The organism is Halosolutus halophilus (genome assembly GCF_022869805.1).
Classification (GTDB): Archaea; Halobacteriota; Halobacteria; order Halobacteriales; family Natrialbaceae; genus Halosolutus; species Halosolutus halophilus.
In genome coordinates this window covers 1021135-1076867 of sequence record NZ_CP094974.1, presented here as the reverse complement: position 1 = coordinate 1076867, position 55733 = coordinate 1021135, and the positions used below count along the sequence as shown (strand labels likewise).

59 protein-coding genes and 1 pseudogene (2 of these 60 only partly in view) are annotated in these 55733 nt (G+C 62.0%); 26 read left to right on the top strand and 34 right to left on the bottom strand.

Annotated elements, in window-relative coordinates:
- Together MUG98_RS05190 and MUG98_RS05185 are read right to left on the bottom strand one after the other, a co-directional pair.
- On the bottom strand, window positions 1-144 hold the start of the coding sequence (locus MUG98_RS05190) for a PQQ-binding-like beta-propeller repeat protein (RefSeq protein WP_265111086.1). The gene continues 1152 nt to the left of window position 1, outside the view; the window shows 144 of its 1296 coding nt (coding positions 1-144); its start codon is at window positions 142-144; its stop codon lies off the left edge, out of view.
- A gap of 64 nt (window positions 145-208) precedes the next feature.
- Entirely contained in the window at window positions 209-382 is a 174-nt protein-coding gene (locus tag MUG98_RS05185; RefSeq protein WP_265111085.1) for a hypothetical protein, read from the bottom strand.
- A gap of 575 nt (window positions 383-957) precedes the next feature.
- Between MUG98_RS05185 and MUG98_RS05180 the strand changes: the two genes are divergently transcribed.
- Both MUG98_RS05180 and fer read left to right on the top strand, forming a co-directional pair.
- Entirely contained in the window at window positions 958-3198 is a 2241-nt protein-coding gene (locus tag MUG98_RS05180; RefSeq protein ID WP_265111084.1) for an AAA family ATPase, read from the top strand.
- 69 nt (window positions 3199-3267) lie between these two features.
- Window positions 3268-3750, top strand: a complete 483-nt coding sequence (fer, locus tag MUG98_RS05175) for a ferredoxin Fer (RefSeq protein WP_265111083.1) — start codon at window positions 3268-3270, stop codon at window positions 3748-3750.
- 166 nt (window positions 3751-3916) lie between these two features.
- On the opposite strand, the gene MUG98_RS05170 is transcribed toward fer, so the two are convergent.
- A complete protein-coding gene (locus MUG98_RS05170; RefSeq protein WP_265111082.1) occupies window positions 3917-4312 on the bottom strand; it encodes a hypothetical protein in 396 nt (131 codons plus the stop codon).
- A 426-nt stretch (window positions 4313-4738) separates the two neighbouring features.
- Between MUG98_RS05170 and MUG98_RS05165 the strand changes: the two genes are divergently transcribed.
- Window positions 4739-4957, top strand: a complete 219-nt coding sequence (locus MUG98_RS05165) for an amphi-Trp domain-containing protein (RefSeq protein WP_265111081.1) — start codon at window positions 4739-4741, stop codon at window positions 4955-4957.
- 9 nt (window positions 4958-4966) lie between these two features.
- Complete coding sequence (locus MUG98_RS05160; RefSeq protein ID WP_265111080.1) at window positions 4967-5743, top strand: class I SAM-dependent methyltransferase; 777 nt, start codon at window positions 4967-4969, stop codon at window positions 5741-5743.
- Between the two features lie 334 nt (window positions 5744-6077).
- Here the strand turns inward: MUG98_RS05160 and MUG98_RS25505 are convergent.
- From MUG98_RS25505 to MUG98_RS05130, 5 genes and pseudogenes are all read right to left on the bottom strand, one after another.
- Window positions 6078-6548 (bottom strand): annotated as a pseudogene (locus tag MUG98_RS25505) (RNA-guided endonuclease InsQ/TnpB family protein); the annotation flags it as partial.
- Between the two features lie 9 nt (window positions 6549-6557).
- On the bottom strand, window positions 6558-6701 hold the full coding sequence (locus MUG98_RS05145) for a DUF2080 family transposase-associated protein (RefSeq protein ID WP_265111078.1): 144 nt from the start codon (window positions 6699-6701) through the stop codon (window positions 6558-6560).
- A gap of 291 nt (window positions 6702-6992) precedes the next feature.
- Window positions 6993-8711, bottom strand: a complete 1719-nt coding sequence (locus MUG98_RS05140; protein ID WP_265111077.1) for a pyrroloquinoline quinone-dependent dehydrogenase — start codon at window positions 8709-8711, stop codon at window positions 6993-6995.
- A 6-nt stretch (window positions 8712-8717) separates the two neighbouring features.
- The gene (locus MUG98_RS05135; protein WP_265111076.1) at window positions 8718-9620 is read right to left on the bottom strand and encodes a hypothetical protein; all 903 of its coding nucleotides are present in this window, start codon (window positions 9618-9620) and stop codon (window positions 8718-8720) included.
- A gap of 262 nt (window positions 9621-9882) precedes the next feature.
- Window positions 9883-10260: a cupin domain-containing protein gene (locus MUG98_RS05130; RefSeq protein WP_265111075.1), complete on the bottom strand. Its 378-nt coding sequence runs from the start codon at window positions 10258-10260 to the stop codon at window positions 9883-9885.
- A 91-nt stretch (window positions 10261-10351) separates the two neighbouring features.
- Here MUG98_RS05130 and MUG98_RS05125 point away from each other — a divergent pair, with 91 nt between their 5' ends.
- The 6 genes from MUG98_RS05125 to MUG98_RS05100 all read left to right on the top strand — a co-directional run bounded on the left by MUG98_RS05125 (window position 10352) and on the right by MUG98_RS05100 (window position 15763).
- Window positions 10352-11248 carry an ABC transporter substrate-binding protein gene (locus MUG98_RS05125; protein WP_265111074.1) on the top strand — a complete coding sequence of 299 codons (897 nt, stop codon included), beginning with the start codon at window positions 10352-10354 and terminating at the stop codon, window positions 11246-11248.
- A 5-nt stretch (window positions 11249-11253) separates the two neighbouring features.
- Window positions 11254-12255 carry an ABC transporter substrate-binding protein gene (locus tag MUG98_RS05120; protein ID WP_265111073.1) on the top strand — a complete coding sequence of 334 codons (1002 nt, stop codon included), beginning with the start codon at window positions 11254-11256 and terminating at the stop codon, window positions 12253-12255.
- A gap of 5 nt (window positions 12256-12260) precedes the next feature.
- The gene (locus tag MUG98_RS05115) at window positions 12261-13226 is read left to right on the top strand and encodes an ABC transporter substrate-binding protein (RefSeq protein ID WP_265111072.1); all 966 of its coding nucleotides are present in this window, start codon (window positions 12261-12263) and stop codon (window positions 13224-13226) included.
- Window positions 13227-13228: 2 nt separating this feature from the next.
- On the top strand, window positions 13229-13654 hold the full coding sequence (locus tag MUG98_RS05110) for a VOC family protein (protein WP_265112558.1): 426 nt from the start codon (window positions 13229-13231) through the stop codon (window positions 13652-13654).
- A 109-nt stretch (window positions 13655-13763) separates the two neighbouring features.
- Window positions 13764-14822: an ABC transporter substrate-binding protein gene (locus MUG98_RS05105; RefSeq protein ID WP_265111071.1), complete on the top strand. Its 1059-nt coding sequence runs from the start codon at window positions 13764-13766 to the stop codon at window positions 14820-14822.
- Window positions 14819-15763, top strand: coding sequence for an ABC transporter permease (locus MUG98_RS05100; RefSeq protein ID WP_265111070.1), 945 nt, complete (start codon window positions 14819-14821; stop codon window positions 15761-15763). Before MUG98_RS05105 ends, MUG98_RS05100 begins: the two co-directional genes overlap by 4 nt.
- A 19-nt stretch (window positions 15764-15782) precedes the next feature.
- Here MUG98_RS05100 and MUG98_RS05095 read toward each other — a convergent pair whose 3' ends face one another.
- The 3 genes from MUG98_RS05095 to MUG98_RS05085 are packed head-to-tail and all read right to left on the bottom strand — an operon-like array spanning window position 15783 to window position 18573.
- Window positions 15783-16571, bottom strand: coding sequence for an ABC transporter permease (locus MUG98_RS05095; protein ID WP_265111069.1), 789 nt, complete (start codon window positions 16569-16571; stop codon window positions 15783-15785).
- Entirely contained in the window at window positions 16568-17323 is a 756-nt protein-coding gene (locus tag MUG98_RS05090; RefSeq protein ID WP_265111068.1) for an ABC transporter ATP-binding protein, read from the bottom strand. The genes MUG98_RS05095 and MUG98_RS05090 overlap by 4 nt, the downstream gene beginning before the upstream one ends.
- Window positions 17320-18573, bottom strand: a complete 1254-nt coding sequence (locus tag MUG98_RS05085) for an ABC transporter substrate-binding protein (protein ID WP_265111067.1) — start codon at window positions 18571-18573, stop codon at window positions 17320-17322. Before MUG98_RS05085 ends, MUG98_RS05090 begins: the two co-directional genes overlap by 4 nt.
- 625 nt (window positions 18574-19198) lie before the next feature.
- On the opposite strand from MUG98_RS05085, the gene MUG98_RS25635 reads away from it, so the two are divergent.
- A complete protein-coding gene (locus tag MUG98_RS25635; RefSeq protein ID WP_486606251.1) occupies window positions 19199-20065 on the top strand; it encodes a DUF8054 domain-containing protein in 867 nt (288 codons plus the stop codon).
- A gap of 455 nt (window positions 20066-20520) precedes the next feature.
- Here MUG98_RS25635 and MUG98_RS05080 read toward each other — a convergent pair whose 3' ends face one another.
- The 3 genes from MUG98_RS05080 to MUG98_RS05070 form a co-directional block, all read right to left on the bottom strand.
- On the bottom strand, window positions 20521-21027 hold the full coding sequence (locus MUG98_RS05080) for an OsmC family protein (RefSeq protein WP_265111066.1): 507 nt from the start codon (window positions 21025-21027) through the stop codon (window positions 20521-20523).
- Between the two features lie 642 nt (window positions 21028-21669).
- On the bottom strand, window positions 21670-21969 hold the full coding sequence (locus MUG98_RS05075; RefSeq protein WP_265111065.1) for a DUF4242 domain-containing protein: 300 nt from the start codon (window positions 21967-21969) through the stop codon (window positions 21670-21672).
- A 358-nt stretch (window positions 21970-22327) separates the two neighbouring features.
- Window positions 22328-22630, bottom strand: a complete 303-nt coding sequence (locus MUG98_RS05070) for an amphi-Trp domain-containing protein (RefSeq protein WP_265111064.1) — start codon at window positions 22628-22630, stop codon at window positions 22328-22330.
- Window positions 22631-22758: 128 nt separating this feature from the next.
- Here MUG98_RS05070 and MUG98_RS05065 point away from each other — a divergent pair, with 128 nt between their 5' ends.
- From MUG98_RS05065 to MUG98_RS05055, 3 genes are all read left to right on the top strand, one after another.
- The gene (locus MUG98_RS05065; RefSeq protein WP_265111063.1) at window positions 22759-23049 is read left to right on the top strand and encodes an ArsR/SmtB family transcription factor; all 291 of its coding nucleotides are present in this window, start codon (window positions 22759-22761) and stop codon (window positions 23047-23049) included.
- A gap of 411 nt (window positions 23050-23460) precedes the next feature.
- Entirely contained in the window at window positions 23461-24525 is a 1065-nt protein-coding gene (locus tag MUG98_RS05060) for a sodium:calcium antiporter (protein WP_265112557.1), read from the top strand.
- Window positions 24526-24772: 247 nt separating this feature from the next.
- The gene (locus MUG98_RS05055; protein WP_265111062.1) at window positions 24773-25828 is read left to right on the top strand and encodes a sodium:calcium antiporter; all 1056 of its coding nucleotides are present in this window, start codon (window positions 24773-24775) and stop codon (window positions 25826-25828) included.
- A gap of 917 nt (window positions 25829-26745) precedes the next feature.
- On the opposite strand, the gene MUG98_RS05050 is transcribed toward MUG98_RS05055, so the two are convergent.
- The 5 genes from MUG98_RS05050 to MUG98_RS05035 all read right to left on the bottom strand — a co-directional run bounded on the left by MUG98_RS05050 (window position 26746) and on the right by MUG98_RS05035 (window position 30330).
- The gene (locus MUG98_RS05050; protein WP_345779790.1) at window positions 26746-27603 is read right to left on the bottom strand and encodes a hypothetical protein; all 858 of its coding nucleotides are present in this window, start codon (window positions 27601-27603) and stop codon (window positions 26746-26748) included.
- A 275-nt stretch (window positions 27604-27878) separates the two neighbouring features.
- Window positions 27879-28034: a hypothetical protein gene (locus tag MUG98_RS05045; RefSeq protein ID WP_265111060.1), complete on the bottom strand. Its 156-nt coding sequence runs from the start codon at window positions 28032-28034 to the stop codon at window positions 27879-27881.
- 207 nt (window positions 28035-28241) lie between these two features.
- On the bottom strand, window positions 28242-28433 hold the full coding sequence (locus MUG98_RS05040) for a DUF8144 family membrane protein (protein WP_265111059.1): 192 nt from the start codon (window positions 28431-28433) through the stop codon (window positions 28242-28244).
- Window positions 28434-28970: 537 nt separating this feature from the next.
- Window positions 28971-29177 (bottom strand): hypothetical protein, encoded by a 207-nt coding sequence (locus MUG98_RS25385; protein ID WP_345779789.1) that lies wholly within the window; start codon window positions 29175-29177, stop codon window positions 28971-28973.
- Between the two features lie 631 nt (window positions 29178-29808).
- Entirely contained in the window at window positions 29809-30330 is a 522-nt protein-coding gene (locus tag MUG98_RS05035) for a GNAT family N-acetyltransferase (RefSeq protein ID WP_265111058.1), read from the bottom strand.
- A gap of 289 nt (window positions 30331-30619) precedes the next feature.
- Here MUG98_RS05035 and MUG98_RS05030 point away from each other — a divergent pair, with 289 nt between their 5' ends.
- The 3 genes from MUG98_RS05030 to MUG98_RS05020 all read left to right on the top strand — a co-directional run bounded on the left by MUG98_RS05030 (window position 30620) and on the right by MUG98_RS05020 (window position 32672).
- Entirely contained in the window at window positions 30620-31135 is a 516-nt protein-coding gene (locus MUG98_RS05030; RefSeq protein ID WP_265111057.1) for an Lrp/AsnC family transcriptional regulator, read from the top strand.
- A gap of 178 nt (window positions 31136-31313) precedes the next feature.
- Window positions 31314-31670: a DUF7344 domain-containing protein gene (locus MUG98_RS05025; protein WP_265111056.1), complete on the top strand. Its 357-nt coding sequence runs from the start codon at window positions 31314-31316 to the stop codon at window positions 31668-31670.
- 555 nt (window positions 31671-32225) lie between these two features.
- Entirely contained in the window at window positions 32226-32672 is a 447-nt protein-coding gene (locus MUG98_RS05020; RefSeq protein WP_265111055.1) for an ester cyclase, read from the top strand.
- Window positions 32673-33749: 1077 nt separating this feature from the next.
- Here the strand turns inward: MUG98_RS05020 and MUG98_RS05015 are convergent.
- The 6 genes from MUG98_RS05015 to MUG98_RS04990 all read right to left on the bottom strand — a co-directional run bounded on the left by MUG98_RS05015 (window position 33750) and on the right by MUG98_RS04990 (window position 36742).
- On the bottom strand, window positions 33750-34040 hold the full coding sequence (locus tag MUG98_RS05015; RefSeq protein ID WP_265111054.1) for a DUF8036 family membrane protein: 291 nt from the start codon (window positions 34038-34040) through the stop codon (window positions 33750-33752).
- A 12-nt stretch (window positions 34041-34052) separates the two neighbouring features.
- A complete protein-coding gene (locus tag MUG98_RS05010; protein ID WP_265111053.1) occupies window positions 34053-34325 on the bottom strand; it encodes a winged helix-turn-helix domain-containing protein in 273 nt (90 codons plus the stop codon).
- A gap of 40 nt (window positions 34326-34365) precedes the next feature.
- Window positions 34366-34689, bottom strand: coding sequence for a molybdopterin-binding protein (locus MUG98_RS05005; RefSeq protein ID WP_265111052.1), 324 nt, complete (start codon window positions 34687-34689; stop codon window positions 34366-34368).
- The gene (locus MUG98_RS05000; protein ID WP_265111051.1) at window positions 34690-35670 is read right to left on the bottom strand and encodes a hypothetical protein; all 981 of its coding nucleotides are present in this window, start codon (window positions 35668-35670) and stop codon (window positions 34690-34692) included.
- Window positions 35671-36028: 358 nt separating this feature from the next.
- On the bottom strand, window positions 36029-36349 hold the full coding sequence (locus MUG98_RS04995; RefSeq protein ID WP_265111050.1) for a hypothetical protein: 321 nt from the start codon (window positions 36347-36349) through the stop codon (window positions 36029-36031).
- A 54-nt stretch (window positions 36350-36403) separates the two neighbouring features.
- A complete protein-coding gene (locus MUG98_RS04990; protein ID WP_265111049.1) occupies window positions 36404-36742 on the bottom strand; it encodes a DUF7130 family rubredoxin-like protein in 339 nt (112 codons plus the stop codon).
- Window positions 36743-37150: 408 nt separating this feature from the next.
- Here MUG98_RS04990 and MUG98_RS04985 point away from each other — a divergent pair, with 408 nt between their 5' ends.
- From MUG98_RS04985 to MUG98_RS04975, 3 genes are all read left to right on the top strand, one after another.
- Window positions 37151-37777: a beta-class carbonic anhydrase gene (locus MUG98_RS04985; protein WP_345779807.1), complete on the top strand. Its 627-nt coding sequence runs from the start codon at window positions 37151-37153 to the stop codon at window positions 37775-37777.
- A 297-nt stretch (window positions 37778-38074) separates the two neighbouring features.
- The gene (locus MUG98_RS04980) at window positions 38075-41530 is read left to right on the top strand and encodes a PAS domain S-box protein (protein ID WP_265111047.1); all 3456 of its coding nucleotides are present in this window, start codon (window positions 38075-38077) and stop codon (window positions 41528-41530) included.
- Between the two features lie 110 nt (window positions 41531-41640).
- Window positions 41641-41868 (top strand): hypothetical protein, encoded by a 228-nt coding sequence (locus MUG98_RS04975; protein ID WP_320443114.1) that lies wholly within the window; start codon window positions 41641-41643, stop codon window positions 41866-41868.
- A 136-nt stretch (window positions 41869-42004) separates the two neighbouring features.
- On the opposite strand, the gene MUG98_RS04970 is transcribed toward MUG98_RS04975, so the two are convergent.
- The 4 genes from MUG98_RS04970 to MUG98_RS04955 form a co-directional block, all read right to left on the bottom strand.
- Entirely contained in the window at window positions 42005-42298 is a 294-nt protein-coding gene (locus tag MUG98_RS04970; protein WP_265111046.1) for a GYD domain-containing protein, read from the bottom strand.
- Between the two features lie 28 nt (window positions 42299-42326).
- Window positions 42327-42872 (bottom strand): hypothetical protein, encoded by a 546-nt coding sequence (locus MUG98_RS04965; protein ID WP_265111045.1) that lies wholly within the window; start codon window positions 42870-42872, stop codon window positions 42327-42329.
- A 256-nt stretch (window positions 42873-43128) separates the two neighbouring features.
- Window positions 43129-43938: a helix-turn-helix transcriptional regulator gene (locus MUG98_RS04960; RefSeq protein WP_265111044.1), complete on the bottom strand. Its 810-nt coding sequence runs from the start codon at window positions 43936-43938 to the stop codon at window positions 43129-43131.
- 783 nt (window positions 43939-44721) lie between these two features.
- On the bottom strand, window positions 44722-45177 hold the full coding sequence (locus MUG98_RS04955; protein WP_265111043.1) for a response regulator: 456 nt from the start codon (window positions 45175-45177) through the stop codon (window positions 44722-44724).
- A 332-nt stretch (window positions 45178-45509) separates the two neighbouring features.
- On the opposite strand from MUG98_RS04955, the gene MUG98_RS04950 reads away from it, so the two are divergent.
- The 3 genes from MUG98_RS04950 to MUG98_RS04940 all read left to right on the top strand — a co-directional run bounded on the left by MUG98_RS04950 (window position 45510) and on the right by MUG98_RS04940 (window position 49636).
- On the top strand, window positions 45510-46625 hold the full coding sequence (locus tag MUG98_RS04950; protein WP_265111042.1) for a thiamine pyrophosphate-dependent enzyme: 1116 nt from the start codon (window positions 45510-45512) through the stop codon (window positions 46623-46625).
- Between the two features lie 2 nt (window positions 46626-46627).
- Window positions 46628-47608, top strand: coding sequence for an alpha-ketoacid dehydrogenase subunit beta (locus MUG98_RS04945; RefSeq protein ID WP_265111041.1), 981 nt, complete (start codon window positions 46628-46630; stop codon window positions 47606-47608).
- Window positions 47609-48559: 951 nt separating this feature from the next.
- Window positions 48560-49636, top strand: coding sequence for a hypothetical protein (locus tag MUG98_RS04940; protein ID WP_265111040.1), 1077 nt, complete (start codon window positions 48560-48562; stop codon window positions 49634-49636).
- Between the two features lie 80 nt (window positions 49637-49716).
- Here MUG98_RS04940 and MUG98_RS04935 read toward each other — a convergent pair whose 3' ends face one another.
- From MUG98_RS04935 to MUG98_RS04925, 3 genes are all read right to left on the bottom strand, one after another.
- Window positions 49717-49944: a hypothetical protein gene (locus MUG98_RS04935; RefSeq protein WP_265111039.1), complete on the bottom strand. Its 228-nt coding sequence runs from the start codon at window positions 49942-49944 to the stop codon at window positions 49717-49719.
- Between the two features lie 126 nt (window positions 49945-50070).
- A complete protein-coding gene (locus tag MUG98_RS04930) occupies window positions 50071-50661 on the bottom strand; it encodes a MaoC family dehydratase (RefSeq protein WP_265111038.1) in 591 nt (196 codons plus the stop codon).
- Window positions 50662-50973: 312 nt separating this feature from the next.
- Complete coding sequence (locus tag MUG98_RS04925; protein ID WP_265111037.1) at window positions 50974-51150, bottom strand: hypothetical protein; 177 nt, start codon at window positions 51148-51150, stop codon at window positions 50974-50976.
- 897 nt (window positions 51151-52047) lie between these two features.
- Between MUG98_RS04925 and MUG98_RS04920 the strand changes: the two genes are divergently transcribed.
- From MUG98_RS04920 to MUG98_RS04910, 3 genes are all read left to right on the top strand, one after another.
- Window positions 52048-52311: a DUF8044 family membrane protein gene (locus tag MUG98_RS04920; protein ID WP_265112556.1), complete on the top strand. Its 264-nt coding sequence runs from the start codon at window positions 52048-52050 to the stop codon at window positions 52309-52311.
- 67 nt (window positions 52312-52378) lie between these two features.
- The gene (locus MUG98_RS04915; protein WP_265111036.1) at window positions 52379-53488 is read left to right on the top strand and encodes a DUF4350 domain-containing protein; all 1110 of its coding nucleotides are present in this window, start codon (window positions 52379-52381) and stop codon (window positions 53486-53488) included.
- 5 nt (window positions 53489-53493) lie between these two features.
- Window positions 53494-54486 carry an AAA family ATPase gene (locus MUG98_RS04910; protein ID WP_265112555.1) on the top strand — a complete coding sequence of 331 codons (993 nt, stop codon included), beginning with the start codon at window positions 53494-53496 and terminating at the stop codon, window positions 54484-54486.
- Between the two features lie 97 nt (window positions 54487-54583).
- On the opposite strand, the gene MUG98_RS04905 is transcribed toward MUG98_RS04910, so the two are convergent.
- Entirely contained in the window at window positions 54584-55507 is a 924-nt protein-coding gene (locus MUG98_RS04905; RefSeq protein WP_265111035.1) for a DUF7982 domain-containing protein, read from the bottom strand.
- A protein-coding gene (locus tag MUG98_RS04900) for a DUF8163 family membrane protein (protein WP_265111034.1) crosses the window boundary here: on the bottom strand, window positions 55504-55733 show its 3' end. The gene runs 316 nt beyond the window's last position; the window shows 230 of its 546 coding nt (coding positions 317-546); the start codon falls outside the window, past its right edge; it ends in the stop codon at window positions 55504-55506. Before MUG98_RS04900 ends, MUG98_RS04905 begins: the two co-directional genes overlap by 4 nt.

Here is a 55733-nt window from a genome sequence, read left to right as displayed (position 1 = left end):
CTCAACCCCGTAGCACCACCTGTGGTCGCTCGCGTCGGAATCGCAAGCTCCGCCACGATCGGAGACGACCAGATACCCGCCAACCATCGAACTACCGACCATGCCACCTCCGCCCGCCAGTTTGAGAACCGTTCGTCGTTTCATAATCGCATGGAATTACCGATAGCACAAGTGGTTTCGGTAAGCTAAAAGATCTATTTTGTCCCGGTTACCCGTATGAATCGTCGGATCCCGTGACTCGTAGGTTTTCGTCGACGAACGAGATTTGCACGTATCGGAGATCGCCTTCACCTCGACCGCGGATCGCGTCGAGGTCGCCATCGACGAACCCGCGAGCGAGGCGATCAAGCATCGCCTCGACGTCGCCTCGCTCCACAGTCACCGTTCTGCAATAACGGTCGATACGCATCTGCATATAGCGGCTGGTTCATCCTCATTGGCTGGAAAGTAACAGATGCGGCGCGATGGATGGTACTCCGTAGTCAGCACGCTGCTTCTGACACCATCTCGGTGAGTCGGTCACTCCTTGCTGAATAGAAGGCGCGTATCTGTTGAAGTAGTCGAACTAGCTCTGATGAGCGCACAGCTTTTCCGGTCGCTTACCGTTTCGCAATACAAAGCACTGGCTCTTGTGGGGTCGCAACGGATTCAACTCAGTCCCGTTATAGTACGTCCACTCTGAAAACCTTGCCTCGTCGAGTAACAGGTCGAACTGTTGCTTCGCCCCCGGAGAATACCGGCCGTTACGAGCCGTGTCGCCACGATCGATTCGGGACGACGTTCGGCCGCGATTGCGACCGCGTCCCTCGAGTCGTCGGCAGACGCCCGTTCCCCTCCGCCACACCCTGAAGAGCGTGGAATCCGCCCGTCGAAGTCCTGCCGGCGGTAGCGCTCGAGGAATCGACCCAAACGTTCTTGCTTCCGACCGTGACACGTTACCAAACGACTATTGCGTCAATGAAACTCACGGTCAAACCACTCGTCGCGAATCGATCGGGGGAGACGACGGCCATCGTCGAACGGGACACGATGGCCGAACTCGGCCTCGAGTCGGGCGACTACGTCGTCCTCGAGGGGCCGAGCGACGAGTCCACCGTCACCCAGGTGACGGCCCGCCCGTCGGAAGAGACCGGCGATCGGACGATCCGACTCGTGCCCGAGCTCGCCGAGACGATCGACGTCACCGCTGGCGAGCCCGTCGTCGTCGACCCGGTCGACGTCCGATCGGCCGAACGGATCGAGATCGCGTTGCCCGACGACGTGCGGCCGGACGAGGCGCTCGCGCTCTCGCAGCGAGACGCGCTGGTCGGTCGCGTCCTCTCGAGCGGCCGGACGACGACGGTCCCGGTCGCCGACGAGGCGGACGCGACCGAATCGACGCGGCACGTGCCGATCGAAATCGTCGACGTCGATCCGGCCGAGTACGTCCGCGTCGAGGAGTGGACCTCGATCGTCGTCTCGCCGGACCCGGCGGCGGTGTCGAGCGGCGACGACCGCGGCGCGTCGTCGACCGCGAGCGTCACGTACGACGATATCGGCGGCCTCGACGACGAACTCGAGCGGGTTCGGGAAGTCATCGAGTTACCGGTGCGCCACCCGGACCTCTTCGATCGACTCGGCGTCGATCCGCCGACGGGGGTGCTCCTCTCCGGGCCGCCGGGAACCGGGAAGACGCTGATCGCGCGAGCGATGGCGAACGAGGTCGGAGCGCACTTTCAAGCGCTGTCCGGGCCGGAGATCGTCTCGAAGTACTACGGCGAGAGCGAGGAGCGCCTCCGCGACGTCTTCGAGGAGGCCGCGGCGGAGGCGCCCGCCATCGTGTTCATCGACGAACTCGACGCGATCGCGCCGAAACGCGAGGACGTCTCCGGTGACGTGGAACGCCGCATCGTCGCCCAGCTCCTGGCGTTGCTCGACGGCGCGGACGACCGGGGGCAGGTCGTCGTCGTGGGAACGACCAACCGGGTCGACGCCGTCGATCCCGCACTCCGCCGGCCGGGGCGGTTCGATCGCGAGATCGAGATCGGCGTTCCCGATGCCGACGAGCGCGCGGAGATCCTTCGCATTCACGCACGGGACGTCCCGCTGGGCGACGACGTCGACCTCGAGCGCTACGCCGAGGACACGCACGGCTTCGTCGGAGCCGACCTCGAGAACCTCATCAGGGAGAGCGCGATGGGCGCGCTGCGGCGGGTGCGTGGCGACGCCGAGGACCCGGGTGAGAAACCGGGGGCCGTCGAAATCGTCGACGCCGACGTCGAAACGGCGCTGCGCGGGATCGCCCCCTCCGCGATGCGGGAGGTGCTCGTCGAGGTCCCCGACGTCGGGTGGGCGGACGTCGGTGGCCTCTCGGAGGCGAAACGGACGCTCCGGGAGGCCGTGCAGTGGCCGCTCGAGTACCCCGACGCCTTCGAGCGGGTCTCGCTACCGCCGGCGACGGGCGTTCTCCTCTACGGGCCGCCGGGCACCGGGAAGACGCTGCTGACGCGGGCGGTCGCCAACGAGGCGCGGTCGAACTACATCTCGATCGAGGGGCCCGAACTCATCGACAAGTACGTCGGCGAATCGGAACGGGGCGTTCGGAGGGTGTTCAGCAAGGCCCGGGAGAACGCGCCCGCCGTCCTGGTGTTCGACGAGATCGACGCCATCGCCGGAACGCGGGGCGGGGCCGGGGAGGCGGACGTCGGCGAGCGCGTGGTCTCACAGTTGTGCAGCGAACTCGACGGACTCGAGGACCTGGAGGACGTCGTCGTCATCGCGACGACCAACCGGCCGGAACGCATCGACGACGCGTTGCTCCGCGCGGGCCGGTTCGAACGACACGTCGCCGTCGACGCGCCCGACGAAGCGGCGCGTCGGGACATTTTCGAGATACACCTCCGCGATCGGCCGCTCGCTCCGGACGTAGACATTGACGCGCTCGCCGCTCGAACCGACGGGTTCGTCGGCTCCGATGTCGAAAGAATTTGCCGCGACGCGGCGATGAACGCCGTCCGCGAATACGTCGAGGAGTCGACCGAAGGGACCCCCGAAATCGACGACCGAGACGGTCACGAACGGGGGGCCGCGGTCGAAGCGATCGAATTGACGGGTACGCACTTCGAACGGGCCCTGGAAGCGGCCGATCGGGAGCCGCCGGACGGGATCGACAGGCGCGAAGGAAGGATCGGCCCCTTCACCGAGTTCGACCGCGAGTGATCCGCCTTCGACGGCGAGCGATATCGAGTCACCCGCGAGGCTAAGTAGTAGCAAGCCAATTGTTATCTTATGTCTTACGGCCTTCCCAACGTCCGACTCGGCGAGGACGCCGAGGAGGGCAATGGCAGCGACGGTGACAGCGGTCCCGTTCGAACGGTCGAATATCTTAACTTTGAGGTACTGGACGAGCACGGCTGGGACATCGACGACGAGGACCTCTTCGAAAAGGCGGCGGAAGCCGACCTCGACGACACCGATCACGGGATGGTCGAAGTCCAGGGGCGGCGGTACGTTCTCGATGCCGCGGAAGATCAGGGCTACGAGTGGCCGTTCGAGTGTCGCGCCGCCTCGTGTGCGAACTGTGCCGGGATCGTGTACGAGGGCGAACTCTCGATGGACATGGATCTCATTCTCACCGACGAAGAGGTCGAAGAGAGGAGAATCGTTCTCACCTGCCAGGCGGTCCCGATGAGCGACGAAGTGAAACTCATCTACAACGCGATGCACCTGGATTACCTGCAGGATCGCGTCATCGGCGTGCGAGAGGTGTAGTAGTCGGTAGCGGTCGATCGTTCGACCCGCCACGGATTCCGAACCGACGATTGCGGACCAGCGGTCGGGTTCATACGGCCGGCCAGAAGTCAGTGAGCAGTCGGTCGCGAATCAGCAGCCGTCACCCCAGGGGGCGACCGGCTTCGAATCGTCCCGTCCGACAGTATCAGGACTCGACCGCGTCTATCGCCGCCTCAAGGTTTCCGGACGCGGACTGCTCGGTTACGAGCTGCTCCTGTTGGTAGTCCCGTATCTCCGAGACGTCGACCTCGAGGTCGGCGTCGGCGAGCGATTCGAGAATCGACGCGAGAACGATCGTCTGCAACTCGAGTTGGGATTCGAGGTCGTTTACCTTCTCGAGGGTCTGCTCGGAGAATTCGGTGAGTGACGCCGAAAACTCCGCTAGATTCGCTTCGTTCTGATTGAGACGACGCTCGCCGAGACTGATCGTCGCGAAATTTTCAATCTCCTCGACGTCCTCCGACAGTTGTTCGACCTCGGCTCTGACCTCCGAGAGCTGGTCCTCGACTAACCGTTCGATGTGGCGTTCTAGGCTCGTCATCGTCGAACCCTCGGTAGCCGGTTCGGACGGGTCTTCGGTGACCGATTCGGACGGGGGCTCCCCGGTAGTCTCTTCCGTGGGACCGGCCCCATTCCTCTGGGAGCACTTGATCACGTGACTCATGTACGATCCTGGTAACGGATGCTCCTCTCCGCAGTGAGCACACACTGGCATGTGCTCACAATCAACAAGAGCGTGTAAATACCTTTATCAAATATTTCCCTGTCCTACTGCGTAGAATAAAAAGCCGTGCAGACGGAACGGGCGAATCGAACGCCACGTTCGTACACCGCGAGTGTTCCCCAGCACCTCGAGCAAGGGCATAGGCGGAATACGACGATGCGTCACTTGGGCATTCCGTCACTTATGGGGCGTACGTCGGCGACGTCACCTGTCTTTATGATCGGTGCAGTGGTATGGCGTACAATGACCAAAGACGTGGACTCGAGTTTTCTCCGCGAAATCGCGGACGCCCTCGAGCACGATACGTCGCCCAATGTTTCGGGAAGCACGTGGGAGATTCCCTTCGTGTACCGCGACCCGATCGAGGCGGAGATCGAGTTCGCGAAGCGGCGAACGACGGAACTCGAAATCGAACTCGAGTTCGAGCGAGCACGAGTCGGCAGCGATCTCAACGTCGAGTAGCACGGAAACGTGTTCGAACCCCGGTACAACTTCGGTCTCTATCACTGGCGACGGCGACTCGGAGCGATCGCCATCGCCGCAGTCACGATCACGATCGCGACGGTCGTCGGGAGGCGAACACAGCGTCGAAGCCGACGAATCGCTGCGCTGCTCGTGGCGCTCGTCGCGGCCGTCCACGGGTTCCAAGCGGCACGCCGACTGGGTTTTCCGGCACCGTGGGCGATCGAGCGGTACAAATACGACGCGCTTGCGGCCCGACTCCCGCTCGACGAGGCGGCGCGCGTCCTCGACATCGGCTGTGGAACTGGCCGCTCGCTCGTGGGGCTCGCCCCGCACGTCCCGAACGGAGCGACGGTGATCGGACTCGACGTCTTCGACGATCGCGTTATCCTCGGAAACGCGCCACAACTGGCGAAACGTAATGCCGACCGGGCCGGGCTCGCGGTCGAACCGGTAGTCGGAGACGCGGCGACGCTCCCGCTCCGGGACGACTCAGTGGACGTCGCGACCGCCTGCCGCGTTCTCCACGATCTCCCCGCGTCGGCGGTCGACGAAATGCTCCGGGAACTGCGGCGCGTCTGCACTACCGATGGGACGATCGGCGTCCTCGAGTTGCCGCTCGTTCCCGACGGCGTCGAAGGCGATCCCGATCCGGAACGGTACTGGACGAGTCGGGTCACCGACGCGGACTTCGAGATCAGAACCGTCGATCGACTCGAGCGAACGAACCGGACGGAGCCATACGTCGTTATAGTCGCCAGCCCCGACGCATCGACGGTCGAGTGAACTACCCCTCCCTACCGCTCGTCTGACGGTTCACGCTCGAGAGTGGGGGTTCCTGGTTCTACGACGGACTTTGCAGATACAGGTGTATCCACAGGGAGCGCAGTCTCGACAGGCGTTCGAAATCGCAAAGCGGATTTTCGCAGCCAATTAGAATCGCAGAGCGATTCTGAGGGCGTTGATCCGGAGCGTCCTGCTCCTAACCGCTTCTCGATGCCGCGAGAAAGAATGTTCCACGCCGTCGCAAAATCGCGTAGCGATTTTGCTGCCCGTCAGACGTAGTCTGACGACCGCGTTCGCGTCCCTGTCCGCCTCAAACCCGCAAGCAGGACAGGAGTGGTTCCTGTTTGACCGTGACGGTCTTGATGCTCGCTTCGTCGGGGAGATCACGGTGGAACGTGATGGGGATTTCACCGAGTTTTGAGAGCCCCAGTCGCGTCCGGCCACTCGTGTTCTCGAGTTTGAAGCCGGATCGACGGTGGGTGAAACTGCGGTACTCGCCTGGCGCTTTCCACTTCAGGGGGCCGGCGCGGTAGCCGTTCTCTTTTCGACCACGGTGCGTCGAAAGGTCGTCGTACAGCCACTGTACGACCTTCTGTAGTACCTTTGAGTGAACGCGTTTCAGGTCGGTCCGTTACTTCTTGAGGTCGGGCAGAAGTTTCTCCTCGGAGTATGCCGAGGTGTCGGCGTCCCGATTGAGTCGGTGGAGAAAGTGGTTGTAGACCTGCCTACAGGTATCGACAGTCCACGCTAACTGTTCGACGGGAGCGTCGGACGGTCGGAGTCGATACCTGTACTTGTAGTTCATCGGGTGGTGCTACTCGTCCTCGGGATCAGAGGTTCGGACGACTTTCACGTCCGCGCCACGCCACCGTTTCGGGACGAGAACGTGAGCGCCGTTGCCGGTGGCTTTCGCCGTCCCGTCGATGACTTCGTGGCCTTCTATTTCGTGTCTATCCATCACTTGCGTTTATACTTGGTTTCAACACAAGTGCAGCGATTGCGTGGGCCTGCGGGCCGAGCGTCGAATGTGTTTGAGAACCGCGCAGCGTCTCGTTCGCGCACAAGAGTTTCGCTCTTGTGAACGCTGTGTCCCCTCCTACTCGGGTCTTGCGGTCGCTCGTTGAGGAAGGGGCCTCAGCGCCTCAATTCAGGTAATACCTCCCGTTCGCGACCGATGAGGCGCCCGTCCGAATCCCGTAGCGGTCAAAGAACCGCGATCGGATCCGGCGATCCGGCCGTCCGTCTGCGTCTACGCCTCCATCGAGAAGACGGCCAGACGATCGTCGCGTCCGCCGGGACCGCGCCGGAGCCAGCCGCTCCCCCCGATCTGGACCGCGACGTACTGCTTCTCGGTGCCGGGATCGTACCAGCTCATCGGGCTGCTGGCGATAGACGGTTCGCCGAGATCGTACTCCCAGAGTCGCTCGCCGGACTCGCCGTCGTAGGCGATGAAGTCCCCATTCTGGGTACCGGTGAAGACGACGCCGGTCTCAGTCGTCATCATGCCACCCCAGATGTAGGCTTCGCTGTCGATCCAGTCGCGCCAGACGCGCTCGCCCGTTTCCGGGTTGATCGCCGCGATGGAACTCATGTGGCCGTTGTAGCCGTCGGGGACGGCCTCGATCTCGTCCTCTAAGATGCCGCCCCAGTACTTCTTGCCCTCCTCGTACTCCTCGAAGCGCCACCAGGCTTCCTGGGGCGAATTGTTCATCTTGAAGTACGCGAGACCGGTCTCGGGGTTGTACGCGGCCGGCTGCCAGTCGTTGCCGCCCATCGCTCCGGGCATGAACGGCATGCGCCGGCCCTCGTCGATGTGCGGGATCATCCGGTACATGTTCAGCTGCTGGACGCCCGGTTCACTCCGCTCTATGAGTTCGCCGGTGTCTGCGTCCATCGTATAGACCCACGCCGTTTTGCCCGCGTCCACCACGACGTCGGTCGTCGTGTTGCGATGTTCGATCTCGAGATCGCGGATGAGCATGCGCGGATTCGCGGAGTCGTAGTCCCAGACGTCGTGGGCGACCTCCTGGTGACACCAGAGGCGCTCGCCGGTGTCCATGTCGAGCGCCAGCGTGCTCGCGCTGTTGCGGTTTGGACCTGGCCGGACGGAGCCGTCGAAGTCCGGGCCGGGGTTGCCGATCGGCAAGTAGAGTCGCCGTTTCTCGGTGTCGACAGTCGCGGTCATCCAGTTCGTCGCACAGGACTGGTTGATGCTGTCGCCGACCCACTCTTCTTCGGGCGAGGTCCAGGTGTGCCAGAGCTCCTCGCCCGTCTCGATGTCGAGAGCGGTGTGGAAGCCTCGGACGCCGTACTCGCCGCCGGCGCTGCCTGTAAAGAGCATCCCGTCGTAGACGACGGGTGCCCACGTGGCCGAGTAGCCGGACTCGTGGTCGGCGGTGGACGTGTACCACTCCTCTTCGCCGGTATAGCGGTTCAGCGCGACGACGCCGGAATCGAGCGTCGTCATGAACACCTTGTCGCCGGAGATCGCGACACCCCGATTGTTATCGTCACAGCACAGTACGACGTCGGAAGGAACCGCGTAGGTGTAACTCCAGAGAACCTCGCCTTCCCGAGCGTCGATCGCCTTGGCGTGATTCGGCCCGTTCGACTGGTACATGATCGGCGGATCGCCGGGCACGATCAGCGGCGTTCCCTCCATGCTCGAACCGGCCCCGACGTTCATCGTGTACTCGAGGTCCAGGTCTTCGACGTTTTCGGGTGTGATGACGTCGGCGGTCGTACAGCGATGCTGCTCGTAGTTCCCCCCGTATGTGAGCCAGGCTTCCGGATTGTCGCCCGACTCGCGAATCATCTCGTCGGTGACGTCGAACTCCTCGATGCGGTCGACGTCGTGCTGGTGCGTGACCGACTTATCGGGGGAGCCGAGGACGCGATACCCCTGGTCAGTTTCTCTAACGATCGTATCCTTTGCGGCCTGTACGGCCCTATCTTCTTCGAGTGACATTGGTGATTACCTCGCTTTCGGTGGTGCTCGCATTTCGTCCGTGATCCAGAACACGTTCTTGCAGATCTCTTCCTGGTTGACGATCATGATCGCCGCTCCGGCTGTAATCGCGGCGGTTAGCTGGGAGTCGGTCAACCCGTCCTCGCGCGTGATCTCGAGCGCTGCCTTCGCCAGCAGGTGGAAGCCACCCAGCATCGCCTTGATGTCCCAGTAGCCGTCGTCGAGGATCTCGTCGGTGATGAGAATTCGATTCTGCCAGAGATGGACGTCGAGCGCGTTGATCCACAACAAGACGCCGCCCGCCGCCCGCTGGTGTAGCGGCGGAACGTGGTCGACGTCGAACTCGACTTCCGAGGGGATCTCTTTCGTCGGTACCCACCGGGCGAGCCGGTCGTTGTTGTTGGTCACGTCCATGACGAGCGCAATCCGCTCTTGTTCGTCGAATCCGAGTCGCTCGAGACCGTCCGTTAGCTCGTCGGAGCCGATCAGTTCGTGGGCCGTCCCCTCGATGTGCTCCGACGTGAACCGCGGGAGGTTCGCCTCGAGGCTCTCGAAGAAGTCGACGTCGACGAGGTGGTCGTAGATCTTCCAGCCCGGCTCGACGAGTTCGCGGTAGAGTTCCTCCGGCTCGGTCTCGCCGTCCGGAATCCCCTGCTCGCGGACCTCGGACAGGCGCTCGAGTTGTGTCGACAGCCGCTCCAGTTCTGTCTCGAGCAACTCGGCGTCCAGTTTCCCCGAGAGGTCGCTGCGGATCGCTTCGCCCATCGAAGCGAACGCGGGATCGTCCGTCTCGTCGACCGCTTCGCGCAGCCGGTCGATGGTCAGACGGTCACCGTCACCGACCCGTTCGACGTCGAGCGTGCGCGCGAGCTGTCGCTGTGCTTCGTCAGTAATGTGTGCTGTCGTCATGCGTACACCACGTGATATCTACCGTGAGCCATGTTTTCAACTACCATACAGGAGTGTCGCCAACGTACACACGCTTAGAACTTATTATAATAATATTCACAATAAGGAGTAAAATCATGTGTTGACGGCTATCTCCGGCACGAATTACGATCTGGACGTCGCTCGCGTCCAGATGATGAACGGTACTAATGGTGACTGCCAGCAATAAAAAGAACCAGTACGAATGGAACTCGAGAAGAAAGGGACGCCATTGTGGTTCGGGTCAGCGCTGGGTCCTGTCGGGGAACGCGTCGGTGACCCCCACGTCGCCCCAGTCGGGCTGTTCCCGCGGCGGAGCGAGGACGCCAATTCCGACGGCCGGTTCTGTGGATCGGTTCTCTGCGCCGTGTAGCTCCTGACTCGGAAACCGATAACAATCCCCCGGCGAGAGCGTGATTTTCTGGTCTTCGGTCAGTGCAACCAATGTCCCGCTGAGAACGTACCCGATCTGTTCGTTGTGGTGTCGATGGACCGGTAACGTCGCCCCCGGCTCGATGCGCCAGGACTTTACGCTCGCTCGCCGACCCATCGCGAGGTCGGCGAGGTACACGCCGTCGCTGACCTCCTCGTACGACGCGTCACTGGTATTCGTTCTCTCCATAGTACCGTACCTAGTGTTACCAATCACCAACGCCTCTCATAAATATTCGCGAGAAACCTTTATACGTCCCTTCGTGATTACTGCGACCTGTATGCCAGAGGATAACACACTCCGGCTGTTCCACCTTCCGTTCTCGTTCGTGCTTCCACAGCGGGTGGCGGCCGAGCGCGGGTACTTCGAGGCGGAAGGGATCGAAGCCGAACTAGTCGAGCGGGATCGACGCACCGTGGAACTGAAGTATATCCCCGCGGAGGAAACGCTAACGGAGGATTACGAGGTCGATCTGTACCCCGTCTGCAAGTGGGAGAGTCTCAAACGGACCTGGGAGATGGGTGACGGACGGATCGTCGCTAACGGTACCTTCACCGAGCAGCCCTATACGGTGTTCATCCGACCGGAGACGCCGATAGACGACCCGGCCGACCTGGCCGGCGTCGACGTCGCCGTCAACAGACGGACCGGCCAGGAGTACACCGCGATGCGAGCGCTCGAGGAACACGTCGATCCGGCGGACGTGCAACTCGTCCACTACGGGATGCCGACCGACCGGCTGCGGGCGCTGCGGGACGGCGAGGTCGACGCGATCACCCTGCTCGATCCGCAGTCCACGCTGGCCGAGCAGCTCGGCTTCGAACCCGTCCTCGAGTTCGAGAACCACGTGGGGATCGTCGGCGGCGACGGCACCGACTCGGAGATCGTCGACGCCTACGTCGCGGCCTACGCCCGCGCCGCCCGCGACATCAACGAAAATCCCGAGGCGTTCCGCGACGAGTACCTCGAGATGCTCGAGAAGGACGCCCGCGTCGCCCCCGACCTCTTCGAGGACGTCGACATGGCGGCACTCAGAGAGCGCGTCACGGTACCGCGCTACGAGGTGCCGGAGTTCGCCGATCGGGCCGACCTCGGCGCCCAACTGGAGTGGATGAAAGATCGCGAGCTGATCGACGGCGACGCGGAGATCGACGCCATCGTTGCCTCGCTGGGGTGATCCGGATGGCAGGAACCACTACTGTCGACATCGAGAGCCAGCAGGCCGAACTGGACGCCCACCACGACGGGCCCGGCAATCGGCCCGTTCTCCGGGCCCGGTTCGAGCACAACGGGAGTCCCCGGTACATGCTCTACACCATCAAACGGCTCGGGCTCGACCACGAGCACGGCTTCCACCTTGACGTCGAACTCGTTTCGGACGAACTCGAGGGAGGGGTCGAGACCGTCGAGGCGAAACTACAAGAGGGCGACGCCGACCTCATCGACATCGACTACATCTCGACGGCACGCGAACGGGCCGAAGGGGCACCGATTGTGGCTGTCCATCCCTACGGGCGAACGGTTGGCGGGCTCGTCGCGCCGACTGACTCGCCGATAGAGAAGCTGACGGACCTCCGCAACCGTCGAGTCGGCGTCGTCCGTCGTCTCGACAAGAACTGGATCCTGGTGCGCGCCGCGTGTCGGAACCGCCACGGATTCGATCCCGACGACGAGGCGACGCCGGTCGAGTCGGGCTCGAAGGTGGAACTCACTCGAATGCTGCGCGACAGCGAGGTCGACGCGATCCTCCAGTTCTGGCCGATCGTCCCCGAGATCACCGAAACGGGCGACTACCGGGAGGTGCTACCCATGTCGCGTCTCGTACAGGACCTGTCGGGTACCGACCGGAAGCTCCCGATCTCGACGTTCCTGACGAGCGAGACGTACCTCTCGGAAAACCCCGAGGCCGTCCGCGGGTTCAAAGGCGCATACCGCGACGCCGTCGACCGACTGACGATCGACGACGACCTCTGGGAGGTTATCGGCGAGCGGTTGATGTACGAAAACGATCCTTCGGTCGTCCGCGCCGTTCGCGACGGCTGGCGGGACATGGTCGTCGCCGACTGGGACGAGGAGACAATCGCGGGAATGAACCGGCTGTTCGACCATCTGCTCGACGTCGCTGGACCCGACGCTCTCGGCGTTGATCACATCCCCGACGGACTGTTCCGGCTGGAGGTGTGATCAGTATGAATACCGTCACGTTCCAACTCAACTGGGAACCGAACGGGTTCCAGGCGCCGTACTTCCTCGCCCGCGAGCGGGGCCTCTACGAGGATGAAGGTCTCGACGTGGCCTTCGAGGAAGGCCACGGCTCCCCGTTCGCCGCCGAACAGGCGGCCCGCGGCGAGGGTGACTTCGCCCTCGCCGGCGCGAGCGCCGTCCTCTCGATCCAGAGCAGCGGCCTCGAGCCGCTGGCCGTCGCGGCGGTGACCGCGAAGACGCCGGCAGCGATCTACACCCTGCGGGACGTCTTCGGCGAGCCCCTCGAGCGACCCGAGCAGCTCGCCGGCCGCACGGTCGCCCCCTCCGCGACCAAGACGCGGATTCTGACCGCCCAGCTCCTCGAGGACGTCGGAATCGCCGACGAGGTCGACCTGCTCGAGGTCGATCCCCACACCCACCATCGAGTCCAGCACCAGGTCCGCGACGGATCGGTCGACGCGGCCGTCGGCGTCGTCACCAACGGCCTCGAACTGGAACACGAACACGACCGAATCGCAGACGAACTCCCGATCGGGGACCACCTGCACGTCTACGGGATGACCCTCGTGACGAATCCAGAATTTGCAGCCGATGACCCCGAGACGGTGCGGTCGTTCCTCCGGGCGACCGCACGCGGGTGGGCCGAGGCGACCGCCGATCCGGCGGCCGCTGTCGACGCGCTGATCTCGCGTAACGCCACGCTCGAGCGCCGCCGGGAGATCGAACAACAAAAGTTCGAGACAGCCGCTCGTGACCTCCAGTTTTCACCTCACGTCGAGACGGCCGGCTGGGGGAACCATGACGGGAACCGATGGCGACGGCTCGGCGAAACGCTCTCCGAGACCGGCCTGCTGGACGGCACGATCAATCCGGACGCCGCCTGGACGAACGACTACCTCGACCCGGACGCCCCGATCGTCCGCGAGTACGCCGATCACGCATCGCTATGACGATGCGCGCAATCGATCACGTAAACGTCGACGTGAACGATCTCGAATCCGCGTACGCGTTCTACCGGGACGTCCTCGAGCTAACGGTCCGTCGTCCGCCTTCGGACTTTGCTGGTGAACACGCTATGTTCGAGGTCGGTGACACCGTCCTCACGCTCGTCGAGACGGGACGAGCCGATGGGTGGAATCCCGTCGATCTCGAGCACCCGCTGGACAAAGCGCACCTCGCGTTCGAGACCGGCCGATCGAGCTACGATGCGTTCGTCGACGAACTCGACGGCCAGTTCCCGAACCAGGGGCCGTACGACTGGGGCGAGTTCGAGGGGTTCTACTTCCTCGATCCGGACGGAAACCTGCTAGAAGTGGTCACATACGAGCCGCCGATCGAGGAGCGTGACCGGCCGCTGCTGACGCATGACGTCACGTGATCTCCGCGTCCTCGTCGGTCGCGGACCGACGCAGCACGACCGATCATATTAAAAAGATTCTCCAAATCATTTATGCCTCCCTTCGTGGTCAGTCGGACTTGGTGAGATTGTGAATACCACGCACTGTACGCGTCGAGGGGTCTTGGCGCTCGGCGGCGGGATTGCCGTGTCCGGGTGCATCGGACGCTTTGGAGGCGCCGGTTCGGGAGAGGGGATCGGATCGGCGACGCTGTTGCTCAACTGGAACATGAGCGGCCTGCATGTTCCCTACGTCGCCGCTCGCGAGAACGGGTTTTACGAGGAGGAGGGGGTCGCAAACGTCGAGTTCGAAAGCGGCGACGGAGCCGACTTCGCGGCGAACCAGGCGGGACTCGGTAACGTCGAATTCGCCATCTCGAGCGCCGATCAGATCCTGACCGTCAACGCCAAGGACCTCTCGCCCGTCGCCGTCGGGGTCGTGATGCAACGGAACCCCAACGTCGTCTTCGCCGATCGAAATGCCTTCGGCGAACTCGACGATCCCGAGGACCTCGAAGGAGCGACTGTTGGAAGTGGCCCGGGGATGGTCCGGATGATGACGGAAGCGTTTCTCGCTCACCACGGCGTGTTGGACAGCATCGAGTACGTCGACTCGGGGTTCGACACCGTTCAACAGTTGCTCAACGGGAATATCGGCGCCGCTGGCGGCGTGTTCAGCGACGTCGTCGACGCGAACCAGCAAGGCGGCGAAATCGACGTCCTCGAGATCGAATCGGCCATCCCCTCCTACGGCCACCTCGTCGCGACCGACCGAAGCTTCGCCGAGGAGAACCCCGACGCAGTTTCCGGGTTTCTCCGGGCGACCGCCAAAGGTGCTGCGTGGGCGGTCGAGAACCCCGACGAAGCGATCGATCAGCTCGTGGACGTCCAACCTGAACTCGAGGAGGTGCGGGAGAATCAGGCCGGCAAGTGGGAGCGGATGTACACGGGCTACCTGATCTCCGAGACCGTCGAAGCCGAGGGATGGGGTGCAAGCGATTCGGAACCGTGGACGGAAACGAACGACATCCTCGCTGACGCCGGGGTCCTCGAGAACGACGTCGACCCCGACTCGGTGTGGACGAACGACTACCTCGGCGACTCCGAGTACGTCTCGGATTTCGCCGAACGAATCGAGACGGATACGTGACCAACGACGGACTCTCGGACGCGAAGCAAACGCCGTCGACGTCGCCAGCAGCATCGCTGTCGACGTCCCAGCGACCTTCACGGGCCTCGGCTCCAGCCGATCGATCCTCGATCGACGGGAGCCCCGACGAACGCGAGCGCCGACAAGGCGCGATGCACTCGATCAGCGAGGACGCCGTCGACGGTTCTACAGCTCCCGCGCGCGAACTCGTGAGCGGAGCGTTCCCACCAGCGATCGTGTTCGTCTTACTCTTCGCGGCGTGGCACGGCGCCGTCGTCCGCTACGGTATTCCGTCGGTCGTCCTCCCGTCGCCGATCGAGGTCGGAGCCCGCCTCCTCGAGACGTATCCGACGTTGCTGGGGGACGCCGCCGTCACGAGTGCGACCGCCGGCACGGGACTCGTCTTGGGCAGTGTCGTGGGGGCGACGCTCGCCTTCGCGATGATGCACTCGCGAAAGGCGATGGGGACGGTCCTCCCATACGTGGTCGCGTTGCGAATCGCCCCGGTGATCGCCATCGCACCACTGCTGTTTCTCTGGTTCGGACGTGGCCTGCCCGCGCGCGCCCTCGTCGTCGCGACGTTGACGGTCTTTCCGATCACGATCGCGACCCTCGACGGGCTCCGAGAGACCCCGGAGCGGTATCTCGAGATGATGGAGACGATCGACGCGTCGAAGACCGCGGTCTTCCTCCACGTTCGCGTTCCCGCGGCTGCGTCGAGCATCTTCGCCGGCGTCAAAATCGCGGCGACGCTGAGCGTCATTGGGGCCGTCGTCACGGAGTTCGTCACGCTCGATGCTGGCCTCGGCTATCGGGTGTTCGAGACGTCGACCTACCTCCGAACTGCCGAGACCTATGCCGCCCTCGTCGTTCTCTCGCTGCTCGGGATCGGGTTCTACCTCGTCCCGGTCGTGATCGAGCGCGCGCTCTGGCAACCCTGAGACGTCCGTGAAATGAGCGTCAGTCAGGTCTGCCGGCCTCCACGTCCAGGTTGAGCCGATCGTACACGCCGCGTTGAGCCAGGACGACCGCCCCGTACAGCGCGAGTCCCTCGAGTAACAGGATGAGCAGGGCGGCGAGCATCACGTCCGGTCGAACGGTCTCCGACCCCAGAAGGATGAGAAATCCCAGTCCGCTGTCCGAGACGACCCACTCCGCAACGACCGCGCCGACGACGGCGAGGGTCACTGACTGCTTGAGTCCCGCGAATAAGTCGGGGATCGCATACGGAACGTCGACGTACAGGATCCGCTCGAGCGGTCCCGCGTTCACCGATTGCAACAGTTCGTGATATGCCGGCGGCGCGCGTTCGAGCCCCGCTGCCGTACTCAACACGAGCGGAAAAAACGTGACGAGTGCGACGAAGACGATCGCGGTCGCGGTTCCCGTCCCCAAGTAGATGAGCAACAGCGGCGCGATCGCGAGTTTTGGTAGCACCCGAATGGTGACGAGGTACGGGTACACGGCCCGGCGGAACCACGGGACGTATGTGACGAAAACCGCGAGGGTGATTCCGGATGCGATCCCGACGGATCCACCGTAGACGATCTTCTCGAGGGTGTGCCAGGCGTTGGCGAGGTATAGCCGTGGATTGTCGACCAGCCGCGCGACGACGGCGTCGGGTGGCGGGAGCACGAACGGCGGAACGTCGGTCACCAGCGTGATCAGCCACCAGAGTGCGACGCCGACGCAGAGCGCGCTCGCCGGATACACCGCGTCGGACGCGTCGAAACGGATTCGTTCGTTCATGTCGTCTCGCGCTCGTCGCTTTCGTAGAGCGTCCGGCGCACCGCCGCGACCTGTTCCTGAAATGCTCGAGAGCCAAAAACCTCCGTGTCGCGCGGTTCGGAGAGGTCGACATCGAACGTCGCCGCGATTCGTCCGGGACTGTCCCGCATCACCACACACCGGTCGCCGAGGAAAACCGCCTCGGGAACGCTGTGGGTGACGAAAACGATCGTCTTCCGCTCGCGCCGCCAGAGCGATCGGATCTCGACGCCGAGTTCGTCACGGGTGATCTCGTCGAGTTCCCCGAACGGCTCGTCCATCAGCAACACGTCCGCGCCGAGGTGGATCGTCCGAGCGATCGCGACTCGCTGTCTCATCCCGCCCGAGAGCTCGCTCGGCCGGGCGTCCTCGAATCCGTCGAGCCCCATCGATCGGAGTAACGTGCGCGCCCCTTCGCGATCGGGGTCTTTGTCCGCCATCTGCCGAAGGAACACGACGTTCTCGATGGCGCTCTTCCACGGCAGCAGCGTGTGCTGTTGAAACACGAACCCGACGTCACCGCGCTCCTGAGCGCTCGCGGGTGGCCGACCGTCGATGTGAACGCAGCCGTCCGTCGGCTTCTGGAGTCCCGCCATCGCACGCAGAGCGGTCGTCTTCCCGCAGCCGGAAGGACCGACGAGGGTGACGAACTCGCCGCGGTCGATCCGCAAATCGATGTCCGTGATCGCGGTGAAATCGTCGAACCGCACCGTGAGGTCTTCGAGTTCGATCATAGCTCGTCGGTGAGCAGTCCTCCTTGGTCGAGGGCCGTTCGCAGCCTGTCCCACGTTCGCTCGCACTGCCATCCCCACCCGTGTTCGCGAGTATCGTCGCTCTGACTGAATTCCGCTGTCGCCCGTTCGAACGTTTCTCGAATCCGTACTGGCTCGTCTTCCCCGATTTCGGAAATGCGCTTCGCTGCCGGCTCGGGATCCCTGTTCGCGTCCGCCCAGCCTCCTGCTGTCCCGGCGAGAAACGATTTCAGGTCCGGGCGCCGAGTTCGCAGCGATCGTTCGGAAACGACGATCGTCGGCCCATAGATCGGGAAGTGGTCGGTGAGAAGTAACGTATCGACCGTCTTTCCTCGTCGCTCTAGCAGTCTCGGATCGGTTATCGACCCGGTCACGACGTCAGCGCGTCCGGTCAGCAACGTCTCGCGTTCTTCGCCAGTCGTTTCGTCTATCTCGATATCACCCTCGAGTGCCGTCTGCGAGATGAACAGGCGGCCGAGTATCCCCGTCTCGGAGTGGGGTGCCATTCCGATCCGCCGGCCTTGTAGCTGATCGACGCTCCGAAGTTCCGTTTCGAACACGTCGCGAACAGTATACAGTACCGCCATCGCACGCTGGTAGAGAACAGCGATCGGTACGATCGGCATCCCCGCCGCTCTGGCCCTGAGAACCGTTGCAGCCCCGGCGAGAGCGATATCCGCCTCGCCAGAATGGACTCGCTCGACCGCACGAAACGACCCCTCGAAATGGTCGAGTTCGACGTCGATGTCGTACTCGTCGTACCACTCTGATGCTGCGTAGAAGGGGACGTGAAGTCCGTTCGGACGCCAGTTCAACGCGACCGTGAGATGCGCTTTCGGGTCCGGATTCGGGTCCGACGGTCGGTCCGTAAAGATCGTCTCTGCCAGGTCGAGGAGCGTCGACGCGTGGTACTCGTACGCGTTTCGACGACTCCAGGCGAGATCACCATTGGGGCGCCACGCCGACGGGGGCCGACCCTGCGCGTTGTCCCTGAGCGCCGTTCGCTCGATCAACTGGCGTTCCTCGAGTCGTCGAAGCGTGTCGCTGATCACCGACCGACTCAGTTCCGTGCCGACCTGTAACTGAATGGTCGTCGCGGGTTCGTCCTCCTTGTTTGCCCGTAACAGCAAGTACGTGAGCACCCGCGCAGTCGTTCGTCCAAGTCCGACGGCGAGGTCGTCGACAATAGGTTGGTCATCATCATCGAGTACCCAGAACGTACGCGGATGCATTCGTGATAACACATCACTTGATTCCCTATAACGATATCCCCGCATCACAGCGCTGTAAGCAGAAAGCCCCCATCTTTCGGGACGGAGCTGACTACCTCACACCCCGACTCGAGTTGGGTACTCCGTCCGCGGAATCGCTTTTAACGATCGGGGACCGTCAATCGGTTCGGTCCGACGAACTCGAATCGCCGTCACTGATAATCGGTCGCACTGTGTTCGTTTCGCGTCGGTCGGATCTTCCCGTGTTGTTCGAGTTCGTGGGCGTTGATCCGGCGCTGCAGGTCGGCGCTCGACCCGACGACGAAATACGTGTTACAGACTGAGCACTTATCGACGAGAAGTTCGTTAGCTGTCATGTTTGGGGAGGGCGGCACTGAGTAACCGAGTAACCGGACACTTGAAATCGGTTTCGATAGGGCCCCGGTTCTCGACGTTCGAACTCAGCCACTCGCGATGGATCACGTGCACCGTTGCCCACGCTACCGTTTTTTCACCGGGGAAATGATCGTCGAACGGCGCCGTCGAAGAGAGTTGATGCCGGAACCCTCGCGCTTCGCTCGCGGGAGACGTTACTGCTGGAGACGAAGGTTTTTGCGGGGGTGTGTGATAGAGACGCACAATACCTATGCGATTTCTTCTCGAGGAAACCGCCCGCGTTCGACAGCCAGACTACACCGGGGAAAATCGCTGTCTTCCGTGTACGGTGATAAACGTCGGTATCGCTGCTGTACTGGCAGCCGTCGTCGGTGTCATTACGACCGTCTGGACCGGAACGATCGTCCTACTCGGCTCTCTCGCGGTAATCTACCTCCGTGGATATCTCGTTCCCGGTACACCACGTCTCACAGAGCGGTATCTTCCCCCGTGGATTCTCGGTCTGTTCGGCAAGGAACCGGTTCCCAATCGGACCCTCGAGGCACGGCTCGAGGACGATCCCTGGAGGATGCTTACCGCTGCAGGTGTCGTCGAACGATCGACGACCGAGAACGTCCGCCTCGCCGAAAATGTCCGAACGTCGCTTCATCGAGAAGCGAGTCGGTATGCGGAGACGTCGCCCACGGCCAGCGATGTCGCCGAGATTCTCGATGCGACGGAGATAGCGGAGCAGGGGAAACGAGCGTTTTCGATCGACGGAACCAAACTTCTTCGCTGGGATTCAGACGCTGCATTCGCCTTGGATGCTGCGGCCGATTCGCTCCTCCGCGACCGACTCGACGACTGGCCCGCTCTCGATCGCGACGTTCGGCTGGACGTTCTTCGACGCATTCGTCTACTGAGCAACCGGTGTCCCGCGTGCGACGGACTGCTCGAACGGCAGTCCGAACGAGTCGACCCGTGTTGTCAGACAACCCATATTATAATCTGGTCGACGTGTAGGGGATGTGACGCGTTCCTCGGGGAGGTGTCCGTCCCTGAATCGAGCGCCGAGTCGTGGTTCCGACTCGAGGGGATTCCCGAGGCGACTACCGGTTCGTCTGATACAGACCAATAGCGCATACCCGCGTCTTCAGGCGCAGGTCAAGCGGTAGGCCTGGTGCGACACCTGCCGTCAGTAGCCGGACCGGATTTCGTTCGTAGATATTTTGGTCCGGCACCGTGTGATAGAAAGTGCAACGAATACCGTGAGATGCTGTCCTCGAACAGACAAGGGGTGGTGAGGAACGCGGTCTGTTCCTCACACGGCGATGGCATGGTATTCGATGGGGTCGTTCGAGAGACTTCGTCTCTCGTGATCACGAAAATCGAAGATTTTCGAACGACCTCATTGACCGGGCCACAGCCCTATACAGGGGAGGAAACGAGAATTTCTCCGGTATGCTGCCGGTTCCCCTTGAGTGCGGGTTGGAACCTCGAACGTCACACTCGGCGGAAATCTCATGGTGGGATTCCACGCCCTTCAGGGCGTGGAGGAGGTCAATGAACCTGTCCGACGAGAGATCGTTGGACCTAGTCGAACGACCACTCCGTTTCGATCTCTGGTGGGTTCGAGAGGGTCTGCAGGACCACACAGTATTGCTCCGTGTACCGCTGGAGTGCGTTCGCAGTCTCGGAGTCGACGTCACCGTCCACGGAAACCTCGAGCTGAACGTCCTGAAACCCGACGGGTACGTCGTCGGCGATCCCGAGCGTCCCCCGAAGGTCGAGATCACCGTGGACCGCCGTCGATATCTCGGCGTCGGTATCAAATGCGTCTGCAACCGCCTGGGCAGTGAGTTGTGAACAGGCGGCGAGGGCTCCGAGCAAGAGATCGCCCGAACATGCACCCGTTCCGGGACCGGCTGCTCCCTCGTGTAGTTCTGCTTCGTACATCGCTCGCCCGATATCGACGCTACAGGAGCGAACGTCGGACTGCTCTTCTCCCTTCGCCGACAGGCTGATTTGTGCCTTCTCGGGGTCTTCTTCGTACGTTTCTTTGAGTGGTTTCTGCTCCGCTTGTAAGTCGTTCTCGGACATATCCGGATCCACGACCAGGTACGTCATTTGTTACCAAAATACTAGGGACTGCCGGGAGGTGGAAATTGACATCTTTCCGCCCTTGAGAGGGGGTTTCCGCTCGCCACTGGCAGGACGGACCTCGAGAGACAGTGATCGCTACGATACACGATGACGCCGATCGTCCGCTCCGATAGACTCAACTATCGAACCCGTGTATTGGTACCGAATGACATCACCTTCGACCGCCGAGTGCGTCGGGTGCGGGGCGACCTTCCAGCGACAGACGGCGGTAACGGGTCGAGAGAACGAACTCGAGTGTCCGGAGTGCGGTCACAGCGTTATCCGCGGGGTTCCGACTGTTCGTGCTACGCAACGCGACCAAGTTACCACGGAGTGTCTCGGCTGCGAGTTACGCTTCCCGCGTCACGAGGCGGTTACAGAAACGAAGGGGATCCTGGCGTGTCCCAGATGCGGGTCGACGGATATCGAGACGGTTGGCGCACCGGAACGCCAGTGACGGCTGTGACCACCGTGGATACGTACCGGAAGCGCATCTGGCAAGATCGTTGCTGAAGCGGATCTGGGCGTCCCCTACCCAGTCACAACGCGATGCGGTCGGCAAGAGACACCGAGTCGCTTACCGATTCTCCGTTTGTGCCGCTACTCGCCCTCGAGGGGTTCTCCCCGGCGATCGATTCGCGTCGCGGGTAGGCCGGCTCGGTCGGCGTGTTCGCGGATTGCCTCCTCGCTTTCTGCCCGGTAGTGACAGAACGTGCCCGTCACGTTCCCCGCTTCGTTCGTCATCACTTCGGATTCGACCCAGCGGATCCCGATCCCCTCGTCCCGCAGCTCCTGCAGGGCCTCGCCGGATTGCTCACCCGCGGCCTCGAGTTCGTCCGTCGTGATCGGTTCGTCGAGCGAGCGCAGTATCAAGAAATCCGTCAATTCTTGATTGTCCATCGGTGTCACTACCCACACATTCCACTCCCCCTGTAATGAGGGTTAACATACAATCGAGATCTTATACTAGGAGCCACGCTCGAATGACGCGGACGACGTGACGTGGAGATCGATCGGACTTGCCATCCGCCCACCCCAGAAAGAGCGGGCTTCCGCTTGGCACTGTCAGTTGAGGGGGAGAGACTGTTCGTCGCTCCGGGGCGAACGATTCACTGGCGCCATCGCTTCCGATTCCGAGACAGCCACCCGTCGCAACTATCGCCGACGCGTCGCTCGGCGTCGTGAGGGACGATCGCCCGTCGAGACCGCTCGAGCGAACAGAACGTCCTCGGCCGATGGCGGCGGTTCGCGCCACCCCCTACCGAACCGATAGATCGTCGCCTCCCTTCGATCCCGTGAACTCGAGTTCGATCTCGAGTTCCCGCTCTCGCTGCTCGGAGAACTCGATCTCGACTTCGACGGGGTCGCTGTAGTTGAAGGGGATCTCCCACTCCGACGTGGAGATCGTAAACGACGAATCGGCCTCGAGTTGGTCGGCGAGATCGTGCAGGAACGTTGCCGTCTCCTCGCGGGAGAGGTACACCTCCTGTTCGAAGAACCCACTCGTGATCGTCTGCCGGTCGCTGGTTCGGTCGTCGGGCAGGTTGACATGGTCACTCATGCGAAGACCTGACACGACAACGGGGATAAAACTACCTTGTTGAATTATGATATATTAACCGAAATCCGAACTCGCGACCGGTCGGGATCGGCGAAACTCTTCTTGAGGTGGGTATCGAACGAACTCGCGTGACACTAATTGACGCCCTGGGAAACGGAACGCGGCTGGCCATTCTCAGAGAGCTTTCGCGGGAACCGATGTACGTCTCGGAACTCGCGGAGAAAATCGGAATGGACGGAAAAACCGCCGTCCACCACCTTTCGACGCTGGAAGAAAACGGACTGGTCGACCACTACAGGCGAGGCAATCGGAAATACTACGAACTCACTCGACGGATCGAGTTACGGATCGCCCCGACGCCGGAGCGCACCTTCGTTCTGCAGGCCGATCCGCTCGACGACGATCAGGACGAACGGTAACCGACGACCGGTCCCGTCTCCGAACGCAGTGCGGATAGCGCTGTTTCACGGGGTCCGTGTAGAGATTTCCCATGGAATACTCTCCCCGGCTAGTTAGATATATGTCCTCGATTCGCATGCGAGACTCACGTGCTCGAGACACTCACCGAGTCTGTTATCACGTCCCAGCGACCGTGGCTCGCGTACACGGTGCGCTTGCTCGGTGCGGACCTCCTGGTGAGTAGGACGAGCAGCTATCTGGGGGACAGTTCGGTGCCGTCGATCCGTCCGCCGACGTTCTGTGCGTCCCGCCCATCTGGCCGACGGCTCCTCATCGGGTTCCTGGTAGTTGCAGTGCTTGTCGCGGTCCCGGTCGCGCCAGCGCTCGCCCAGAGCGACGACGGCGGTACGAGCGAGGAAGGCGAGGGCGGTATCGAGGGCGTGATCCACGGATTCGTCGAAGCGCAGGGTGTAACGGGGGCGATACTCGTCCTCGTCGCGGGCGGGGTATTACTGACGGTTTGCGTCGAAAAGCTCATCAGTTATCTCACCCGCGCGGCGCTGGAACTGAAAATTTCGTTGTTCGCGCTCGCGATCGTTTTCACCGGGTTCGAGTTCGACGATACGGTCCTTGCGCTCGTTCTGTCCGCCGGTGACCTCGAGGGTGCCGCCCTCGGGACCGCGCTCGGGACCGGACTGGCTATTATCGGCGTGACGCTCGCGCTCGCCGCGATCATCAAGCCGTTCCCGGTCGACATCCCACCCGACTACGTCGCCCTCTTCGCGCTGGCACCGCTGCTGTTGCTCCCGTTCGTCCTCGTCGGGACGCTGACGTTCGTCCACGGACTCGCACTCGTCGGCGCGTTCGTCCTCACATTCGGCTACCTCATCGCGCGGGAATACCAGCGTGACACGCCGGTCTTCCGGAACACCGAACTTGGCGAGGAGATTCAGGCCGACGGCGGCATCACCGTCCCGGAGGCGCTCTCGGAAATTTCCGAGGATCAGATCGTCGGCGGCCGCTCCGATCCCGGCTGGATATGGCTCTCTCTCGCCGTCTTCGCGCTGATCGGCATCGTGTTCGCGTCGATGCTGCTCGAGGCGGGTTCGGAGGTCGTGGTCGACGGATTCGGCCTCGAGGAGACCGTCTTCGGGGCGACCGTCCTGACGGTACTCCTCACGTTCGAGGACGTCATGCTGACGATCGAACCGGTTCGGCGGGGCGTCCCCGAGATCGGCGTCGGCAACGTCATCGGGAGCGTCCTCTTCTCGGTGACCGGAAACGTCGGCGTCATCATGCTCCTCAGCGACCTCGAAATCTCTCGGTCCGTACTCACCTTCCATCTCCCGACGGTGATCGTCGTGACCGCCCTCGCCGCGTACTTCCTCTCCGAGGGCGAACTGAAGCGCTGGCACGGCTTCCTCCTCGGCGGCCTCTACGTCGTCTACTGGCTGATCGCGATCGTCGTCTTTGGCGGCGTTCCGATCAGTGGCTGAACGGCGGTGAGTCCAAGGAACTGGTCTCGCTGACAGATCTGTGCGCGTCGACGAGCGGATCGGGAGACGCTGGCAACGGCGGTCGGCGGCGCATTGCCCTTTCTCGTCGATCCGTCACGTTCCGTCGTGACCGCAGTCAGTAGCGACAGTGACGGTTTCCACACCGCTCGAAGAGCCCTCGTGCGATCGGGTGCACACTGACTGTCAGTGACTACTATATGTACGACCGTGCTACCATATCTCACATATGATCGTTCCGAGTTCGACGGTAGCCCTCGTCTCCCTCTTTTTCGTCGGCGTGGTGCTGGTGATCTGGTGCGTCGAGGTCTTCATCGAGGCCGTCGCCCAGAGCGCCGTCTCGCTCGGGATTTCCGGCTTCTTTCTCGCGGTCGTGTTGGCCGGTGTCGACCTCGAAAATGCCGTCCTCGGCGTAACCGCGGCGTTCGTCGAGTTACCGGACCTCGCGCTCGGGACCGTATTCGGGGAATCACTGTTCGTCCTGACCGTCGCTGTCGGACTTGCCGCGATCCTCGTCCCGTTTCGGATGGACGTTCCCCGGGTATACCTGCTCATGCTCGTTCTCGCACCCGTCCCCGCGTTCGCGCTGTCGATCAGGGGGACGGTCGGTCCGCTCGAGGGGGCGGTTCTCGTCGTCCTGTTCGTCCCGCTGCTGGCGTACACGTTCCGGCACGAACGCCGCTCCGAAACGACGTATCTGCTCTCGGACGAGGTGCGGGAGGTCGTCGACATCGAGGGCGACGCGAGCACGGAAGCACCGGATGGCGGCAGTGAACTAGAAGGGCAACGGGAACGGAAGTACGACCTCGATATCGACGAGTTCGTGCCGTCGTTCGAGCATCGGAGCGGCGGCTTCAATCTAGGCGTAGCCGTCCTCGCAATGGTCGGAATGACTCTCGGCTCCGGAATCACGGTAGTCAGTGCCGAGGGAATTTTCACCGCGCTCGGGATCTCGGGGCTGGCGTTCGGTGCGACGGTACTGAGCTTCATCGCATCGATCGAGGAACTGGCGCTCACCGTCGAACCGGTTCGGCAGAACCGACCGGAACTCGCCGTCGGGAACGTGGTCGGCAGCACGGTGTTCTACATGACGGCCAACATCGGGATCATCGCCTTGCTTCATCCGGTGAATACCGGCGGAGACGTCCTGACGGTTCACTGGCCGTTTTTCGCAGGCTGTCTACTCGTCGTAACGACGATGCTCGCTCGGGGTCGGGTCACGCGTGGTGGCGGAGCGATCCTGTTCGGGCTGTACATCGCGTACTGGCTCGTCAATTACCTGTAGCAGAACGAGACCGAGAGATCACGGAACGAAGCCGTACAGACGACCGATACGTTGTCGATTCCTATACATGCGAGGGACGCGAATCTTCGATTCGCGTGTCTCGGGAGTCCACGCCCTGACGGGTGTGGAGGGCGTCACGATGTCAGTGAATTTACCATCTTTCCCGCCCCTTAGGGCGGCGCTTTCTCCTCGCATACGGCGTCCGTTCGAACAAGACCCACGTCTAGATCACCGCGTCGGACTCATCAGCCGGGTAACACTGCTTGGCGTCCGCGAGGTCGAGCAGTGGCAGATCGATCGTGCCTGTCCGCCGGCCGTACAGCGGACCCCCCGCTGAGGATCTTGTCTTCCGTGCTGCCACTCGATGACCGACGAGCACGAGGGTCATGCTCGCATCCCGAGATGCATATCCCAGACACGCCGCAGTTTCGAGGGAAGCGCGTCGACCGACTCGACACGGTGACGGCCTCGGACAACCCACGCTGACGACACAGGGGAGCATCCGGAACCAGGCGAAGGCGGCGCTGAACTACGGATCGAAGCCCGTACAAGCCCGTGAGGATCACCGCGGCGAGGACAGCATCGCGAACGAACGAAAACCGCTGAGCGCGCATCATACCTGTCTGCCAGCCTACACTGTAGGAACGGTCTCGGCTGTCCTAGTGAACTCGATCGTCCTGAGCTGAAGGCAGTTCCCTGCTGCGTACACACCCGTCTCTCCACGCCTCGCTCACGCTATCCGGCAACTGTCAGAAAGCGCGTGCAAGATACAGAGTGGAACTGATCGCTGCAGAACATATAAGAAAACAATTACTTAAGCCTTTGCTGAAGTGATGGTGCAAATCTCGTACGAGACTCCTCTCAAATGAGAAGTAGATGGATCGCTCAGTAGATCGAATTCGAAATCCCGACGGTGACTACCATTCAGCATAGGTGAGATACTCGACACTCTCGTACTCGAGGAGCCACGTTCCGTAGAAATCGTCCACAGTAATCCCCTCGTGCTCTCGAATACGATCGATCACCGACTGGAAGGCGTCGTCGTCTTGGAAGTATCCATCGGTGATCGCCTCCTCGACGACCGCGCGTTCGGCGTCGGAAAGGTCTGTGAGTGTGAACAGGTACTGCTCTCGCACTTGGTCGGCAACTGTTTCGACGCTGGACGCGACTTCGGTCACTTCGTATCGATACTCGGCCTCAGGCGCGGTTCGCGAATCGACCGCAACCCGATACCGATTCCCGTCGTGGAGAACAATATCGTACTGCCGATCCGGAACGAACACCGACTCGTTCCCGACTTCCTCAGCAGTTCCGTAATCGACGCCGAGATCATATCCGTCCTGACTGGGAGGGGTGCCTTCTGAAACGATCGGGTCGAGGCGCTGGCGATCCGCCTCGGGCAGGTCGTCGTATTCGATCTCGCCCAGTTCGGTCGTTGAATTGGCTGGATCGAAATCGATGAGAACCTCATAGACCGTCACCTCGCTACTCTCGAGCCGAGTCTCCGAGACTTCGTAGAAGGAGCCTTCGACCCGGACTGTGTCAGTGCGGTCGAATAGTTCGTACCGTCCTCTCCGTCTGGCCGATCCATTCTCGAGGGCCGACAAGACGAGAGTATATTCGGCTGAACCGGGATCAACCGACATCGAAACTTCATTGGCGATATCGTCTGCCGTCGCTTCGTCCATATCGAGGACGACAGATGGATGGGCGCATCCGGCGACAGCGGCGGAGAGGAGGGCTGTTCCGCTTGCGAGGTACTGGCGACGTCGCATACCACTCTTGACAGGCAGTTAGAACGAAAGTTTTCTGGTTCACCTCGCCTCTGCGTCGAGGGATTCGTATATCGTCGTCGACGAGACGGCGCAGCGTGCGGTGATCACGGACATCGTCGGGGATGGGCGGCGGTAGGATACTTCTGAACGGGGAGGGCCGGTCGCCTGCTTCCGGGTCCAACTCGGGCGAAACACATCGTCAGGTTGCTGCTCTGTACGTGACACGACCGCTGAGTACCGATCAACAACAGACGGTTCCGACAGGATTGAAATAACTATTCGCCGATCGTTGCGACTGCGAAGGTCGCGCTTTCGACCACGAGCGCCTTCCGGTCCAACTGCTGCGCGTTGGCGACGCGATAGCTCCCGGATGTGCCGCTGTCGAACCTCGCACCCTCGAACGGTCGATGCGGCGGATTCCGCGTGAGCATCGATCGCCCAGAGACGGATCCAGTGAGGACGCCCCCACTCGACGAGAAGACGGCGATGAGCGAGCCTACTGCCGCACGCGCACCTCACTGGCCCCGAATCGAGCGGCCGGGCGGCGCACCGGAAAGACCCGGGTAAAAATCCGCAGCGAGTGAGAGAAGATGCGGGCGAAAGACAGGGGACGTATCGATCACGTGGGCCCGTCTCTTTCACCGGCCATAGAGGACGTACGAAGCACTGAGGAACATGAGCAGAAAACCCACTCCGAATCCGACGATCGTGTTTAACTCAACCTGACCAAAGAGGAATCCCCCGATGCTGCCCGCAATAAGACTGCTGAGCATGATAAAGAAGCCCGTCTGCCACTCCTCGATAAATTCGACGACCGTCTTCTTCGACATGGGATGAGCTACTGAAGAACCAAATAAAATCATTTCGACATGAATTACGCTGCTGATTACGCGCTATGCGTTCAGCAAAACCTGGATCTTCAGAGAACCAGTACGTCACCAGCGACGGATGAACACCAGCCAGTATGCCAATCCACCAGAGGGTCCGTTCTCGCTCACAAAATAGTTCTCCGGGTCGCTCACTGGAAGGACGGCGCTTGACAATCGAACGGTATTCACTTTCCGTCGGGTCGTCATCGGGAGAGATGATTCCATTCTTTTCGAGGAAGTACGCAGTGATGAACGGTTCTCCGAGGCTCGGGACTGTTCGATCGATAGCACCCTCATACAAGGCGTCGTGGAGAATTTTCACGCGTCACAGGGGTCTTTCCCGTGGACCTCCCCTTGCATCTGTTCCACCAGTTCTGGAACCGCTAATGCGGGGGGACCGAAGGCAGCCTCACTCGGTTCCCCCTCCGCGAAAAGGCCGTACACTCCAGTTGCGGACCGCCCAGTATCGATTCTGGACCTCGATGGGGGAACCGGAAATCAGTCGGGCGACCATTCGCACGCGTTTCCCGCAGTCAGGTCCTGGGCATCGATGTGTGCTGATAGGCAGGCGTAGTTGCAGAAGTACGCGGGCGAGCCACAATCTGCGGTACAATCACGTACGCAGATGGGGTCGTGGTCGAAAATACGGGCCTCACAGTACGTACAGGCTTCATCCGGCTCGGGGAGCTCCACAGTTGTTGACATACCTACACCGACGGACTTGAAACACGAGAAAGTTTCGCACAGAGTGAACGAAACGTATCGCTAAAGACGGAACGGAGTAGAGGGCCTCTCGTTCATCGGGGTTGAATACGCTGATTGCGGCGGGAGAGTTGGATGCCACGAGCGATAACGTAGATGAGGACGCTAGCGAGTCCCGTAACGATGCAGAAGCGCGCAATGGCGTACCCAGTTCGAAGAAGAAACTCCCCGGCCGGGCATACCCGATGGTTCCGATTCCAAATCTTCCGATGGCAGCGAGGATGCCTCAAAAAAGGATGAGAGCACAAATTCGGCCTCCTTCTCGGAGCAGATCTTGAGGGGCAATTGGCGTGGGGGCTGATTCAGTAGCTATGGAACGGTATTTGCGGTCCTGAAACGAGTGTTTTCCCACGCGGTCTCGGGGCTGTGATTAATAGCGTGCGTGTCCGATCGATTCGGACTCCCTATTCGGGAGGCTTCGACGGATATGATTCACACCAGAGAGAATGCCCGTCGGTCAATAAGCAGACCTTCTTACCACTGGTTTGTCCAGTCCGTGTCTGCGCACCAGGATGTCAACAGAGCCACGGACCGCTCAGATATCGACAAGTAGAGGGGTTCACCCACCAAGCGATCACAACTGGAGCGTGTAGATATTCGTCGGGTAAGAACGTCCTGCGATCTCGTATTCCCCCGTATCTGTGCGCTCGAACCCCTTCGCTTCGTAGAACCGATCAGCAATCCCGTTCTCTGCAAACATTTCGAGTCGCACTGCATCGACCGACTCGGGAAGCACTTCCAGCCCTCGTTCGAGCAGTGCTGTACCGATTCCTCGGTTCCACCAGCCCGGTTCGACGTAGATCGCTTTCAGGCCGGCTTCGTCCGTACCAACAAACGCTTTCGTTTCTGCATCACCCCACCGAACGTCTGCAAACCCCCGAACGACTCCCTCGTCATCGACAGCCACCAGAACGCCCTCTCGGTGTTCACGGAGCTCGTCCTGCCATCGCTGTACTTCTTCCGCAGTCGGCGTAATAGTCTGTTTCTGTAGAACTTCGGCCGGAAGAAACCCCTCGTACGCTTCTCGCCATGCCAGTCCGTGTACCCTGATGAGTCCCCTCACGTCACCTTGCGCCTCGATATGGCGGACCTCCATAGTCTGTAATCCGGGCACGGTATCAAAAAAGTAGCCACCTGACAGATACTCCTCGGAACGATAGATGCGCGTCTGTATGCGACACGCCCCTCATGAAATAACACTGTCAGGTTGTTTCGGCGGTGCTGAATACAGGGTGCGAATAGAGCAAGGCACCCTCTCGAAATGGAGACGGCTTGGACCGGTCAGTACAGTCTGTAGATGTACCATTGACGGGTTCCGTTCCTGGATTCTCCGAGTGAGTGGTTCAAGCTAACGATTCAATTGGCTCGGCGACGAATTGAACGACATGGTCGATAATTCACTCGACAATCTCGACCGTCGTATTCTGCACCTGTTACAGGTGGACGCCCGTGGTGCCAGCGACACGGACATTGCCGAGGAAACTGACGTCACCGCGACGACGATCCACAATCGGATCGAGAAACTGGATGAGAAGGGAGTCATTCTCGGTTACAATCCGGAAATCGACTACGAACAGGCGGGCTATCCGATGCGCGTCTTGTTCATCTGTTCGACCGACCTGTCCCAACGGTCGGATATGGCAGAGAAGGCTCTCGATGTGCGGGGAGTCGTCAACGTCCGGGAGATGCTGGCTGGCGAAGAGAACCTTCACGTCGAAGTCGTGGCCGAAGCGACGTCCGACGTCAAGCAAAGTACCGAACAGTTAGACAGGTTGGGCCTGCGAATCGTGAGTAGCAATATTCTGGCGGAGGAACACATCCAACCGTGGAATCACTTCCATCAGGAGATCGCCGGCGAAGACGCCGAGTCTCCATCGGACAATGGCCCCTCCGAGGAATAGTCGCTCACCGGAACGGCACCACTAGTTGGACTATTGAATTTTCCCAGCGATGCCCATCCGACGTACCCCCCATTTCCCTTGGGAAAGTCAATCACCTACCCATCTCCACGCAGAATTGTAAAATTCATAAAATTATCGCAAAAAAGATGTTAAGAGGCCCAAGCCCAATCGATACACGATGGAAGAACCGAACACGTCACGACTGACCGAAACACTCGATATCTTGACTCACCCGTACCGGCGCTACGTGTTGTATTATTTAGCCAACGAATCCGAGGTGGTCAGTATCGACACTCTCAGTTCCGCGATCGCCAAATGGGACGGAGTCAAGACCAGAACTGACCGGAACAACGGGAGCAACGACATCAAGACCGGTCTTCGTCACATGCACCTCCCGAGAATGGTAGACGCAGGCATCATAATGTTCGGCGCAAATATGGACTCCGTTGAACTCAGAGAAACGGATGGGCTTGACCGGTTCCTCGACGACATGGCCCGTATCGACGGCTACGTGCAAACCGCCGCTGGCGACTGAGCGCGCGAACGTCCCAATCCGCCCACCGTTCCTCGCGTCTCGTTTCGACTATCGTTGGCAGTTACACACATCTTTTGATCGATCGTCAGTCTTATTTTCAGGCGGTTTCGGACTGGACGCCGCGGTTGATAAGCACAGCTACGTAACAGCCGTTTCAGGTGACGTCATCCCTGAAGGAGGGGTTTCAACAGAGCCGTCTCGGTAGAATCAGAGCGAGGGAGTCGTGTAGTGGGGGTGTCTGCCCGGACAACAATAGTTACACGATCCCTCGCCACTTCAGTCAAGCTATTCCTGGTAAGTAACTCTTTGGTCACTCTCCTAATATATAGCCCTTTTCGGAAGAAATCGAACCGCTCCGGTCAGCGCTACGAGTGCTAGATCAGTACTCGATACGTGAATCAAACTCCGGAAGAACGTCCCACGTTCGAATGGGGGCTAGGTTTACAAAACGAATGATGGTACGTTCCCGAGCAGTTTCGAGGGACTGTCCGCCGAGTCCATGCGAATGTGCAACCGGGTTCGGCAAGATTGACGAGGCCACAATAATCCAATGAGATGACAACTAATAAAGAGATAGTTCGGCGCGATCCAGAGGAGATTTGGACCGAGGGGAACCTCGACGCCATCGATGAAATCTTTGCAACGGATTTCGTCCTGCACGACCCGTCTTCGGCTGACGAACCGCAAGATCGTGACGACTACAGGGAATACGTCGAAACCTATCGAGAGGCGTTTCCCGACGTAGAATACGAAGTCGAAACTGCAGTTGCCGAGGGCGCGACTGTCGTGGTTCGATACACCGCACGCGGCACTCACGAGGGCGAATTTATGGGCCTGGACCCAACCGGTGAGCACGTTTCGGTATCGGGGATGGAAATGTATCGCGTTGACGATGGAAAGATCACCGAAATGTGGACGAGTTACGACGCACTCGGACTGTTTCAGGAACTCGGGCTCATCCCCTCGGTTGAGGAACTCGGTGAGGAGTGGAATACGAACTGATCGAAGGCAGGTCCCCGCTTCCTCTCGCCCACCCTACTGCAGATCGACTACTACTGCGATGATCGTCACGGCCAGCGGGAGCAGAAGAATTACCAGAAACCACCTGCTGAATACAGAAGGTCTATGCAACACAGGGGTTCCGTTTCTTTCGAGGTGGCTATACTGAATCCGGCGCACACTACAGTTGCGTATCGATCGTCGAAGAATTTCTCGGATCCTGAAAGTGTTCGTCCAGATGAACTGACTTCACCACACGTATTTAGCATCTGTCATGCTGGCCGTGAACGAGAAATCGTTGGATGCGGGTTACCTTCCTTGCACTGATCGATCGTTTGAGACACCGTCACAAAAATAATAATCGCCTCTTGTCTATACTGCACCTATGCTCGGTGTGGATCGGCCTCCGGCTATCGTTGCGAACGACTCAAATCGGGTTTCGGCCATCCACGTGATCGCCCTCTCTGGCTTTGCGTTGATCGGAATCGGAATATTGCTCCCGTGGGTCGGTGAAATCCAACCACGGGTCTACATCCTCGGAATGGAATCCGGTTTCGAGCGACAATGGGGGAAACGGCTTTTGCTCGGGGCAGTACTCGGCACCGTCCTCGTGTTGGCGAGTCTTACCTCCCATGGTCGGTGGTCCATCGTCGGGCCGATCCTCGGCGCGATCGGTGTCGGTACGGTTCTGATCACAGTCTCTGCCCCACTTACTGGCCAGTGGCCTCCCGAAATCGGCGTCTACGTCACCCTTCTCGGTGGGCTTCTCGTCACGGGCGCGTCGATCGCGCCGCTCATCGGAGCGCCTATTCGCCGTCCGTAGACGCCTCTGCATCCAGCGCGTTGTTCTTGACAGGGACTGGAGGATTTTTGGTTAGCAGCGGTAATCCGCTCATCTATACTGAGCGATTCGTTCTGTTTCGATTGAACGTCAGTGCATGCTGAACACGCGACACCTGTTCAGCATCGGCTGAGTGCTCTACCTGAACACTGTCAGAAACGGCGTGCTGCATACAGAGGATGTATTCAGGAGGAATTTCAAACGTATGATGGATTTTCGAGAGTATGATCAAAGTCACGTCACTTAGCGGTGACGTAGGTGAGGAAGGCCAGAGCGACGGTCTGAAGCGCGCGGAGGGCGGCCACGGACTGCTGGACGCCCGGGGAATTAGCGTAGAGCATCCCGGTGCTGAAAAAGAAGTAAATTGCGACGACATTCTCGAGGAGCATAACAACGCCGAACACGGCTAGTCCTGCGGTCATCTCGGATCCGAACGTTCGGTAATTGCGCACCCAGATGACCGTTAATATCGACAAAAGGAGAACGTTCACCCCAGAGAGGACGGTCGCTACCAGCATCCAGGGTCCCATAGCATCCACCATTCACATCGCCTCCAGAACGCTTTCGAACTCCTCGCGGTGGCGTTCGAAGCGGTCGGTCAGGAAATATAGCTTCCCGTAATCGTCGCCGCCGGATTCGATAACGTCGTGTTCCTGTAACATGTCGAGGTGGTGTCTCACCGTATTGTAGTCGACGTTGAGGCACTCAGCGAGTTGATTGGCGTTTCGGGGTCGCTCGTCGATAGCGGAGATGATGCGCGCGCGGTTCTTGCCGCCACGCATGCCAACGAAGAGGTACCAGAGTGCCTTCTCCATCCGTGCGTATCCTCGTCTCGGCGGGTTATGAGTTCGGCGTTCATCCCCCCACCGTCTCGGTGACCCAGTCGATCGCCCTGATCGCCGACCTCCTCCCGTCCGTCTCGAAGATATACCGCCACTGGCGCCAGACGTCGTCGCCAGGTACCGGCTCCGACAGTTCAGCACAATTCCGGGTGGCGGCGCCGTCTGTGGACACCTCGACACGCTCGACACCTCGGATCCCGGCGTAGTCGTGCCCGGTAATCTCGAGACGGCCGTCGTCCAGGCGCGTGTCGGCCCAGTGCTTGGCGACAGTGTTCAGCGGACCCGTGGCATCCCACCTGCGCTGTTCCCAGTGGCCGTCCATTTCCTCGTCGAGCAACTACTGGACGGAGACGATTGGACAGTTGACGTTCGTCGCGTCCGAGGCCAGGATGGAGGCGCTCGTGGCCGATTCGAGGTCCAAGACGCTCTCGAAGTCAGTGTTATCATAGATGCTGACCAGCCACAGCGGGGAGTACCTGGCGTCGCCCGGCAGTGTCGCGACCACGTTGTGCGTCTGTGCGCTGTCCGTCTCGGTCTTGAATCCGGACGGTGGTCCGCCGCCCTCCTCGTCCGGATTTTTGTTGAAGGTGACGTAAATGGGCGAACGCAGTACGGATCCGTTCGACGCCTTGATCGGTGCTTCTTCGAACAGGAAATAACTCACCACCTGCCCGTCGTACCATCCATCCACTAGTTCGGTGCTGCCGTCGCCGTGTCGCATCGACGCCGTCGAGCCCTCGGGAACGACCGGGCAATTCTTTATCACGTCGGTCGATTCGACGTCGTACTCGGCGTCCATCAGGCTGCTGGCACTAGTAATCGTGTTCGCTTCGTACCCGTCGGGGACCGTGACCTTGTTGACCTGCCAGAAATCGTTGTACCCGTCGTCGCCCGGGACAACCCCGACGACGTTGAGCTGGCCCTCTACCGGATCACCGTTCTCGTCGAAGAACGCGTAGATGGGTGCCGGCGCCGTCGGCTGGACGTCGAAATCGTAGTACTGGACGACCTCCCCCTCCGGTCCGAATCCCTGGGCGAGAAAGTTTCGGTCGAAATCGATCGCTTCGCCGGGATCTGGGAGGTCGTTGTCCGGCCCGCGGACGTGCAGCATCCCTGCCTCTTCGCTGAATCGATCTATCGTCACCCGAGATGCGTCCGCGGGGTCGGACGGTTCCATCCTGTCGTCCATCGAATCGTCACCCGTCGAACCGTTGTCCATCGAATCCTCGCTCCCGTTGCCGGTACAACCGGCCAGTGCGAGGGTCGTGATTCCACCTACCGTCTGGACGAACTTCCGTCGTGTCTCATCGATCGTCATGCAACCAGCTCAAACCCGAGCCCCATCGAAGTAAATTTTTCAAGAAGTGGACAAGATCGGTGAGGATTCCGTTGAAGATTAGTTCAAAATCTATTCAAAATTGCGTCGGGTCGAGTGCCTCGCAGGAGCATATACGTAGCTATTGCATCGCCGACTATCAGTTCGATAACTGATGAATACGTGCTCTTTGTGCAGCAACCACTGAACGAACTCCCGAATAACTATCAGAAGCGGTGTAATGAATACCGAGGGCGCATTTATCAGGACGACTGTATTTATTCCAAGCGATTTCTGGTGACGCTACCGTTCAATGGATACGTGAGTTGGCCACTCTCGGACTACTGTGTCGTGGTGAAAATTAATCGTCTTGCTCGGCATTCGATAGGGGGACTTCCTCCGGTTGCGGCTGTAACTGCCGGACGAGATTCAAGTGCATCAGGTGCAGATGCATTCCGATTCCGTACAGGATCAGGCCCAACCCGACGAACGTGAGCGGCATGAGGACCGACTCGATTGCCTGTGATGTACTTTCGAGATTCGCGGGAAGCACGCCGACAACGGCCAACAGAAACGCAGTTAGAATGACTGCGAATCCCGCGCGGACGACACGGGAGTATCTCCCGACCTGCTGAAGTCGTTCTCTGATCTCCTCTCGGGAGGGTGCTGGTTCACGAGCCATAGCTTACGAATCTCCCATCCCCTCTCTCTCGTTTCCCCCGCGGAGGAAACTCGATCAATCTTCGGTCCACCACATGAGGTCCTCCTTTTCGGTGCCGCAGTTGGGACATCGCTCTGGGAGTCCGTCGGCAATCTCGCCCATCTCACCGCAGTTCATGCATCGCCACATGAGGTGGGCCTCGCCGAAGTCGTGCCCCGACCTGGCATGTTCGATACTGAGCTGTTCCATGCCGTCTCGCGTCGATACGAAGAACCCTCCCTTCTCGTATCCCCGTACAGTCCCGAGTAACTCTCCGTCTTTATCGTAAATATTCTCTCCGAGAGCGATCGACTCTGCTTCTTGCTCTGCCTGTTCTTCTCCCTCTTCTTCGGGTCGCTCACCACGTCCACTCATAGTTTCACGCTGGATTTTTTGAAAGTCCACATCGCCTCCCGACCCGCTGTTCGTGAAAACAGGAAGTCACGTGGGCGATTTGAGTTACTACCATCAAAACACGCTTCACCAGTCAGGGGGGTAAAACTGGGGCCGGAATGGGCAGCCTGCTAAGCGAATATTCTTGTACTTACCGATTCTTTATCGGCTCTGATCGAGCAATAGTGTGTGCCGAATATGTGTCTTCTATTCAGCAGCGGTTGAGCGTTCTGCCTGAACACTGTCACAAACGGCGTGCTGCATACGGAGGCTGAGTTCGGTACATCGGCTTGGTTTATTCCAGCCAGTTTGGACGGAATTTCGTCTCAGATAATGGCGGTAGTTGCCGCAACGCCAATCGAGAGTATGGTCAGTGTTGACGCCCCACATATGGGGGAGTCTACTGAGCGGTCCGAACCAGCGGATAGACAGGCGTTCGAACGGATCGAAGCGCAGATCGAGGAGCGCGACAACTGGGCGCGCCGGCGCCGAAAAGGTATCCCGACGGACAAACAGTTGCTAGTCGTCGCGTGCATGGATGAACGGATTCCCGTCGAAGAGGCGTTAGGGCTGTCTCTCGGTGACGCCCACATCTTCCGTAACGCCGGGGGAAAAGTAACCAGTGACGTCATCCGGAGCGCTGCGTTGAGTACGAACTTCTTCGACACGACAGAAATAATCGTCATCAACCACACCGATTGTGGAATGATGAGCGCCCCCGATGACGCTGTCGTTGAAGGGCTTGAGGCCACCGCCGGCGGGGATCTTCAGGACGTCGATCTCCACCCCGCCCTCTCGAATTTAGACATCGGTGACGCATCGATCGCTGACTGGGTCTGGATGACCGACGACGTCGATGAGGCGTGCCACGCTCAAGTTGACTATCTTCGGGATCACCCGCTCGTTCCTGATGAGGTCACTGTCCACGGCTACATCTATGAAGTGGAAAGCGATGCCCTCCGACGTCCTGGCGAGCGAGTCGCCGAGCAGATCAATACACGCGTCTCCGAGCAATAATCCGTCTCGCCAGGCATTTTCTGCGCTGGTAGATCTCTTCTCCGTACAGATCGCTCGCAACCGACTGTAGCCGAGGGCGGCGTCTGTTGAATACGCGTCTTCTATTCAGCAGACTCTGACCGAACTACCGATCTGCTGTCAGTAACGGAATGCAAGACGCAGCGGACGAGTTCACAACAACCACCATGTTTCGTTCGTATCATCCGCGCTGAACCGCCACACCAGCAGGACTGGTCCCAGTTAAAAGGACCCGATTCACAGAAAACTCTTTATCTGTCGCGGCCTGTCCCTCCGTAGATGGACCCGACTTCCGAGGCAGGGGTACCCGCTCAGACGCGGATCCGGCAACAGGAGGTCGTCGCCGACCTTGGGAAGCAAGCCCTGGAAACTGACGAGTTCGACCAGGTACTGTATGACGCGTCAGTAGCAGTCGCAGAAACGTTGAACACCGACTACTGCACAGTACTCGAGTTGCTGCCGGGTGGAGACGAGGGGGTTCTGCGTCAGGGAGTCGGCTGGCGAGACGGACTCGTCGGGAATGCAACGATACCCGTCGATCCGAACTCGCAGACGGGGCACATGCTTCGCACCGAGGAACCGGTCGTCGTCGACGACCTCCGCACCGAAGAGCGCTTCTTCGGCCCCGAGTTGCTAACCAGCCACGACGTCGTCAGTAGTATCAGCGTCGTTATCGGTTCTTCCGAAAACCTATGGGGCGTACTGGGGGCCCACAACACCGAACGCCGCGAGTTCACCGAACACGACGCCGCGTTCGTCCAGAACGTCGCGGACGTCCTCACGTCAGCCATCACACGCCAGGAGCGCGAGCGGGACCTGCAGCGGAAGGAACGCCGGTACGAGGCCATCTTCGAGGACCCGAACATCCTCGTCGGGCTACTCGAACCGGACGGGACGGTGCTGGACATCAACGGGACGGCTCTGGAGTACATCGATGCCGATCTCGAAGCAGTGACCGGAGAGCCGTTCTGGGAGACCCCCTGGTGGGAGGGAGGGAATGGCGTCCAGGATGACGTCAAGGAGTGGGTCAGGCGGGCAGCCGACGGCGAGTACGTCGACTTCGAGGCTGACCTCACTCGTCCCGACGGCGAGCGGTACACCCTCAGCGGCTACGTCCGGCCGGTCACGAACGACGACGGTGACGTCGTCTCCATCATCGTCTCCGATCGCGACATCACCGAGCGCAAGGAGCGCGAGCGAGCGCTCGAGGAGTCCGAGCAGCGCTACCGGGCGCTGGTCGAACACTTCCCCAATGGCGCCGTCGCGCTCGTCGACGAGGATCTTTACTACCGAACCGGCGGCGGCGACCCACTCGACGCGGCCGGCGTTACCGCCGAAGAGGTGGTAGGGAAGCCGGTGAGGGAAGCCATACCGTCAGAACTGGCCGACGAACTCGTCCCCCGCTACGAGGCCGCGCTCGATGGGGACTCCAGCACGTTCGAAGTCGAATCCGATGGTCTGGTCTATCAGTTCCAGATCGCACCCGTCCGAGACAGCGATGGCGACGTCTTCGCCGCGCTGGGGATGTCTCAGGACATCACCGAACACGTAGAGACCCAGCGCAAGCTCGCGGAGAGCGAGCGGCGCTACCGGACGCTCGTGGAGAACTTTCCCAACGGCTCGGTGGGGCTGTTCGACGAGAACCTCGAGTACACCGCCGTCGGCGGGCAGATCCTGAACGAACTCGACGTGGAGCCGGAAGACCGGATCGGGCGCAGCATCCGCGAACTCCATCCGGACGACCTCCTCGACGAGATCGAACCCTACTTCGAGGCCGCACTCGCAGGCGAGGCAAACTCCTTCGAGGTCGAGTACCGCGGCCGACATCTATCGGCCCACGCCCTCCCGGTCAGGAACGCTAACGACGATGTGGACGCGGGCATGCTCGTCGTCCGGGACGTCACCGAGCGCCGAGCGTACGAACACAAACTCGAGCAGTACAGGGAGTACACCGACCGGATCCTGGACGCCATCGACGACATGTTCTACGTCCTCGACGCAGACGGAACCATACAGCGGTGGAACGAGAGCGTCTGCGAGGTAACCGGCTACTCGGATAGGGAGATCGCGTCGATGCAGGCCCTGGAAGCCTTCGACGAGGACGACCAGGAGACGATCGCGGACGCCATCGCCGAGGGGTTCGAGACTGGGAGCGCGCAGGCCGAAGCGGAACTGGTCACCAGGGACGGCGAGTCCGTCCCCTACGAGTTCGTCACATCAACGCTCGACGACCCCGACGGGAACCCGGTGCTGGCGGGCATCGGTCGAGACATCACCGAGCGCAAGGAGCGCGAGCGGGCGCTCGAAGAGAGCGAGGCGAAGTTTCGGATGCTCGCTGAGAACCTCGACGAGATGGTCTGGATGTCCGACCCCGACACGCGGGAAATCCTCTACCTCAACCCGGCCTACGAGGAGATCTGGGGCCGCGATCGAGAGTCGCTGTACGACGATCCCGTTACGTTCATCGAGGCGGTCCACCCGGACGACCGCCAGCGCGTCGAGGAGACATACGCCGACGTACCGGACGAAGGGTTCGACGATGAATACCGTATCGTCCGTCCCGACGGCGAAGTCCGGTGGCTCAAGGTTCGGGCCGGTCCCGTCCGCACCGACGGGCGGGACCGCGTCATCGGTATCGCCGAGGACATCACCGAGCGCAAGGAGCACGAGCGGGCCCTCGAGGAGTCCGAACGGCGCTACCGGACGCTCGTGGAGGACTTCCCCAACGGTGCGGTGGCGCTGTTCGACGAAGACCTGCGTTACACGGCCGCGGGCGGCCAGCTCCTGCAAGCGGAAGGCCTCGATCCCGAGGACCGGATCGGAGTCAGCGTTCGCGAACTCTATCCGAATGACCTCCTCGAGGAGGTCGAGCCGTACTTCCAGGCCGCACTCGAGGGGGAGTCGAACTCCTTCGAGACCGAATACTCCGGCCGGCACCTGTACAATCAGACCTTGCCCGTCAGGAACGCCGACGACGAGGTGTATGCGGGCATGCTCGTCGTCCAGGACGTCACCGAACGGCGGGAGTACGAGCAGAAGCTCCAGGAGTCCAACGAGCGCTTAGAGCAGTTCGCGTACGCCGCCTCTCACGATCTTCAAGAACCGCTGCGGATGGTCTCGAGCTATCTGCAGTTGCTCGAGCGCCGCTACGGAGACGTTCTCGACGGGGACGGCGAGGAGTTCCTCGAGTACGCGGTCGACGGCGCCGATCGCATGCGCGAGATGATCGAGGGGTTGCTCCAGTACTCCCGGGTCGACACCAGAGGCGACTCGTTCGAGTCGGTCGACCTCGACGCCGTATTCGAGGACGTCCTGCAGGACCTGCAGGTAAAAATCGAGGAGAGCGACGCCGAGATCATCGCCGAGGAACTGCCCCGCGTCTACGGCGACGGCGGCCAGCTCAACCAGGTGTTCCAGAACCTGCTGTCCAACGCGATCGAATACAGCGGCGACGAACCGCCGCGAGTCCACGTCGCAGCCGAGCGGAACACCGACGAATGGGTGATCTCGGTCAGCGACGAGGGAATCGGCATCGACCCCGAGGACAGAGAGCGCGTCTTCGAGGTGTTCCAGAGCCTCCACGCTAGCGACCACTCCGGGACCGGCATCGGACTCGCACTCTGCGAGCGGATCGTCGAACGACACGACGGAGACATCTGGGTCGACTCCGACCCCGGCGAGGGCGCGACCTTCTCGTTCACGCTGCCGGCAGATAAGGAAGGAGCCACTGACTGAGCGGCGGGACTGCGACCCGCGGACATCCTGTTGGTCGGGGATACTCCAGGTGACGTCGCCTCACGAAGGAGGCATTCAAGGAAGGACGGATCGACGATACGTTCTACGTCGTGGAAGGCAGGCTCGAGGCGCGGAGCACACTCTTCCAGCGCAACGCGTACGCCGACGCGCCCCATCCAGACAGCGTCCATTTCCCGAAACCGGTCGGTCCTGCCGAATTCATCGACATCGGCCACTCACTCGACCAGCGCTGGCTCTCGGTCGTCCGATTGTGCCCGTCGTGCGAACCGAGAGGGCAGCAGACCCGGGAACGATTCACGGACGCAGCCCTCCAGTGATGGCTGCACGTTTGCCGTAACGACATCCCGTTCGGTTTCGTCACCTGTCCGTCTACGAATCCGATGACGGCGACTGCATCCATCGTCGCGTCAACGTGGGACGGACAGATCCGATGCCTCACGGAGGGGGAGCGATTTACGGCATGGTGTCGACAAGGTCGCGGAACTCGTCCAGTGTGAAGGCCCGAAGCGTCTCGGTCGTGACGTTGCCGCTGCTGGCGAGCGTGAGAGCCGCTTGCGCAGCGGTTTCATCGTCCGGGAACTCGGCGATAACGAGGCCGTCGTACCGTCCCATCGTGACGAAAAACGCCTTCCACGTCCCGCCCATCGACTCGACCTCGGCTTTCGCATCTTCGGTCCGGTCGGGGCTGTCGGAGACGTGTTCGATCCCCTGTTGGGTGAACGTGGTCAGGAATACGTATGTTGGCATTGGTCAAGGTAACGTCGGAAGAGAGCCGTTAGGCTCCGGTCTCCCCGTTTGAGTCTGCTGGCTGGGACCCGAATCGCACCCCCCGGTACGCGAGTCCAGCACCGACCACGAATACGATCGTTGCGAGGTAGATGGGACCGAGGTGCGACACCCAGTTGTGGGTGAAGAGATCCATGTAGTGCATCGGGAGTGCGATGCCCAGCGCGACCACGGCGGCGACGACCGCCGTTGTCCACGCCCACAGCTGTCCACTCCGAACCCCATACCACGCCAGCGCCGTGATGGCGAACCCGGTGGCGATGATAAACGCCGCAGTGGCAACGTGAAGATGGTTGATGTAGTGGACGATGGCCGGGTCGATCGCGTTGAGATCCGCCCGAGTGGCCCCGTTCAGGCTTGCGACGCCGAGCTCGAAGCCGGTACCGGAGAACGTCCTGGCGAGGAAGACGACTCCGTACCCGACGAAGGCGACGCCCGCGAGCGCCATCAGGAACGATCCGAGTCGTAACCCACGTCCGTGTTCGTAGTTAGTGTCAGTACCGTGTCCGTCAACTGTTGGTTGTTCTACGCTCATTGTCGGCGAGAGAGGCTACAGTTCGGAGGAATATGTAGGCAGTTAGTGACCTTCCGGCCCCCACTGACTGCCATGCAGTCGGCGACACCTGGTCACCTGCTGCAGGGCGGCCACGATATGGGGACCACCTCGTTGCCCACGGTAGTCGCCAGCACCGACAGACGGTGAGACAGCAACGGAAATTAGCCGCCAGCGTATTCCTGCCCCCTCGACTGACCAAGCGGGACGATACCCGGCTGCTGATGCCACGCTGTAATCACTCTACGGTCGGCTCGAGAGTGAACGGTCGCGCCCCGCGTCGGTAGGCTTCGTAGGTCGATTCCGCCCACTCACGCGCCTCCGAGGCGTCGGTATCGAGCAATACCTGGACCGTCCCGCTGTCGGGGTTGTAGCCGCTGATTGCGATCCGGTCGTCGAAGAGACTGACCCCGTACGAAGGCACGTTGTCGTGTACCAGGACCGTCAGATTGCCGCTCTCCAACGGCGCAGAACAGTGGTCCCTGTGGGCTGCGAGGACGTACTTCGCAACGCTTGGCGGATCGATGATCTCCGTCCGCATGCCGTCGAGGATCCGCTGGGAGAGTTCGTCCTTACACGGCTCGAGCAGGGCGACATCGTACCCGACGAACCGAAACCGGTCCGTCTTCCGGAGCAGCGACACGAATCGGTTCACGGGGCCGTAGGGGTCGTCGGCACCGGCGTCCGTCACGACCGCCTCGGACGCCATCTCGATGGTGAAACCGCTTGCCTCGGACGGGAGCCATTCCCAGATGTCTCGGAGCGTGTGCTCGATTTCGATCCGTTCGATCAGCTCCTGCATTCCCGACGCGACGAACGCACCCAGTTGCGTGGCCTCGAACTGGTGTCCGTCCCTCCTGATCCACTGTCGTTCTTCGAACTCGCGCAACGTGCGTCCTATCGTAGACCGTGAAACTTCGGTGCGTGTCCGGAGGTCGGCACGGCTCTGGGGACGCCTGGCCAGGGCGCCGAGCGCTTTAACACGGTGTTCTGACCGCACGAGAAACTCAGTGTCTTCGAGGGGGGACCCCGTGGTGCTTGATAACATGGCACTCGTACGCGACCCGGCGGTATAGCTATTCGGTCCTCTCGGGCGGTGGTCCAACTTCGGGTGGAGGTGGCTCAAAGACGGACGAATTGCAACTCGAGACGGCGATGGCGGAACTGGTGAACTTCGTCGAGGCCAATGAGCCAGAGATTCTGGCCGTCAACGTCTATCAGTGGCGATGGACAGCGAATGACCGCGGTGCATATACACGGTGATCAGGCGTCGTTGGAGTTTCACGTGGAGGTTGCGGGTCCGAAGTTTCCGCCGATCGGGGAGTTCATCGAACTCGAATCCATCGATCTGTACGGCCGTCCAAGTGAAGCCATCGTTCGGCAACTGAGGGACGAGGTGTCGGAGTTGGGAAGCAGACGAGTGTCAGTCCACGAACTTCATCGGGACGTCGATCGCGTTACGGACGACCGAGGGAGGGTCGAGTTCCCAGACGATCGCCGTATCGGCGTAGTCCACCTCGGCGCGACTAGCTTCGACATCACACGAGACGCTGCTGAGACACACCGCTCAATTTTCAGGAACTCCGATACCTCCAATCAGCCGTTGGCGACGCATTGTCCAGAAGCGGCTCATAGTACGCGCCGTGTCTTACCACGGTCGAAAGGAGTGGTCGAATTACGGGCTGCGATCGACGGCGCTGATTGGCTCTGTTGAATTCCACAGCTGATGATGGCACCCTCAGCGATAAGTACAGGTGAGGCAGTTCCAAAGCGGGTTATCGTCCTTCCGATCGGTGACCGGCACAACCGCTCGAAATTCCACGTGGAGGTCCTACTCGTCCCGAGTACGAACAATGGACAACCGGAAGTCGTCGAATCCGCATATCACGTCAACGAACTCGCCGGGATCAACCGGTTTTTCGAGGACTGCATCTTCGTCTGCATCGTGATCGAGGTCGCGTGATTCGATGAGTTCGTCGTCCAGTCCAGACAGAATAATGACGGGGACGTGTTCCAGTTCCGGGTGATGTTTGATTTCATGAAGAACGTCTTCACCGTCCACTCGCGGCAAGTTGAGGTCTAAGAGGATGATGTCTGGGCGGGGTGCATCCACGTATTCGTCCTGGCGGTGAACGAAGTCCAGTGCTTCTCGACCATCAGTGACAGTGTGCAGGTGATTGTTGATCTGGCCGTCGTGGAAGGCTTCTTCGATCAGACGTACGTCCCCAGGGTTATCCTCGATCAATAATATTTGCGCCTCAGGGAGGTTTGAGGGGCGGCTATCCATGATCGAATCTGTCGATGGGGAGGGATAAGTGACTCGGCCGCACGTCCTCACTCGTAGTTAGATATCACCGGAGATTGATGGAACATTCCGTCAGGTCCTCGACGAATAGGACGGTCATTCTAACGGAATTGCTAGGACTCTCAACGGGAAGTTCGCATCGGTCGTGAGCGAGAATTCGGGGATGCGTTCGAACGTGGTGCCCACGAGACGAGCGTTGCGATCGGGCGCGGCCCGGCGATCGATCCCGAGACCGATCGCACCAGTGAACTCGACGAGCGACCCCGGCCCAAGAGGCGTCAACATATATCACAGCCGAGCGAGACGTGCTATCCATGACCAGGGTTCCGGAGGAGTACGACGAGTGCAAGCGAATCGTTGCCCCGGACGGCTCCTACGACGCGGCCGAGGTTGCGGCCCTCGAGCTCGACGACGACGAGTTCCGGGAGCTGTACGAGTCGATGGTACAGGCGCGGGCCCTCGAAGAGCGGGGCCGGACCTTGCAGCGGCGGGGGGAGTTTCACTTCTGGATGGAGTGTCGCGGCCTGGAGGCGGCCCACGTGGGGCCGGCGGCGGCGCTCGCCGATCGGGACTGGCTCAACACCGAGTGGCGCCAGTACGGGGCCCACATCCAGCGCGGGCGGCCGCTCGAGGACATCCTCCTCTTCTGGCTTCGCGGATACGAGACGTGGGAAACCGACGACATCGACCGGATGGACCCGTACGAACGGCGGCTGCCCCACATCGTCGCTGTCGGCACGCAGCTCCCGCAGACGGCCGGGCTCGTGTGGGGGCGCAAGCTGCAGGGATACGACGAGGTCGGGCTCGTCACGGTCGGCGACGGCGGGGCGAGCAAGGGCGATTTCCACGCCGGGCTCAACTTCGCCGGCGTGCTCGAGCTCCCGGTCGTGTTCCTGGTGCTCAACAACCAGTGGGCCATCTCGACCCCCGTCGAGGAACAGACCGCCGCCGACACGTTTGCCCAGCGGGCGGCCGGCTACGGGTTCGACGGCGTGCTGGTCGACGGAAACGACGTGCTGGCGACCTACCGCGAAACCCGGTGCGCCGTCGAGCGTGCCCGGGACGGCGAGCCGGTGCTGCTCGAGGCGCTGACCTACCGTCGCGGCGCCCACTCCTCGAGCGACGACCACGGGCGCTACCGATCCGAGGAGGCGATCGAACCGTGGCGCGAGCGCGATCCGATCGACCGCTACGAGCGGGTGCTCGAGGACCGCGGGCTCTGGGACGAGGAGTACGCCGCGTCGGTGCGCGAGGCCGCCGAGCAGCGAGCTCGGGAGGCGGCCGACGAGGCGCTCGCGGTGGCGGCGGAGCAGGGCCCCGGCGACGTGTTCGACGAGGTGTTCGCCAACCCGCCGGACTACGTCGAGAGCCAGCGGGCGGAGCTGCTGGACCTCTACGAGAGACACGGCGAGGAGGCGTTCCGGTGGTAACCATGGCGGCCGACACGCTCACGCTGGTCGAGGCGGTCGCCGAAGGACTCCACGACGAGATGGCCCGCGACGAGTCGGTCGTCGTCCTCGGCGAGGACGTCGGTCGATCCGGGGGCGTCTTCCGTGCGACCGAGGGCCTTCGCGACGCGTTCGGCCCCGATCGGGTCGTCGACACGCCGCTCACGGAGACGGGGATCGCGGGGGCGGCCATCGGATTGGCCGCCTCCGGACTGCGGCCCGTGGCGGAGATCCAGTTCATGGGCTTCACCTACGCCGCGCTGGAGCAACTGTTCACCCGGGCCGCCCGCATGAACGCCCGCTCGCGGGGGCAGTTTCCCGGCCAGCTGGTCGTGCGCGCGCCGTTCGGCGGCGGGGTTCGCGCGCCCGACCTGCACGGGGAATCGATGGAGGCGATTTTCGTCCACCACCCTGGGTTCAAGGTAATCGTCCCGAGTACGCCACGGGACGCGAAAGGGCTGCTGACGGCGGCGATTCGCGACCCGGATCCGGTCCTGTTCTTCGAACCGAAGAAGATCTACCGCGCGTTCCGCGAGGCGGTCCCCGAAGGAACCTACGAGGTGCCGATCGGCGACGCGAGCGTGCGGCGCGAGGGCGAGGACGTCTCCGCGTTCACCTGGGGCGCGATGACCCGGCCAACCCTCGACGCGGCCGACGAACTGGCGGAGGAGATCGACGTCGAAGTGGTGGATCTCCGGACGCTATCGCCGATGGACAGAGCGACGATCGTCGACTCCTTCAAAAAGACCGGCCGGGCCGTGGTCGTCCACGAGGCGCCGCGGACGGGCGGCCTGGCCGGCGAGATCACGGCGCTCCTCCAGGAGGAGGCCCTGTTCTACCAGGAGGCGCCGATCGCGCGCGTCACCGGGTGGGACGCGGTCTACCCGCTGTACGAACTCGAGGACTTCCAGCTCCCGAACGCGACCCGGGTCACGGAGGCGATCCGGGAGGTCAGCGAGGTCTGACTCGACCCAGCCGATCGCGAGTGGCGCCGCTGACGAGTTCGCCGCTGTTGTGCACTCGGTAGATGCGTGTCGCAGGAAGGTCAGGGATGGATGCCCTGACAGGAAACTGAACTCCGCGAGTTCAGACTGGTATGGAATTCGGACTCGTAGTCGGGTACCGGATCGCTACGAACCCGCTTCAGCATAGCGAGTAAACGAATATAAACCTACCAGCTGTTGGCAAACGTTTCCGCAACGGGCCGGGGGAACGCTGGTGGTGTCGACCGGTCGATCAGGCCACCGATCGCGAGGACGGTGCGTCGCGACGAGTCGCCTCAACGTCTTCCCGCGGACTGTCCGTCGAGGGCTGTCGCGAACGGGAAAGCCTATATGAGAACGATTGCCAGCAGGAGGTGGCATGAACGAGAACAGGACCGTTGTCGATATCCTCGAGCGAGTCCGAGAGGCCCGTCGGCGAAGGCGCTGTCCCGACTGCGACGCTCCCGTTTCGATCCGCGGATTCAGGGGCGAATACCGCTGGGAGTGTGTGGCTTGTGATGCGATCGGGATCGGATACACGACCCGCTCGGCCGCGCTAGAGGGAATACAGCAGCGGCGCGGGTGACCCCTCGGAGGTACTGGAAGACAGTGGTCGGTGGCGCGGAGACAGACCACGAGACGGCGTGTGGGCCGTTGTCGAACCGACGACGACCGGGCGCGTGATCGCCGCCTCCGAGAGTGACGCCTCTCGCCCGAAAGAACGAGGACAGGGTCAGCCGACGGCCCGCTCCTCGTCGTCCCAGTACGGCGCGAAGCGTCTTCTCGTCCATCTTGACGTACGGCGTTTTCGGGATCTCGTCGACGAAATCGATCGACTTCGGGTTTTTTGCAGTCGGTGAACGTGATGATTCCACACCAGTTCAGCGACTCTCCAAAGTTTTTATATCCCGCAGAGAACGTGTTCCCGTCAGGATGACACTCCAGCGTCGTGACGTTCTGAAGACGGCGACAGCCCTCCCGATCGTGGCGATGGCGGGCTGTACCGGCGTCTTCGCCGGCAGCGAACAGCCCGCCTACGGCGAGGACACGCCTCGAGGTGGGGCCGACGATGACGACGGCGTCTTCTTCGTCCACATCGACGCGTCCTGGCTCCGGGCGTTCGACGGCGAGGAGGAACTCCCGTACGCCGACGAACTCCCCGACGCCGTCGACCTCGATCTCGACTCCGACAGTCCGCCGGTGGACGTCGACCCGCTGGTCGCGTACCCGACAACCGGACTGGTCATCGGCGCACTGGGCCTCGGATTCGGCCTGTACCCGTACGGGTTCGGCGACGTGGTACTGGAGGGCCTCGACGAGGACGCCGTCCCCGAAAACGAGTCGGGCAACGGAGACGCAGACGAGGGAACTGACGACGTCGACGGATCGGTCCGTATCGATTCCGTGTTACTGGTTGACGGCGTCGGTGTCTTTCGCGGTGCGTTCGACGCCAGAACCGTCGTCGCCGCCTCGGACGGGTTCGAACCTGCAGACGAGCGCGATGGGTTCGACGTCTACGAGGGGACGGCGGAGGGCCTCTTCGGGACCGACGGCCGCCAGTTCGCCGTCAAGGACGACGTGCTCGTCACGGCGCTCGACGAGGATTCCGATCTCGATAGCGTTCTGGACGCGACGACCGGTGGCGTGGACCGCCTCGGCGACGACGACGATGGGGGCTGGGCACTCACAGAGGCCGGGCACGGTCACGTCACGATCGGCGCCTGGGGCGTCGAACCCGACGAAGCCACGGCTGACGAGCAGGTCGATCGCGAGTTCGTCGACGCGGCGGACGTCTTCGCGGACGCCGATGGCCTCGTCAGTTCCGTCACGCTGGGGCCCGAGGAGGGCAACGGGTCAATCGCCGCAGTCTTTCCGGAGGGAAAAACTCCGCAGCGAGCAGCCGTCGAGAACCAGGTCGGGACCTCCGCGAGTACACGTGACGTCGAGATCGATGGAACCCGGGTCTCTGTTACCGGCACGTGGCGCGTCGCGGCCGAGGACGACGACTGACTCGGCCGGAGCGGAAAGGGTCCGGTGACGACGCCCCATCCGGGAACGTTTCCGAGCCAGGAGTGGACCGACTGTGAGCGCTATGCGCCCGCCCCGATGCCCGCTCCGGACGGAGCGAAGATCGTCAGCGGTGCCTCGAGACTGCCGCCGCTGACGTACGGTTGTTTCGAGATCTGGTTGAATATCTCGTCGCCGGCGGTCGCCACGAAGTCGGCGAACTGCAGTTCCGCGACGGGCCGGATCCCGCCGACGGCAGCGCCGAGTGCCATCCCCGCGATTCCGATCTCCGCGAGCGGCGTGTTGCGCATCCGATCGGCGTCGTACTTCTCGTGGAGGCAGGCCGTTTCGCCGAAGTTTCCGCCGAACTCCTAGACGTCCTCGCCGAAGAGGATGACGTCGTCGTCCCGGTCTATTTCCTCGTCCGGCGGCTGCTCCTACGGGTCCGGAAGCTCGTCGATCAGTACGACGGCCTCGCCGTCGACGACCGTCGTCGCTTGGCCCGCGGTCTCGGTCTCGATGACCGTCGAGAGTCGGTACCGGTCGGGGGCGAGCGCCTCGATGACGTCGACGCGCCCGCGGACGCGATCGCCGATCCGGACGGGATGGAGGAAGTTCAGATCCTGGGAGAGATAGATCGTCAGTCCGGGAAGGCGGGCGAGGGCGGCACTGATGATCCCGGCGACCAGCGCCCCGTGGCTGATGCGGCCGCCGAATCGCGTCTTCTCGGCGAACTCGTCGTCGAGGTGGAGACGATTGGTATCGCCGGTGATCTGAGCGAACGCCCGGATGTCGTCCTCGTGGAGGACTTTCGAAAACGAGACCGTGTCGCCGATCGTGATTTCGTCGGAAGTGTCGACGGATCGCTCGAACTCCCAGCTGTGCTGGTCGAACGCGACGGAGTCGACGGCCGGAAGCAGGGGTTCCCGTGTTGCCTCGTTGCGAAAGAGGGAGAGCGCTGCCCGATTCAGTGCCCTGGAACTCCGGAGCATCGATTTGGTCATCTCGGTCCAGGCGTCCACGAACATACGCGCCATATGCGTATCGATAGCAATTAACAGGTCCAATCGTTTCACGGACGTCATCGAAGATTGATCCCGCGCCGCTGGTGTGCAAGCCAGCGCTACGCCGCGGCTGGCGACGAACCTGCGCCAGCGCGGTGTCACGCCCCGGGCCCCGAACACGGCCTAATCTGCCCCCGTCCGCGATGCCCCGCCCCGGTCATTGGGTCGTGGGGCGGCACCGCGGGTGCTGAGAGTGTCGGGAGCGCACGCCGATTCGAGTCCCGAGCGGCCACTGCTCCGTTTCGCAGCGGTTCTGACCGAACTGAAAACCGTCGATCACCGCGGCACGAGCGCTCGTTCCTCACGGCGCCGGTCCTGCTGTGCCCGGAGAAGGTCGATGATGCTAGCGCTCAGTTCGCTCCGGCGATGTTTGGTCAGCAGATGGTACCGGAGGTTCGATTCGGTCCGTATGGCCCGCTCACAACAGGGGCAATAGAGATGATCCCCGTTCATTGGTCCCTGTTACTCTCGGAGACGGCAAATAGGTTGTGCTAGTCAATACCACACACGATCATCGGATCGCGGACGGCGGTCGTGTCGGTTGCGATCACCGGCTCGCAGGTCTCGCCGCATCCGACGCGGTAATCCCGCGTTGCATCTCGATCGACGGCGGAAGTTCGCGAACGCACCGGTCGCGAGCAGGGACGCCGGCGGCAGCGCGCGTTCGTACCACGGTGTTATCGTCGATTCCCTCACGCGAGACTCCTCGAACGTCGCGGTCGGTTCCCGCCGACTGCCTACCAACGGCAGCGAGATGCGTCGCTCCGGCCCTGGTGGAGCCGATCGGAGCGCGACCGAACTGCCCCCAGCCGAGCGGCGGGTCGACCCCGAGACCCGTCAGTCGAGATCCGTCCCGCACGTGGCACAGAAATCCGCCTGCCACGGCACCGTCGTCTGGACTCGTTGCTCGGCGTCGCAGGTCGGACAGTACGCCCGCGATTCCCCCTTCGATCCCATTCGTGCTCAGGTGTCACGGCAACGTTCTCTTATATAAATATTGGTGAGCGAACGCTGCATCGCCGGCTCTGGCCGGCGCGGCTGGCGCCGACTTCGACAGTCGCCTGCTCGTAACGGGTCGCCGCCGAAGGGCCACTTTCCTCACCCGCTGGCTCCCGGCTCGGCCAGCGCCCCGCCTCGCGTCTGGACTCGCCTCTCGGCTCCGGTGTGTTCCGATCGGTACCGAGGACGCCGAGCGACCGGCCGTAATCGACGTCCGGGACGCCAGGCCGGGCCGAATCCCCATCCCCGCCCGTGAACGCGCGGGGCTGGACGCTGTCTCGGGCGCCGGGCAGCCGAGGCATTTACGGTCCCGCCAGACACTCACTCGAGTAGATGCCGACACGACGCCGGATGCGGTTCGTTCACGGCCAGATCGCGTGGATGGTCGCGACTATCGTCGTCTTGACGGTGCTCGGGGCGCTGTCGTACGAGCTGTTTTTCGTTTGCTCGCTGATCGGCTTCCTGATCGTGACGGAACTCACGGCGCCGGTCACTCTCACCCCGGCCTGGCGACGCCGTCTCACGTGGCTCATCGCGCTCGGGCTGGGCGGCTTCGCCGTCGTCGTGATCAGACGGATTCTCGAAATCCTGCCGCCGGAGGTGCTGCCGTGGTGACCACTCCGATGGACGCGGCTCGGGTGGCGGCCGAACCGCCGGGCCGACGCGTCCGGGGGGCACCGCCATGACGTCACGCGAGTGGGTCCGGGACGGCACGGGGATCGACTGGCCGACCGTCCTCCTCGTCGCACTCACGGGTGTCGTCCTCGTCGCGCTGCTCGTCGCGGCCAGCACCTCGTCCGCGGCGTTCGGGCTCTACAATCCCGCCTGGGACGGCGCCGCGGACTTCCGCGAGGGGGTCGCCGGCGACGCCGGCGTCGAGACCGACGTCCTCCGGGAGCCGAGTCGCTACGACGAGGTCCGGGCGAACGAGACCGTCGCGTTCGTTATCGCACCCGAGGAACCCTACGGCGACGAGGACGCGGCTCGTGTCAGACGATTCGTCGAACGCGGTGGCACGCTAGTCGTGTTCGAGAACGTCGAATCGGGCGGCAACGAACTGCTCGCTGCCGTCGGGGCCGACGCGCGGACGGACGGGCGGCTGGTTCTCGACGAGCGCCACTACGATCGGGGACCGGCGATGCCCGTCGCAACAGCCGTCGCGAATCACTCGCGGACTGCCGGCGTCGACCGGCTCACGCTGAATCACGCGACGGCGATCGAGCCGAACGACGCGACGGTGCTGGTCGCCACGAGCGAGTACGCGTATCTCGGCGACACACCGGACGCGGAACTCGACGACGAGACCGTGCTCGGGTCCTATCCGGTTGCGACCGTCGAGAACGTCGGTACGGGCGAAGTGATCCTGGTCGGTGATCCCAGTCTCACGATCAACGCGATGTACGACAGACCGGACAACGCCGCGTTCCTCCGCGCACAGTATGCGGACGAGGAGCGGGTGCTCTTTGATCGGTCCCACGCCGGGGGAGTCCCACCGCTCGTTGGCGCGCTCCTGACGATCCGTGAGCTGCCGCTGGTCCAGGCCGTCCTGGGTGGCCTCGGCGTCGCCACCGTCGCAGTGGTCTCGCGTCGACGGACCACACCCATCGTCGACGCCGTTCGAACGCGCATCTGGTCGACGGCACCGATCCAGGACACTGCTGAGCAACGGGGCCCGGCGGCAGAAGACCGCGCGGCCGCCCTTCGCGAGCGCCATCCCGAGTGGGATGACGAACGCATCGAGCGCGTGGTCAAAGCGCTTAACCGCACCCGGTCGAAACGGGAGGAGCAATGAGCGAGATGGAGCCGACGAACGAGCCCGGGGCCGCGGCAGGCGACCCACAGAACGTGTTCACGGCGATCCACACGGAAGTCGACCGCGTCCTGGTCGGCAACGAGGACGCGGTCGAACACCTCACGATCGCCCTGTTGACTCGGGGGCATCTCTTATTCGAGGGCGTCCCGGGGGTTGCGAAGACGACGCTCGCCAATCTGTTTGCGCGGGCGTCCGGCCTGGACTACCGCCGCATCCAGATGACGCCGGACGTCCTCCCGGCGGACATCACCGGCACGCACATCTACCGCGAAAACACCGGCGAATTCCAGCTCCAGCGGGGCCCCATCTTTTCGAATCTGGTCGTCGCCGACGAGATCAATCGGGCGACGCCGAAAACCCAGAGCGCGTTGCTCGAGGCGATGGAAGAGCGGAGCGTCACGATCGAAGGGGAGACGCTCTCGCTGCCGGAGCCGTTCATGGTCGTCGCGACGCAGAACCCGATCGAGATGGAGGGCGTCTTCGAGCTGCCGGAGGCCCAGCGCGATCGCTTCGTGTTCAAGCTCACGGTCGAGTTGCCCGCCCGCGCGACCGAACGCGAGGTCCTCGATCGGTTCGACGACCGGCCGGACCTCGGGCCAGCGGACATCGAGTCGGCGATCGGTCCCGAGGCGATCCGCGCTGCACGCGCGACGGCGATGGACGTCTACGTCGCCGAGCCGGTCAAGGAGTACATCCTCGATCTCGTCGACGCGACCCGCGAGCATCCGGACGTCGAGTATGGTGCGTCGCCCCGAGCGAGTCTCGCATTTCTCGACGGCGCGAAGGCCCGGGCGGCGATTCGGGGCCGCGAGTACGCGATTCCGGACGACGTCAAAGCGCTCGCACACCCGATCCTGGCCCATCGGCTCGTGTTAACCACCGACGCCGATCTCGGGCACGTGACCCCCGACGAGATCATCTCGAAGATCGTCGACGGCGTCGAGCTGCCGGATGTGAACGTGCCCGACGCGGCGTGACCCGGGACGGCAACTCGCGTTCTCCCCCTCATCTCCGTTCCGGGCCGCGATCACGGTGCTCGTCCTCGACCGGTGGCGTGGCAGCGATCGTCGCGCGCTACTCGCCCCACTCGAACTCGCTTTGTGCGCCGGGATCCCCGTCGTACCGACAGGTGACCAACCAGTCTGCGCGCTCGTCGCCGACGTCGACCTCGAGCTCGACCGAGCGGTCGAGCCCCTGTGCCAGGCCGACGGCGAGAAACGACCCGATCGGATGATCGAATCGATCGACGGCGCCGAAGGCACTGTTCGACACCGCGACTGTCACCCGCCCGGCGTCTGCGTCGACGTCGGGCTCGGCGCCGGCCGCCAGTTCGAACTGTTCGACGAGCCCGTCACAGAGCTGGCGCGCCAGCGGTTCCGGCGTCGACGCGAGGTCGCCGGCCAGCGCGCGCTCGAACTCCGCAAAGAGCGTGCCACCGGTCGGGTCGAGGAGGAGCCCCCGCCCCGGCTCTTCGAGCACGAAGGGGCCATCACGGGCTGCGGGCGCGTCGGACTCGCGGTGCAATGGCACGTACAGCTGGACGGCCCGCGCTTGCGTCGGTGGGAGGTAGAGACGCTCGTCACTGAGCCCGAGTTCGGCTGCGATAGCCGCCCCGTTGGCGGCGCTGGCGGCGTAGACGCGTTCGCCGACGGCAGCCGCAACGAACTGCCCAGGGGTGAGTGAGTACGTGAGCACGGCGCCGAACACCCCCGTCGCGCCCAGTGCGACGAATACCGCCCGAGTATCGGGAAACAGCAGGCCGCCAGCGAGCGCGACTACCCCGACCGCAGCCAGTCCGATCGCCGTCCGGCGATACCGGGATTGCCGAGCGCGGGCGTACTCTTCTCGAAGCCGGCGGTTCTCTTCGGCGAGCAGTTCTAGCTGTGCGGTCTCTTCGAGAGCCGCAGTATCGGCCGTCTCGGTGTTCAATGCTTGCATCTGGGACGGGGGTGCGGATTCGGTACTATCGGCGGTGTCGCTGAACGATTCCTTGCTCATAGCTCGTCACTGTCTGCTGTTACATCCCGAGTCGGGTCGTCGTCGACGAGGCCGAGACTGACCAGTGCGTACCGGTACAGGCCGTAGTGGGCGAGTGCGAGGAGGCCGACGGTCGTCGCTGCAGCCACCCAGAGCGGGTGCCAGCGGAGGGCAAGCCACGCCAGTCCGGCCACGGAGACCGCGGTGCCGACGGTGACAGTGGCGACCCCCACCGGCGATCGGGTCC

What these genes read in the sequence shown, in the direction of transcription:
- MUG98_RS05180 (WP_265111084.1), top strand. Translation starts at nt 958, where the DNA reads ATGAAACTCACGGTCAAACCACTCGTCGCGAATCGATCGGGGGAGACG.
- fer (WP_265111083.1), top strand. Translation starts at nt 3,268, where the DNA reads ATGTCTTACGGCCTTCCCAACGTCCGACTCGGCGAGGACGCCGAGGAG.
- MUG98_RS05170 (WP_265111082.1), bottom strand. Translation starts at nt 4,312, where the DNA reads ATGACGAGCCTAGAACGCCACATCGAACGGTTAGTCGAGGACCAGCTC.
- MUG98_RS05165 (WP_265111081.1), top strand. Translation starts at nt 4,739, where the DNA reads ATGACCAAAGACGTGGACTCGAGTTTTCTCCGCGAAATCGCGGACGCC.
- MUG98_RS05145 (WP_265111078.1), bottom strand. Translation starts at nt 6,701, where the DNA reads ATGGATAGACACGAAATAGAAGGCCACGAAGTCATCGACGGGACGGCG.
- MUG98_RS05140 (WP_265111077.1), bottom strand. Translation starts at nt 8,711, where the DNA reads ATGTCACTCGAAGAAGATAGGGCCGTACAGGCCGCAAAGGATACGATC.
- MUG98_RS05135 (WP_265111076.1), bottom strand. Translation starts at nt 9,620, where the DNA reads ATGACGACAGCACACATTACTGACGAAGCACAGCGACAGCTCGCGCGC.
- MUG98_RS05130 (WP_265111075.1), bottom strand. Translation starts at nt 10,260, where the DNA reads ATGGAGAGAACGAATACCAGTGACGCGTCGTACGAGGAGGTCAGCGAC.
- MUG98_RS05125 (WP_265111074.1), top strand. Translation starts at nt 10,352, where the DNA reads ATGCCAGAGGATAACACACTCCGGCTGTTCCACCTTCCGTTCTCGTTC.
- MUG98_RS05120 (WP_265111073.1), top strand. Translation starts at nt 11,254, where the DNA reads ATGGCAGGAACCACTACTGTCGACATCGAGAGCCAGCAGGCCGAACTG.
- MUG98_RS05115 (WP_265111072.1), top strand. Translation starts at nt 12,261, where the DNA reads ATGAATACCGTCACGTTCCAACTCAACTGGGAACCGAACGGGTTCCAG.
- MUG98_RS05110 (WP_265112558.1), top strand. Translation starts at nt 13,229, where the DNA reads ATGCGCGCAATCGATCACGTAAACGTCGACGTGAACGATCTCGAATCC.
- MUG98_RS05095 (WP_265111069.1), bottom strand. Translation starts at nt 16,571, where the DNA reads ATGAACGAACGAATCCGTTTCGACGCGTCCGACGCGGTGTATCCGGCG.
- MUG98_RS05090 (WP_265111068.1), bottom strand. Translation starts at nt 17,323, where the DNA reads ATGATCGAACTCGAAGACCTCACGGTGCGGTTCGACGATTTCACCGCG.
- MUG98_RS05085 (WP_265111067.1), bottom strand. Translation starts at nt 18,573, where the DNA reads ATGCATCCGCGTACGTTCTGGGTACTCGATGATGATGACCAACCTATT.
- MUG98_RS25635 (WP_486606251.1), top strand. Translation starts at nt 19,199, where the DNA reads ATGCGATTTCTTCTCGAGGAAACCGCCCGCGTTCGACAGCCAGACTAC.
- MUG98_RS05080 (WP_265111066.1), bottom strand. Translation starts at nt 21,027, where the DNA reads ATGTCCGAGAACGACTTACAAGCGGAGCAGAAACCACTCAAAGAAACG.
- MUG98_RS05075 (WP_265111065.1), bottom strand. Translation starts at nt 21,969, where the DNA reads ATGGACAATCAAGAATTGACGGATTTCTTGATACTGCGCTCGCTCGAC.
- MUG98_RS05070 (WP_265111064.1), bottom strand. Translation starts at nt 22,630, where the DNA reads ATGAGTGACCATGTCAACCTGCCCGACGACCGAACCAGCGACCGGCAG.
- MUG98_RS05055 (WP_265111062.1), top strand. Translation starts at nt 24,773, where the DNA reads ATGATCGTTCCGAGTTCGACGGTAGCCCTCGTCTCCCTCTTTTTCGTC.
- MUG98_RS05050 (WP_345779790.1), bottom strand. Translation starts at nt 27,603, where the DNA reads ATGCGACGTCGCCAGTACCTCGCAAGCGGAACAGCCCTCCTCTCCGCC.
- MUG98_RS05045 (WP_265111060.1), bottom strand. Translation starts at nt 28,034, where the DNA reads ATGCTCACGCGGAATCCGCCGCATCGACCGTTCGAGGGTGCGAGGTTC.
- MUG98_RS05040 (WP_265111059.1), bottom strand. Translation starts at nt 28,433, where the DNA reads ATGTCGAAGAAGACGGTCGTCGAATTTATCGAGGAGTGGCAGACGGGC.
- MUG98_RS25385 (WP_345779789.1), bottom strand. Translation starts at nt 29,177, where the DNA reads ATGTCAACAACTGTGGAGCTCCCCGAGCCGGATGAAGCCTGTACGTAC.
- MUG98_RS05035 (WP_265111058.1), bottom strand. Translation starts at nt 30,330, where the DNA reads ATGGAGGTCCGCCATATCGAGGCGCAAGGTGACGTGAGGGGACTCATC.
- MUG98_RS05030 (WP_265111057.1), top strand. Translation starts at nt 30,620, where the DNA reads ATGGTCGATAATTCACTCGACAATCTCGACCGTCGTATTCTGCACCTG.
- MUG98_RS05025 (WP_265111056.1), top strand. Translation starts at nt 31,314, where the DNA reads ATGGAAGAACCGAACACGTCACGACTGACCGAAACACTCGATATCTTG.
- MUG98_RS05020 (WP_265111055.1), top strand. Translation starts at nt 32,226, where the DNA reads ATGACAACTAATAAAGAGATAGTTCGGCGCGATCCAGAGGAGATTTGG.
- MUG98_RS05015 (WP_265111054.1), bottom strand. Translation starts at nt 34,040, where the DNA reads ATGGGACCCTGGATGCTGGTAGCGACCGTCCTCTCTGGGGTGAACGTT.
- MUG98_RS05010 (WP_265111053.1), bottom strand. Translation starts at nt 34,325, where the DNA reads ATGGAGAAGGCACTCTGGTACCTCTTCGTTGGCATGCGTGGCGGCAAG.
- MUG98_RS05000 (WP_265111051.1), bottom strand. Translation starts at nt 35,670, where the DNA reads ATGACGATCGATGAGACACGACGGAAGTTCGTCCAGACGGTAGGTGGA.
- MUG98_RS04995 (WP_265111050.1), bottom strand. Translation starts at nt 36,349, where the DNA reads ATGGCTCGTGAACCAGCACCCTCCCGAGAGGAGATCAGAGAACGACTT.
- MUG98_RS04990 (WP_265111049.1), bottom strand. Translation starts at nt 36,742, where the DNA reads ATGAGTGGACGTGGTGAGCGACCCGAAGAAGAGGGAGAAGAACAGGCA.
- MUG98_RS04985 (WP_345779807.1), top strand. Translation starts at nt 37,151, where the DNA reads ATGGGGGAGTCTACTGAGCGGTCCGAACCAGCGGATAGACAGGCGTTC.
- MUG98_RS04980 (WP_265111047.1), top strand. Translation starts at nt 38,075, where the DNA reads ATGGACCCGACTTCCGAGGCAGGGGTACCCGCTCAGACGCGGATCCGG.
- MUG98_RS04970 (WP_265111046.1), bottom strand. Translation starts at nt 42,298, where the DNA reads ATGCCAACATACGTATTCCTGACCACGTTCACCCAACAGGGGATCGAA.
- MUG98_RS04965 (WP_265111045.1), bottom strand. Translation starts at nt 42,872, where the DNA reads ATGAGCGTAGAACAACCAACAGTTGACGGACACGGTACTGACACTAAC.
- MUG98_RS04960 (WP_265111044.1), bottom strand. Translation starts at nt 43,938, where the DNA reads ATGTTATCAAGCACCACGGGGTCCCCCCTCGAAGACACTGAGTTTCTC.
- MUG98_RS04955 (WP_265111043.1), bottom strand. Translation starts at nt 45,177, where the DNA reads ATGGATAGCCGCCCCTCAAACCTCCCTGAGGCGCAAATATTATTGATC.
- MUG98_RS04950 (WP_265111042.1), top strand. Translation starts at nt 45,510, where the DNA reads ATGACCAGGGTTCCGGAGGAGTACGACGAGTGCAAGCGAATCGTTGCC.
- MUG98_RS04945 (WP_265111041.1), top strand. Translation starts at nt 46,628, where the DNA reads ATGGCGGCCGACACGCTCACGCTGGTCGAGGCGGTCGCCGAAGGACTC.
- MUG98_RS04940 (WP_265111040.1), top strand. Translation starts at nt 48,560, where the DNA reads ATGACACTCCAGCGTCGTGACGTTCTGAAGACGGCGACAGCCCTCCCG.
- MUG98_RS04935 (WP_265111039.1), bottom strand. Translation starts at nt 49,944, where the DNA reads ATGCGCAACACGCCGCTCGCGGAGATCGGAATCGCGGGGATGGCACTC.
- MUG98_RS04930 (WP_265111038.1), bottom strand. Translation starts at nt 50,661, where the DNA reads ATGTTCGTGGACGCCTGGACCGAGATGACCAAATCGATGCTCCGGAGT.
- MUG98_RS04925 (WP_265111037.1), bottom strand. Translation starts at nt 51,150, where the DNA reads ATGAACGGGGATCATCTCTATTGCCCCTGTTGTGAGCGGGCCATACGG.
- MUG98_RS04920 (WP_265112556.1), top strand. Translation starts at nt 52,048, where the DNA reads ATGCGGTTCGTTCACGGCCAGATCGCGTGGATGGTCGCGACTATCGTC.
- MUG98_RS04915 (WP_265111036.1), top strand. Translation starts at nt 52,379, where the DNA reads ATGACGTCACGCGAGTGGGTCCGGGACGGCACGGGGATCGACTGGCCG.
- MUG98_RS04910 (WP_265112555.1), top strand. Translation starts at nt 53,494, where the DNA reads ATGGAGCCGACGAACGAGCCCGGGGCCGCGGCAGGCGACCCACAGAAC.
- MUG98_RS04905 (WP_265111035.1), bottom strand. Translation starts at nt 55,507, where the DNA reads ATGAGCAAGGAATCGTTCAGCGACACCGCCGATAGTACCGAATCCGCA.